Below are 57,671 nucleotides of genomic sequence, written 5' to 3' on the forward strand. Positions count from 1 at the left end.
GCGATGGACCGCTCCACGAGGGCCTTGCTGGCCTGGCGTGCCGGAGACAGCAGTCCGGGGGCCACCCGTTCGACCTTCGAGAGGGCCGGCGCGGGCTCCGCGGAACTCACATTCCGGCGCCCTCTATAGGGAAGGGGCGCGGGAGCCGGAGCCGGCTCGGGTTCGGGTTCGACGTCGACGCCGTAGTCGGTCGCGAGGCCGGCCAGACCGGAGGCGTAGCCCTGTCCCACCGCGCGGAGCTTCCATCCGCCGTCCCGTCGGTAGAGCTCGGCGAGAACCACGACCGTCTCTCCGGACGTGAAGTCCGGCGGCGTGAACGACCTGGCCGGCAATCCCGCCTGGGTGACCGTCAGAAGCGGTGCACGGCTGAAGACCGTGCCCGGCCGTAGCGGATCGGCACTCGCCACCACGATCAGCCGGTCCACGCCGGCCGGTACGCGCGCGAGATCGGCCGTGACCACCGGTCCCGCGACGGACACCCCGTCGTGGGCAGGGTGGTTGTAGAAGACCAGGTCCTCATCCCCGCGAACCCTGCCGCCCGGGCCGAGCAGCAGAGCCGAGACGTCCGCTGCCACGCCGTGAACCGACACCGCCAGTATCACGGGCGCCGTGGACAGCCCGGTGTTCTCCCCTTTTCGCAACGACGCCGTCTGCATCTTCGCTCCCCCTTGATCGCCGCGAGGGAAACGCTAGACCCCGGATGACCGACCGTCCCGGCTTTGGGCAGAATGAGCCGCCGACGCACATCACGGAGGCCGGCGAGGGTGGCACCGGGCGGTCGGGACCGGTCGACGGGTGTTCAGCGGCGGACGCGGGGCATGCCCAGGCCTATCCAGGAGATGATCTCGCGCTGGATCTCGTTGTTGCCGCCGCCGAAGGTGAAGATGACCGCGCTGCGGTAGCCGCGTTCGAGTTCGCCGTGCAGGACGGCGCCCGTCGAGCCGTCCTTCAGGATGCCCGCCGCGCCGACGACCTCCATCAGCCAGGCGTAGGCGTCGCGGCGGGCCTCGGAGCCGTAGACCTTGACGGCGGAGGCGTCCTGCGGGGTGAGCGTGCCGCTCTGGACGGCGTTGACCATCTGCCAGTTGAGCAGTTTCATCGCGTCCAGGCGGGCGTGCGTGCGGGCGAGGCGGCCGCGCACCCAGCCCAGGTCGATGACCCGGCGGCCGTCGGCGAGCTTCGTGTCGGCGGCCCAGCGCTGTACGTCGTGCAGGGCGCGGATCGCCATCGTGCCGTGCGCGGCGAGGGTGACGCGCTCGTGGTTGAGCTGGTTGGTGATCAGGCGCCAGCCCTTGTTCTCCTGGCCGACCCGGCGGCTGGCGGGGACGCGGATGTTCTCGTAGTAGCTCGCGGTCGTGTCGTGCGAGGCGAGGGTGTTGATGAGGGTGCAGGAGTAGCCCGGGTCGTCCGTGGGGACGAGGAGCATGGTGATGCCCTTGTGGGCCGGGGCCTCGGGGTCGGTGCGCACGGCGAGCCAGACCCAGTCGGCGGTGTCGCCGTTGGTGGTCCAGATCTTCTGCCCGTTGACGACGTAGGTGCCGCTCTCCTCGTCCCCCTCGCGGACGGCCTTGCAGGTCAGGGCGGCGAGGTCGGTGCCGGCGTCGGGTTCGCTGTAGCCGATGGCGAAGTCGATCTCGCCCGCCAGGATCCTGGGGAGGAAGTACGCCTTCTGCTCGTCCGTGCCGAACTGCATGATGGTCGGGCCGACGGTGTTGAGGGCCATCAGCGGCAGCGGGACGACGGCCTGGGCCGCCTCGTCGAAGAAGATGAACTGGTCCATGGGCGACATCCCGCGCCCGCCGTACTCCTCGGGCCAGCCCACGCCGAGCCAGCCGTCGGCGCCGAGCCGCCGGATCGTCTCGCGGTAGAAGCGCTTCTGCGCGGCCGCGTCCTGGTAGCGCCCGTAGACGTCCTCCGGGACCAGCTCGGCGAAGTAGGCGCGCAGCTCGGTGCGCAACTGCTGCTGCTCAGGCGTGTATTCGAGGTGCACGGCCCCTCCGGGAGTCTCGTGTCCGTCCGTCACTGGCGGCCGTAGAGTAGAACGTGTTCCAAGAATCCGGAAGGGTGGCGGAGGGGCCGGGGACGGACGGGATCGCCGCGCGCCGTCAGTGGCGGAGCGCGCCCGCTCCCACCGGACGGGACGGGTTCAGGGCCGTGATCATGGACACCGTGGTCGCCGTCATCGCCGTGCGGGCCGCCGTCAGGTACGGGCGAGGGTCGGCCCCGGTCAGGTGGGTGCGGATGGCCTCGGTCATCGCCACGTTCAGGGCGGTGCCGATGTTGACCTTGCGGATGCCGCCCGCGACCGCCGCCGCCAGCTCCTCGTCCGGCAGACCGGACGAGCCGTGCAGGACGAGCGGTACGTCCACGGTCTTGGCCAGCCGGGCGAGCAGCGCGTGGTCCAGGGCGGCGGTCCGCGAGGTCATCGCGTGGCTGCTGCCGATCGCGACGGCCAGCGCGTCCACGCCGGAGTCCGCGACGAAGCGGCGCGCCTCGTCCGGGTCCGTACGGGCGCCGGGAGCGTGCGGGTCCAGCGGGGCGGCGCCGTTCTTGCCGCCGACCTCGCCCAACTCGGCTTCGATCCACAGGCCGTTGGCGTGCGCCCAGTCGGCGGCCGAACGGGTGGCCTCCAGGTTCTCTCCGTACGGCAGGTGCGCGGCGTCGTACATGACGGAGCCGAATCCGGCGTCGGCGGCCCGGCGCAGCAGGTCGGCACTCTTGACGTGGTCCAGGTGCAGGCCGACGGGCACCCCGGCGGCTTCGGCGCAGGCCGCCGCGGCGCGCGCGATGGGCAGCAGTCGGCCGTCCCGGAAGCGGACCGCGTTCTCGCTGAGCTGGATGATGACCGGCGCGCCGCTCTGCTCGGCGCCGGCGACGACGGCCTCGGCGTGTTCGAGGGTGATGATGTTGAAGGCGGCGACGGCCCGGCCTGCGGCGGCCGCCTCCTGGACCAGGGTGCCCGCGGGGACGAGGCTCATCGGACGGCCCCCTCTTCGCTGGTGAGGATCACCGAGCGGGTGAGGTTGCGCGGCCGGTCGGGGTCCAGGTCCCGGTGGGCGGCGACGGCGATCGCGAGCCGGTGTACCCGTACCAGCTCGGCCAGCGGGTCGTGCCGGGGCTCCACCCACTGGGCGCCCGTGTCGCGCACCTGGTCGGCCAGACCGTCGGGAGCCTCGTCCAGCGCCCATGTGACGGTGCCGGGACCGCTGATGCTGATGGGGCCGTGCCGGTACTCCATCGCCGGGTAGGACTCCGACCAGGAGAGGGCCGCCTCGCGCATCTTGAGCGCGGCCTCGTGCGCGAGGCCCACGCTCCAGCCGCGACCGAGGAAGGTGAACTCGCTGCGCTCCGCGACCTGTTCGGGCAGCGGCTCGCTGAGCGCGGCGCGCGCGTCGGCGACGACCGCCGGGCTGTGCAGGCCGACGTGGGCGCGCAGCAGGGTGAGCGCCGTGGTGGCGAAGCGGGTCTGCACGACCGAGCGCTCATCGGCGAAGTCCAGGACGACGAGGTCGTCGGCCAGGGTCATGACCGGGGTGTCCGGGTCACCGATGACGGCCGTGGTGCGGATCCCAGCGTCGCGCAGCTGTGCGAGCAGGTCCAGCACCTCGGTGGTGGTGCCGGACCGGGTGAGGGCCACCACGCGGTCGTAGCGCCTGTGGCGCGGGAATTCGGAGGCGGGGAACGCGTCGGTCTCCCCCGCGCCCGACTCCTCGCGCAGCGCGGCGGCGGCCTGCGCCATGTAGTACGAGGTCCCGCACCCCACGATCGCGGCGCGCTCCCCCGGCTGCGGGAGCACGGCCCGCTGGGCGGGGGCCATGTCGGCGGCCCGCTCCCAGCAGTCGGGTTGCGTGGTCAGCTCGTACGCGACATGGCTCATGTCGGCTCCCTGTGCGGTGGGTGCGGGCGGTGCAGGGGCCCGGAGAGGTGCACCTGCTCTTTTCTGCAAGATAGCCGGTGGTTTCGCGCAACTTCAAGCATCGACGGGGTGGCGACCTGAGTTAATGTCGACGCAGGGCCCGAACACGGCCCGAACGCTCGTCGCGCTCGTCGACGGGCGCGACGGTCAGACGCCCACACAGACGCAACACGAAGACGCAATACGAAGACGCAACGCACACAAGGGGGTACGCCGCCGTGGGGTCCATGTCCCGGGAGGTGCGCTGGCAAACGCTGCTGGATCTGCTGGTGGAACGCGGCCGCCTGGAGGTCGAGCCGGCCGCCGAGACGCTCGGCGTCTCCGCCGCCACCATCCGGCGCGACTTCGACGAACTGGCGCAGCAGCAGATGCTGGTGCGCACGCGCGGCGGGGCGGTGCTGCACGGGGTGTCGTACGAGCTTCCGCTGCGCTACCGCAGTACGCGCCGCGCGCCGGAGAAGCGCCGGATCAGCGAGGCGGTGGCCGCGCTGATCGCGCCGGGCGAGGTGGTGGGCCTGACGGGCGGGACGACGACCACCGAAGTCGCCCGCGCGCTCGCGGGGCGGGCGGACCTGAGCACGGGCGCGAGCGGGTTGCCCGCGCTGACCGTGGTGACGAACGCCCTCAACATCGCGGGTGAACTGGTGATCCGGCCGCAGTTCAAGACCGTGCTCACCGGAGGCGTGGCGCGCCCGCAGTCCTACGAACTGACCGGGCCCCTGGCCCAGGGCGTCCTCGGGCAGCTCACCGTGGACACGGCGATCCTCGGCGTGGACGGCTTCGATCCCGTGGACGGCGCCGCCACCCGCCACGAGGACGAGGCGGCGGTGAACCGCCTCCTGTGCGACCGCTCCCGCCGGGTGGTCATCGCCGCGGACTCCAGCAAACTGGGCGTCCGCGCCTTCGCCCGCATCTGCCCCGCCTCGTCGGTGGACATCCTGGTCACGGACACGGGCCTGTCGGACGCGGGAGCCAAAGCCTTCGAGGAGGCGGGGGTGGAGGTGGTGCGGGTGTGAGGGGGTGGTGGTGTACTGGTGTGCTGGTGACCCCGGCTGCGCCGGGGCGCGGCTGCGCCGCTCGTGGGGTGCGCTTCGTGCGTCCGGGGTCGGGGTGGTTCCGGGGGCTGCCCGTCAGTTCCACTGTCTTCCCGTGCCGGGGCGTCCTGTCAAGAGCGCTCCTTCGTCGCGTCGCTTCGCGATGGCCTGCGGCCACTCTTGACATGCCACCCCGTCCCGGAAAGCCAAGAACTGTCGGGCCGCCCCCGGGGGAGGCATGGGGGAGGCTGCCCATCGCCTGAGGCCCGGCGCCCGGCCACAGGCCAAATGGGGCTCATGTGACGCCCTTCGGGCGACAGGAACGCACTCAATCGCTACGCGCTTCTCCGAGAGAGGCGTCTGCGGCCTATTTTGGGCTGGTGAGGGGCGCGGCAGGACTCATAGCTCGGCCAGGCGAGCGTCCACTCGGGTCAAGCAGCCGTCGACTCCGCACAACCGCACAAAATGCCCCTTTTGTGAGCTTTTGATCTCGACTTTTGGGGCGGACGGCTGCCAGACCCGGACCAACACCCATCTGACCGAAGTCTCAGCCCTATGCGGCCCGCTGACGCTTCTCTTGGAGGAGCGCGTAGCGATTTGATGCGTTCTTGTCGCCCGAAGGGCGGGGCATCGGCCTCACTCGGCCTGCGGCCGGGCGCCGGGCCCCAGGCAATGGGCAGCCTCCCCCATGCCTTCCCCCGGGGGCGGCCCGACAGTTCTTGGCTTTCCGGGACGGGGTGGCATGTCAAGGGTGGCCGCAGGCCATCGCGAAGCGACGCGACGAAGGAGCGCTCTTGACAGGACGCCCCGGCACGGGAAGACAGTTGAACTGACGGGCAGCCCCCGGAACCACCCCGACCCCGGACGCACGAAGCGCACCCCACGAGCGGCGAAGCCGCGCCCCGGCGCAGCCGGGCCCCCATACGGGGGATAACGTCACCTTTGCCCCGGGGGTTGAGCCCATGGTGGTGGGCTTCCGCCCCACAGACCATTGGATCATGAAACGACACAAGCCGCCCACCCGCTCCGTCGCCTCCGCCCCCGCCCTGGCCGCAGTACTGCTCTCCGTAACCGCCGTACTCGCAGCCGCACCCACAGCCTTCGCCACCTCCACACCCGCACCCTCCCAGTCCCCATCCCCAACCCAGCTCGCCTCCCCCTCCCCCATCCCCGCCCTCGAGAGCCGCGCCCACGCGTTCCGTACCACCGAGCCCCGGGGCAGCCTCGACGATCTGCGGCCGGTCGGGCGGATGGTGGGGGACGCGCGGGTGGTGGGGCTCGGGGAGGCCACGCACGGTTCGCACGAGTTCTTCACCATGAAGCAGCGGGTGTTCCAGTACCTCGTGAAGGAAAAGGGCTTCCGCAGCTTCGCCCTGGAGGCGAGCTGGAGCACCGGACAGCGGCTGAACGACTACGTGGTGCGCGGGCAGGGTGATCCCGAGCGGATCATGCGCGAGGAGTTCCAGGCCAGTTACGTCTTCTGGAACAACACCGAGTATCTGGACCTGCTGCGCTGGATGCGCAGCTACAACGTTCAACACCCTGGCGACCCGGTGCAGTTCATGGGCGACGACTTCGGCTACGCCGGTCCGCAGCTCTACGACAACGTGACCGCCTACGTCGCCAAGGCGCACCCGGAGCTGCTGCCGCGCTTCGTCGAGCTGTACGACGGGCTGCGGCCCACGACCGCGCCCGAGGCCCACATGAAGGCTTATCCGGAGCGCCCCCTCGCCGAACGGCAGCAGAACGCCGCCCGGACCGGGCGCGCCCTGGACCTCCTCAAGCAGCAGGGGCCCGGCCCGGGCGCCACCGACGCCGGCGCTCGGGCGGCGTACGCCTGGGCGGTGCAGCACGCCACCGCCATCGACCAGACGGCCAGGGGGTATTCCTTCGACTTCGACGACCCGCGGCAGGGCGCCGAGGCCATGCGCTACCGGGACCAGATCATGGCGGACAACGTCGACTGGTGGCGCAAGCAGACGGGTGACAAGGTGCTGCTGGCGGCGCACAACGGCCATGTCGCCCTGCGCAGCCACGACCCGGCGCACTACCCCAAGGTCCAAGGAGCGTTCCTGCGCGACGCCTTGGGCAAGGACTACGTGAGCATCGGCTCCACCTTCGAGCAGGGCTCGTTCAACTCCCACGGGGACGACGGACGGTTGGGCTCCCATACGGTGGGACCCGCCGCGCCCGGCTCCAACGAGTACACCCTGGACAAGGTGCGCCAGCGCGACTACGTCCTGGACCTGCGCAACGCCCCGCCCGCGGCGCGCGACTGGCTGGCGACACCGCGCGCCACCCGCCACATCGGCGGCGCCTACCCCGGCCCCGCCGGCCCCGAGGCACGGATCGCGCTCTCGCAGTCGCACGACGTCCTCATCCACCTGCACCGCGTCACCGCCGCGCGCTGGCTGACTCCCCCGGCCTCCTGACGGCGGACGAAGCGGCCGTCGGCAGCCAGGGCAGGAGAAACGGCCGGTGTACGCCGCGCAGCCGTCAGTGCGCCGGCAGGCGGCCCGCCTCGCGGGCGAGCCCGGCCAGGACCGGGGCGATCAGGGGATGGGTCTCCGCGCCCCTGCGAGTGGCCGCGAAGACGCGGCGGGTGGCCGCGGGGCCTTCGACCGGGCGGACCTGGACCTCTTTGAGGTCGGTGCCGCGCAGCGCCGAGCGCGGCACCAGGGCGACGCCCGCACCCGCGCCGACGAGGGCGATCACCGCCCGGAAGTCGTCGGAGGAGTGCCGGAACCGGGGCTGGAAGCCCGCCAGTTCGCAGGCCAGCAGGGTCACGTCGTGGCACGGGTTGCCGGGGTACTGGCCCACCCATTCGGCGTCGGAGAGCCCGGCCAGGGACACCTCGGGCAGTACGGCGAGGGGATGCCCGGCGGGGAGCACCGCGTCGAAGGGTTCGGCGTACAGCGGGAGGACCGAGAGGCGGGTGTCGTCGGCGCCGGGGCCGCCGCGGTACTCCACGGCGAGCGCGACGTCGGCCTCCCCGTCCAGCAGCATCGGCAGGCTCTGGTCGCCCTCCGCGTCCCGGACCCGCAGCCGGATGCCGGGGTGGTCCCGGGCGAGCCGGGCGATGGCGGGGGCGAGCACTTCGGTGATGCCGGTGGCGAAGGCGGCGACGGTGACCTCGCCCGCCACGCCACCCGCGTAGGCGGCGAGCTCGGCCTCGGCGCGCTCCAGCTGGGCCTGTACCTCGTGGGCGTGCCCGACGAGGATCTCACCGGCCGCGGTGAGCCGTACGCCGCGCCCGCTGCGGGTGAGCAGGACGTGCCCGCTCTCCTGTTCCAGCGCCGCGAGCTGCTGGGACACCGCGGAGGGGGTCAGGTACAGGGCTGCGGCCGCGGCGGTCACCGTACGGTGGTCCGCCACGGCCCGAAGGATGCGCAGCCGGCGGGGGTCGATCACCCCTCCATGATGTCAGCCCGCCGAGGAGCCGAGCGCCGCGCGCGCGTCGATGAAGGCGGCCACGGCGCGCTCCACGTCCGCGGTCGAGTGGGCGGCCGAGAGCTGGACGCGGATCCGGGCGGCGCCCATGGGGACCACGGGGTAGGAGAAGCCGATCACGTACACGCCCCGCTCCAGCAGCAGCTCCGCCATGCGGGCCGCTTCCGCCGCGTCGCCGATCATGACGGGGGCGATGGCGTGGTCGCCGGGCAGGATCTCGAAGCCGGCCTCGGTCATCTTCGTACGGAAGAGCGAGGTGTTGGCGGCGAGCCGGTCGCGCAGGTCCCCGGCCGATTCGAGGAGGTCGAGGACCTTGAGCGAGGCCGCGGCGATGACGGGGGCGAGGGAGTTGGAGAAGAGGTACGGGCGCGAGCGCTGGCGCAGCAGGGCGACGATCTCGGCGCGGGCGGCGACGTAACCGCCGGAGGCGCCGCCGAGGGCCTTGCCGAGGGTGCCGGTGATGATGTCGACGCGGTCCATGACGCCGTGCAGTTCGGGCGTACCGCGGCCGCCGGGGCCGACGAAGCCGACGGCGTGCGAGTCGTCGACCATGACCATGGCGTCGTAGCGGTCGGCCAGGTCGCAGATCTCGGCGAGCGGGGCGACGTAGCCGTCCATGGAGAACACGCCGTCGGTGACGATCAGCTTGCGGCGGGCGCCGCCCTCGGTGGCTTCCTTGAGCCGGGTCTCCAGCTCGGCGAGGTCGCGGTTGGCGTAGCGGAAGCGGCGGGCCTTGGAGAGGCGGATGCCGTCGATGATCGAGGCGTGGTTGAGGGCGTCGGAGATCACCGCGTCCTCGGCGCCGAGCAGGGTCTCGAAGACGCCGCCGTTGGCGTCGAAGCAGGAGGAGTAGAGGATCGTGTCCTCCTGGCCGAGGAACGCGGAGAGCCGGGCCTCCAGTTCCTTGTGCACCTCCTGGGTGCCGCAGATGAAGCGGACGGAGGCCATGCCGTAGCCCCAGCGGTCCAGCGCGTCCTTGGCGGCGGCGACGACCTCGGGGTGGTCGGCGAGGCCGAGGTAGTTGTTCGCGCAGAAGTTCAGCACCTCGCCCGATGAGCCCGGGACCCCGCCGGAGGTGACGCCGACGGACGCGTTCTGCGGGGTGCCGATGACGCGCTCGGGCTTGTGCAGCCCGGCGGAACGGATCTCGTCGAGGGTGGCGCGCAGGTCTTCGCGTACGGACTCGAACATGGTGCTCTCTTTCCACTGGAGCGGCGGCGGACGGAGGGGGCCGGGCCCCGCGGAGGGGGGAGGGTGGTGCGGGGCCCGGCCGGAGGGAGGTGGTTCGGGGGTGCGAGGGGGCCTGCCGGTGGAGCGCCGGTGGGAGGCGTCCCGGGGCCGGCCCGGGCCCCTCGCGGGGTCCGGAGCGGCGGGTTACGCCGTCCAGTCCAGGATGATCTTGCCACTGCGCGCGGTGGCGGCCTCGTCGAAGGCGGCGTCGAAGTCCCGGTGCGAGTAGCGGCCGGTGATGACGGGGCTGAGGTCGAGCCCGCCCTCCAGCAGCACCGTCATCGCGTACCAGGTCTCGAACATCTCGCGGCCGTAGATGCCCTTGATGGTGATCATCGAGGTGACGACCTTCGCCCAGTCGACCGGGAACTCCTGCGCGGGCAGGCCGAGCATCGCGATCCGGCCGCCGTGCGTCATGTTGTCGATCATGTCGCGCATGGCCTCGGGGCGCCCCGACATTTCGAGGCCGATGTCGAAGCCCTCGCGCAGGCCGAGCTGCGCCTGCGCGTCCGCGATCGTGGCGCTGCGCACGTCGAGCGCGAGCGTGGCGCCCGCCTTGCGGGCGATCTCCAGCCGCTCGGGGCTGACATCGGTGATCGTCACGCTGCGCGCGCCGGCGTGCCGGGCGACGGCCGCCGCCATGATGCCGATCGGGCCCGCGCCGGTGATCAAGACGTCCTCCCCGACGAGGGGGAAGGACAGGGCCGTGTGCACGGCGTTCCCGAACGGGTCGAAGATCGCCGCCACGTCCAGGTCGACCTCGGTGCGGTGCACCCACACGTTCTGCGCGGGCAGGACCACGTACTCGGCGAACGCGCCGTCGCGGCCCACGCCGAGCCCGACCGTGCTGCGGCACAGGTGGCGCCGCCCGGCCAGGCAGTTGCGGCACTTGCCGCACACCAGGTGGCCCTCGCCGCTGACCAGCGCGCCGACCTCGATGTCCCGGACGTCGGAGCCGACCGCCGCGACCTCGCCGACGAACTCGTGGCCGAGGATCAGCGGGGTCTTGACGGCGCCCTGCGCCCAGCCGTCCCACGAACGGATGTGCAGGTCCGTGCCGCAGATGCCGGTGCGCAGCACCTTGATCAGGACCTCGCCGGGGCCGTGCTCGGGCTCGGGCACGTCCATGAGCCGCAGTCCGGGCTCGGCCTTGTGCTTGACGAGTGCCTTCATGGGGTGGCTCCAGGCATGCGGAGGGGGCGCCGCGACCCCTGGGGCAGGTGCGGTGCATCGACAGGCACCAATCTGCCCACCCCGTGGTGATCAGTCCATCGAGGATTTCTTAAGCGGGTCGACAGCGCAGCTTCACGCCTATGCTCCTCCCTGACGGGGCCGGGGCAGGGGCGGGAAAAGGGGAGGTGGCGGGGGTGCCGAGTCTGCGCAGTCGGGCGCTGTCGGCCGCGCTGATCGCGGTGGGCCGGCGAAGACGGTTCGCGAGTGCCGAGGCGGTACGGGCCCGGGTCGCGGAGGCGGCCCGCAGGCCGGCGTCGCACCTGCCGCCGCGCTCGCTGGGCAAGGTCGCCGAGGTGACGCGCACCTTCGTCGGGGCGTGGCCGGTGTACGACGCCTCGCCGCGCGGGGCGGAGCCGGCGGCCCGGGTGCTGTACGTCCACGGCGGCGGGTACGTCCACGAACTGGTCCGGCAGCACTGGTCGCTGATCCGGACCCTGGTGACCGGGGCGGGGGCGCGCTGCGTGGTACCCGCCTACATCCTGGCCCCGCGCGGGACCGCCGACCGGACGGTGCCGGTGGCCGCGGACCTGCTGAGCGGGCTGATCGAGAGCGGCGGCGCCGGTGGAACCGTCCTGATCGGGGACTCGGCGGGCGCGGGGCTGGCGCTCGCGGCGGCGCAGCGGCTGCGCGAGCGGACCGGTGTCCAGCCCTCGCGGATCGTGCTCATCTCGCCCTGGCTGGACGTGACGATGACCCATCCGGACCAGGCGGCGCTGGAGGCCGCCGATCCGATGCTGGCGCGGGCCGGGCTGGTGGAGGCGGGACGGCTGTACGCCGGGACGCTGGCCCCGGACGATCCGCGGGTGAGCCCGCTGCACGGCTCCTTCGCCGGGCTGGCGCCGCTGACGGTGTTCGCGGGCTCGCGGGACGTGCTGGTCACGGACAGCAGGGAGCTGGTGCGCCGGGCGCGGGCGGACGGGGCCGAGGTGGACTACCACGAGGCGGCCGGGCTGCCCCACGCGTACCCGCTGCTGCCGGTTCCGGAGGGCCGGGCGGCGCGCGATGCCATCGTCCGGCTGGTCCGGTCGGCGGCCGCCGCCGACTGACGGAGCGGGCGGTGCGGGCAGCGCTCAGGCCGCGCAGGTCATGAGGGAACTGATGGGCCGGGTCCGGTAGGCCGCCCAGAACTCCTCGTCGCGGTGCGCGTCCGGCGGCGGGGTGCGGGCGGGCTGCCAGCCGACGGTGGCGAAGCCGGCCTCTACGGCCGCCTCGGCGAAGTCCGCGTGGGCCCATTCGCGGAACTCGAAGGGCACGGGCGGGTCGGTGAGGAACTGGGCGCGCAGCAGCGGCGCGTCCCCGGTCGGGTCGCGGTCGATGATCCGGACGCCGTACGGCGACCAGTCCTGGTGCGGGAACGCGCCCGGGTTGGGCACGATGGCCAGCAGCCGGCCGCCGGGGCGCAGGTTGGCCCGGATCGAGCGGAACATGGCGTGCAGGGCGGTCCGGTCGGGCGCGTAGTTGAAGAGGTGGACGGCGGTGGCCAGATCAAAAGGGCCGAGCGGGGGCATCGCGGCGACATCGCCGACGACGTACTCGACACCGGCCCCGGTGGCCGGGTCCACCGGGTCGTGGGTCTCCTCCCTGGCGAGCGCGATCATGCGTTCGGAGACGTCGATGCCGACGGTGCGGCGTGCTCCGCCGCGGGCCAGGAGCCGCGTGGTGTAGCCGTATCCGCAGGCGAGGTCCAGGACGTCGAGGCCGCGCACCCCGCCGAGCGCGGCGAGCGCGCCGAGCAGGGTGAAGGTGTCGGCCGCCGAGGACGCCGCGGTGGTCTTGGTCTCGGCGTAGCGCGCGCCGATGGTGTCGTACTGCTTCCGCATGATCCGTATCGTGCCCCGCGCGCGGGGCCCGCGCGGCCCGGGCCGTGCGCCGTCCCCCGGACGAGGGAAGCGGTCGGCCTATCGGGGACGGGCCGGCCTCGTGGGGCGGGTGGGGGTGGAGGGGCGTACGGGCGTACGGGGCCTGGGCAGCGCCGGACCCTGCGCGCGCCCTCAGCCGCGGGCCCGCCCCGCGCCGTCACCCCAGTTCCGCGAGCGTCTTCAGCAGCGGGGCGGCGCCGTCCTCCCGCGCCAGGGCGGCGGAGAGGGCCCGGGCGCGGGCGAGCATGCCCGGGTCGGTGGTGGCCTCGCGGACCGCCGCGGCCAGGCCGTCCACCGTGAGCCGCTGGTAGCGGACCGGGCGGGGGGCGACGCCGAGCGCGTGCAGACGCGCGGCCCAGAAGGGCTGGTCGAGGTGGACGGGGACGGGGACGGCCGGCACCCCCGCGCGCAGCCCGGCCGCGGTGGTGCCCGCGCCGGCGTGGTGGATCACCGCGGCGGTGCGCGGGAAGAGCCAGTCGTGCGGGACCTCGCCGACCCCGATCAGGTCGTCGCCCTCGGCGCTCAGACCGCTCCATCCCGCCTGGACGATCCCGCGCACCTTCGCCTTGCGCAGCGCGGCGGCCAGGAGGGCTCCGAGCCGTTCCGCGTCCGCGGCGACGAGGCTGCCGAAGCCCGCGAAGACGGGCGGGGGGCCCGCGGCGAGGAAGTCCAGGAGCCGCTGCTCGGGCTGCCAGCCGGGGGGCCGTTCGGGCCACCAGTACCCGCCGACCTGGTGTCCGGCGGGCCAGTCCGCGGGGCGGGGCAGGACGAGGGGGCTGAAGCCGTGGTGGACCGGCCGGTCCGGGTCCAGGCCGAGGGGGCCGCTGAACCGGCGTGCGGGCAAGCCGAGTTCGCGGCGCAGGGCGCGCACGCCGGGGGCGAAGGCCCGGTCTCCCCACGCCCAGATGGCCCGTCCGGTCAGCTCGTTGCCGTACGGGCCGAAGGAACGGCCGCCCGCGACCAGTGGCGGGAAGGCCCGGTTGGGGGTGACGGGCAGCAGGTGGACGCCGACACAGGGCAGCCGGTAGCCCTCGGCGAGGGTGGCGCACAGCGGTTCGGTGAGGGTGGAGGCGAGGACGACGTCGGCCCCCGCGCGCACCGCGGTGGCGACACCGTCGGTCAGCGGCGGGATGAACGCGCGGGCGAGGCGCACCACCCGGGCCATGGAGACGGGGGTGCTGACCGCGCGGGTCAGCCGCTGGCCCGTGGGGGAGGCGAGTTCGACCCGGGGGTCGACGGGCAGCGGGCGGAACCCGAGGCCGAGGGCGGTGACGGCGCCTTCGTAGCGGCCGTGGGTGGCGAGGACCACCTCGTGTCCGGCGGCGCGCAGCCGCGTGCCGAGTCCGGTGTAGGGGGCGACGTCGCCCCAGGATCCAGCTGTCACCATCAGTACGCGCATGGTTTCACTGTGTCAGTTCGGCGTCGGCTCGCGCGAGTTCGCAGCTCAGGACGGGACGGGTGCGGACCGGCCGGGGACGGGGGCGAGTTCGCGGGCGCAGGAGCGCAGCCAGGCGTGGGCCGGGTCGGCGTCGTGCCGCGGGTGCCAGGCCATCCCGAAGGGCATGGCAGGCAGGTCGAGCGGGATGGGGAAGACCTTCAGGCCCAGGGCGTCGGCGAGCGGTACGGCCTGGGTGGTGATCAGCCCGACGAGGTCGCCCTGGCGCAGCACGAACAGCGAGGCGGGAAAGGTGCCGACGCTGCCCACCACCCGGCGGCTCAGGCCGAGTTCGGCGAGGGCGGCGTCGACGGGACCTTCGAGGCGGCCGCGCCGGGAGGCGATCAGGTGGTCGGCGGCGGCGAAGCGGCGGGCGGTGACCTTGCCGCGCAGCAGCGGGTGCCCGGGGCGTACGACGGCCAGCACGTGGTCGTCCGCGAGGTGTTCCACGTGCACCTCGGGCGACCGGGTGTCGACGACGCCGAGTTCCAGGTCCGCGACCCCTTCGCGCAGGGCGGCCACGTCGGCGTGGCTCTCGGGCAGGAAGCGCAGCCGCACGCCGGGGGCTTCGCGGGCCACCCGCTCGAAGAGGGTGGCTCCGCAGGCGGCCACGTAGGCGTCGTTGGCGATGACGCTGAAGGTGCGCTGGAGGGTGGCGAGGTCGATCCGGCCGCCGGAGAGGAAGAGGGAGCGGGCGCGTTCGACGACGGCGCGCACCTCGCCGTGCAGCGCGAGGGCGTGCGGCGTGGCCACCATGGACCGGCCGGCGCGGACCAGGACGGGGTCGCCGAGGGCCTTGCGGATCCGTCCGAGGGTGCGGCTCATGGCGGGTTCTGAGAGGTGCAGCCGGGCGGCCGCGCGGGAGACGCTGGACTCCTCCAGCAGGACGTCGAGGGCCACGAGCAGGTTCAGGTCCAGCCCGGATTGCATCACACGCATACATCCCTTGCAGAAGTTGCACTGGAAAGCAGGTCACGCCAACTCTACGGTGGGGGCATCCCGTTACCGAGCTCCGAGGAGGAGCCGTGCTCCGCCGTGCCCAGAACCGTCCCGTTCCCTCCGGTGCCGCCGCGCCCGCTGGCACCGCGGCGTCCGCCGTCACCGCGGCGCCCGCGGTCACCGCGCCGTCCGATCCCGGCGCACCGCCCGGGCCCACCGCACCACCGGGTCCCGCCCGCGCCGTCGTGCTCGTGCTGTGCGCCTGCGTGCTGGTCGCCCAGGCGATGGTGGCGGCCGTCAACCTGCTGATCCCGCAGCTCGCCGCGTCCTCCCTGCGCCCCGCGCCCGGTGAGCTGCTGTGGGCGGTCGACGCCTACGTCATCGTCTTCGCCGCGCTGCTGATCCCCGCCGGGGCCCTCGGCGACCGCTACGGGCGCAAGGGCGCCCTGCTGGCGGGGCTCGGCCTGTTCGCGGCGGGCGGGGCGCTCAGCGCCCTGGCCGTCTCCCCCGCCGTCCTCATTGCGGGGCGCGGCCTGTGCGGCGCGGGGGCCGCGCTGATCATGCCGGCCACCATGTCCGTCCTGGTCCACCTGAGCCCGCCCGAACGGCGCGGTCAGGCCCTGGCCACCTGGACCCTGTCGGCGGGCCTGGGCGGGCTGGCGGGCAACGTGGGCGGTGGGCTGGTGGGCGAGTTCCTGACCTGGCGCGCCCTGTTCTGGGCGGTGGTGCCGCTCGGCGTCCTGCTCGCGCTCGTGGTGGCGCGTACGGTCCCGCGCACCCCGGCCCGGCCGGACGCGGCGGTGGACCCGCTGGGGGCGCTGCTGCTGGCGGGGGCGCTGTTCGCCGTGGTGTACGGGATCATCGAGGGCCCTTCGCTCGGCTGGGCGTCGGCGCGGGTGCTGGGCGCCTTCGGCGCGGGTGCGGCGCTGCTGGCGGTCTTCACCGGCTACGCCCTGCGCGCCGCGCGGCCGCTGCTGGACCCGCGGATCTTCGCCTCGCGGCGGCTGCGGGCCGGGGCGCTCGGGATCGGGGCGGCCTTCTTCGGCCTCTTCGGCCTGTTCTTCGTCAACGCGCAGTACCTCCAGTACGCGAAGGGGTTCTCACCGGCGCTGACGGGTCTGGCGATCGTGCCGCTCACCGTCGGCATGGTGCTGGTGCCCCGGCTGGGCGCCCGGCTCCAGCAGCGGACCGGGCCGCGGCCGCTCGCCGGGGCGGGGCTGGCCCTGATCGGGGCGGGCCTGCTGATGGTGTCCACGGTGGACGCGGGGACCCCGTACCCGGTGTACGCCTGCTACCTGCTCGTGCTGTCGGCCGGTACCGGGCTGTGCGCGCCCGCCCTGACCCTGACGGTGGTCGCCGAGCTGCCGGTCCACCAGGCCGGGCTGGGGTCCGGGCTCAACACGGCGGCCCGCGAGATCGGCGCGGCGCTCGGGGTCGCGGTGGTGGGGACGGTGCTGGCCTCGCGGTTCCACGGAAACCCGCAGGATCCGGCGCAGGTGGCGGCCTTCACCGACGCCATGGGCGTGGCGCTGCGTACGGTGGCCGTGGCACTGCTGGCCGCGACGGTGGCCGTGGTGGTCGGCTACCGGGGCGGTACGCGTCCCGGCGCGCATGGAGGCGCGCGCCGCGACGCGCGCCCCCGGGATGCAGCAGCCGCCGGTTCGGGCGCATCCTGACTGTGTGACGGCGAGACCGGACATCCACGGGCCTGCCCTGGACGAGACGGGCCGGGCGCTCGTGCGGGCCGCGGTGGAGGTGGTCGAGGCCGTCGGCGGCTACGGGGGCGGGGTCTACCTGCGCTCCACGACGGACGGCCAGCTGCGCCTGGCGGTGCTGGTGGGCCTGCCGGCGCCGCTGTTCCGCCCGTGGTGGCGGATGCAGGTGAACCGCCCCTACCCGGTGGCCGAGGCGTACCGCTCCGGGCACGCCGTGCACCTGCCCGACGCGGAGTCGACGATGCGGCTGTTCCCGCAGCTCATGGCGGGACTGCCGTTCGCCTTCGGTTCGCTGTACGAGCCGGTGGCCGCCGGGGACGAGCGGTACGGGGTCCTGATGGTGCTGCGTACCGCGACCCCCGGCGCGCCGGTCGGCCGGGAGGACCGGCAGCGGATGCGCGGGGCGGCCGCGGCGCTGTCGCGCGACCTGGCCGGGCTGACCGCGGCGGGCGCCCCGGTGGTGTGGGACGCGGATCCGCTGGTGGTCGAGCCGCCGGGCCCCCCGGCGGACGCCTCGGCGGCGCTCGGCCGACTGCCGCAGGCCCTGCTCTCCCTGGACCGGCTCGGGCGGGTGGGGTTCGTGAGCGCCGGGGCGAACGCCCTGCTGGGGACGGACCCGGCGGCGCTGCGGGGGCGCGTCCTGTGGGAGGCCTTGCCCTGGCTGGGCCAGCCCGTGTACGAGGACCACTTCCGGGCCGCCTACATGTCCGGGGAACCCATCGGGTTCCTGGCCGTCCGTCCGTCCGGGGACTGGATCTCGGTGGACCTCCATCCGGGGGACGGCGGGATCAGCGTGCTGCTGACGGCGGCCCGGGCGCCCGCCTCCGTACAGGGGTCCGCGGCCCCGGCCGGAGCCGGGCCCGGTTCGCCCGCCGAGCGGGCCGCCGTCGTCTACCGCCCGGTGGCCATGGCGATCGCGCTGACCGAGGCGGTCACCGCGCGCCAGGTCTCGGCCGTGGTGACCGAGGAACTACTGCCGGCCTTCGGCGGCCGTCAGCTGGCGATCTACCTGCTGAACGAGCGCCACCTCCACCTGGCCTGGGAGACCGGTTTCCCCAAGGGCTTCCTGAACCGGTTCGACGGGGTGGGCCTGGACGTCCGGCTGCCCGGCGTGGAGACCCTGACCTCGGGCCGGCCGATCTTCTTCGAGTCGATGCAGCACCTGGCCACGGCCTACCCGGGGATCCCGATGGACACCGACGTCGGGGCGCGCGCCTTCCTGCCGCTGATCGCCTCCGGCCGTCCGGTGGGCTCCTGCATCCTGGGCTTCGACGCACCCCGCAGTTTCAGTGCGGAGGAGCGCACCGTGCTGACCGCGCTGGCTGGGCTGATCGCGCAGGCCCTGGAACGGGCGCAGCGCTACGACACCGAGGCCGCCCTCGCGCGCGGCCTGCAGGCGGCGCTGCTGCCGACCCGGCTGCCGGTGCTGGAGCACGTGGACACGGTGGCCCGCTATCTGGCCGGCACGCAGGGCATGGACGTGGGCGGGGACTGGTACGACGTCATCGAGACCGAGCCCGGCCTGCTGGCCCTGGTCATCGGGGACGTGCAGGGGCACGGGGTGGCGGCGGCCGCGACCATGGGCCAACTGCGCAGCGCGGTAAGGGCCTTCGCGTTCAACGGGAGCAGCCCGCAGGAGGTGATGAGCGGTACTAACCGGCTGCTGATCGGCCTGGATCCGGGTCAGTTCGCCAGCTGCTGCTACGTCCTGCTCGACCCGGCGACGGGCCGGGCGCTGGCCGTGCGGGCGGGGCACCCGCAGCCGCTGCTGCGGCACGCCGACGGCCGGACGGAGGTGCTGGACCTGCCGGGCGGGGTGGTGCTCGGCATCGATCCGCGGGCGGCGTACCCGGTCACCGCGCTCACCCTGGAGCCCGGGGCGGTGCTCGCCCTCTACACGGACGGGCTGGTGGAGCAGCCGGGTACGGACATCGACGTCGGGGTGGAGCGGCTGCGGGCCTCGCTGGCGGCGGCCGGCCCGGGGCCGCTGACCGAGACGGCGGACCGGCTGATCAGCGAGGCGGGGCAGGCGGCCGACCGTCCGGACGACATCGCGCTGCTGCTGGCGGCGCGCACTGCGGGCGGCCCGGCGCGGCGCTGACCCGCCGCCCCGGCGGGCGGGACGCGGGCTCCGGATGCGGGCTCGGATGCGGGCATCTTGGGCAGCACCCCCAAGCGCCTTGTGTTTCAAGCCCCTTGGAACGGTCAGACGCGCAGGTAATCCGAAGAACGCCCAGCGAGAGGGGAATGCCATGCCCGACGTGTCCCTGCTGCCCGGACCGACGCTCCACCACTGGGAGTGGCAGGCCGACGCCGCCTGCCGCGATCTCGGCCCGAACCGGTTCTTCCATCCCGCCGGTGAACGCGGCGAGGAGCGGGAGGGCCGGGACGAGGCGGCCAAGCGGGTCTGCGCCGTGTGCCCGGTCCGCAGCGCCTGCCTGGAGCACGCGCTGCGCACCCATGAGCCCTTCGGCGTGTGGGGCGGCCTGACCGAGGACGAGCGCCGGGAGCTGCGGCAGGCGTCCCGCTGAGGGCGCGGGGCGGGGCCCAGGCGTCCGATCGGCAAAACCGGTGGAAATAATCTGCGGGGCGAGCTGCGGTTACCGCACCCCGCAGAGGGCAGTGTTTACGCGGCCTTAACGCCGAAACGGACACTTTCGGCGTGTCGGAACGATGGATTCCGCAGGTAAACAGCTATTGACCAGCGGATCCCGCGGAGATTGCATAACGGCTCGGGAGCCACACAGAACCACCTGATCACCAGCCGCCCCGGAGGCGATACCGCTCCCGACTCACCACTTCGCACCTGCCGATCGGAACCCCGCACTGATGTCCGACACGATCAGCGCTCCCCAGGCGCTCGCCCCCGCGACCGGCCCCGTCCCCCAGAAGCTCAAGCGCTCCATCGGCGTGGTGGGCGGGACCTTGCTCACCCTCTCGTGCGTGACGCCCGCCTCCACGCTGTTCGTGGTGGTGCCCGACCTGTTCTCGAGCCTCGGCACCTATGCCGCCCTCACCATCGCCATCGGCTCGCTGCTGTGCATCGGCGTCGCGTTCTGCTACTCCGAGCTGGGCACCTTGATCCCGAGCGCGGGCGGCGAGTACGCCATCGTGTCCACGCTCGCCGGACGGCTCGCGGGCTGGCTGGTCTTCGTCCTGTCCCTGCTGGTCGTGATGATCGTGCCGCCCGTGATCGCCATGGGCACGGCCGACTACCTCGCGCCGATCGTCCACGTACCGGCCCCCGTCGCCGGCGGCGCGGTCATGCTGCTCGCCACCCTCGCCGGCCTGCTCGACCTGCGCGCCAACGCCTGGATCACCGGCATCTTCCTGGTGCTGGAGGTCGTGGCCGCGGCCCTCGTCGCCGTCCTCGGCTTCGCTCACGGCGAGCGCGGCGCCTCGGCCCTCATCCACGGCTCGGTGGCCGGTGAGACCGGCGCCTCGACCTCCACGGTCACCGCGATGATGGTCGTCTCCGGTCTGGCCATCGCCCTGTTCATCACCCAGGGGTTCTCGACCGCCGTCTACCTGTCGGAGGAGCTGGAGAACCCGCGGCGCAACGTCGCCCGGACCGTCCTGGCGACCCTGGCCATCTCCACCGCCGTGATCCTCGTCCCGGTCATCGCCATCACCGTCGGCGCCCCCGACCTCGCGGCCCTGACCAGCGGAGACATCGGCGCCATGGTCACCGCCTGGTCCAACTCGGCCGTCGGGACCTTCATCAGCCTCTGCGTCGCCCTCGCCATCGTCAACGCGGGCATCGTCATGGTCATCCAGAACTCGCGGGTGCTCTTCGCCTCCGCCCGGGACAAGGCCTGGCCCGAGCCGGTCAACAACGCGCTGTCCCGGCTGGGCCGCACCGGTTCCCCCTGGGTCGCCACCCTGCTCGTCGGCGTCCCCGGCGCGGGCCTCTGTTTCGTCAACCTGGACACGCTCTACGGGGTGACCGGCGTCTCGGTCACCGGCATGTACCTCCTGGTGGCGGTGGCCGCGCTGTTCAGCCGCCGCGGCGCGCACGGATCCGTCGCCGCCTGGCGGATGCCGCTGTGGCCGGCGGTGCCGGTCGCGCTGATCCTCGTACTCGCCTACATCCTGACGCAGCAGGAGACGCAGTACCTGCTCTGGACCGGCGGGATCACCGGCGCCGCCACCCTGTACTGGGCGCTGTACCTGCGCCCGCGCCAGGACTCGCGCTGGCTGGTCACCATTCCGGAGACCGAGGAGGCCCCCGCCTCCTGACCCGCTCCCGCTCCGCCCTCCCCCGCGCCACCCGTCCGAGCCGTCGGACGGGTGGCGCACCCGTGCGGCCCGCGCCGACACCTTTCGCCGCCGGGGAGGGTTGTACAGCGCGCTTTGTCCTTCCGGCGCCTCTTGGAGCGATCAATGTCAGTCATGCCGAGTTCCGTCACGGTCCAGGGCCGGGGATCGCTCACGCACCGGGACCCGGCCGTCCCCCTGCCCGTCCCCGCGCAGGGCAGCGGCTCGGACGCCTCCACCGGGTCCGTGCCCGGGACGGTGGAGGAGCGCGAGCTGGTCTTCGACGGTCTCGGCTACGTCTGCCGGACCGCACGCGCGGGCGGCGCGGGTACGCCGCTCCTCATCCTCGGTGGCTCCGAGCAGAACCGGACCTCCTGGACCCGGCACGAGAAGCGGCTCGTCCAGGACGGCCCCGTGGTGACCGTCGACCTGCCCGGCTACGGAACCGCCGACTTCCTGCCGGCCCGCTACGGCATCGACTACCTCGCCGCGGCCACCCGCCACCTCGTGGACGAACTGGGGCTGGGCCGGATCAGCCTCTTCGGCACCTGCTTCGGGGGCGCCATCGCGCTGCGCTTCGCCCAGCACTACCCGGCGCTGGTCGAGCGGCTGATGCTGAGCGGGATGGCGACGGCCGTCACCGAGGAGTACACGGCGGCGATGGAACGCTGGGACGCCATGATCGCGCGCGGGGAGACCGAGGACATCGCCCGCGAGCTGACCGACCGCTTCATGTCGCCCCCCGGCACCGGCACCGTGCGCAAGCACGCGGCGGTGGGCCGGCTCGTCTACCAGCAGATCGCCGGGCAGAGCCCCGATTCGCTGCGCAAGTCGGCCGAGCACAACCGGCGGCTGATCCGGCACGAGTGGTACCGGCCCGAGCCGTGTCCGCCGGTGCCGGCGCTGGTCGTCACCGGCGAGCACGACACGCTCACCACCCCCGACATGGGCCGCGGGGTGGCGTCCGTGCTGCCCACGGCGCAGTTCCTGACCGTGCTGGAGACCGACCACCTGGCGCCGCTGGAGCGCAGCGCGGAGTTCGCCGACCTGATGGCCCGCTTCCTGACCGGGCAGTCGCTGGCCGGGCTGCCGTACGCCACCGCGCCGGAGGCCTTCGTCGGCGGACGGGCCGTGCCCGGCCGGGGCTGACTCCGGGAAGGCGGGTGGTCGCGCGCACCACGAGGAGGAGCAGGAGTGTGGCGGCGCACACCATGTCAGCCGCCGTCCCCGGTGCCTACTGTTGCCCGCCATGACGAGCTTTTCTCCACCGCCGACTCCCCCGGCCTCCCCCGCCGCCGTGACGTCCGCGCCCGGCGCGGCGCACCCCGGCCCGTGCGGGGCCGCCCTGGCCGGGCGGGTCGCCCTGGTGACGGGCGGGGGCAGCGGGATCGGCCGCGCCTGCGCGCTCGCCCTGGCGGCCGCCGGGGCCGCCGTGCACGTGGTGGACATCGACGGGGACTCGGCCCGGGCCACGGCCGTGGCGGTCGGCGGACGGGCGCACACCGCCGACCTGGCCGACCCGGCGGCGATCGAGGCGCTGCCCGCCGCGGTGGACATCCTGGTCAACAGCGCCGGGCTGCAGCACGTGGCGCCGCTGACGGAGTTCCCGCCGGAGCGGTTCGCCCTGATCCAGCAGGTGATGGTGACCGCGCCGTTCCTGCTGCTGCGCCGGACCCTGCCCCACATGTACGCGGGCGGCTGGGGCCGGGTGGTCAACATCTCCAGCGTCCACGGCGTGCGGGCCAGCGCCTACAAGTCCGCCTACGTCGCCGCCAAGCACGGGCTGGAGGGGCTGAGCAAGGTCACCGCGATCGAGGGCGCTCCGTACGGCGTGACCAGCAACTGCGTCGGTCCCGGGTACGTCCGCACCCCCCTGGTCGAGGACCAGATCGAGGCGCAGGCCGCCGCGCACGGCATCGGCCCCGCCGACGTGGTGTCCGAGGTGCTGCTGACCCGCTCCGCGATCAAACGCCTCATCGAACCGGAGGAGGTCGCGGCGGCCGTGGTGTGGCTGTGCGGCCCGCACACCGGCTACCTCACCGGCGCCTCCCTCCCCCTGGACGGCGGCTGGGGCGCGAGCTGAGCGGGCGCGGTTCTGACACCCTGGAGCCATGGACGCACCCACCCGCGGCGCCTGGCTGCGCGCCGGAATCAGCCGTGACGGCGGCCCGCTGCGGGAGACCGAGCGGGTCGTGTGGCTCCAGACCGGCGCCCTGTACGCCGACAGCCGCGGCTTCGCCGGCACCACCTCCTACGACGGGGAACGGGTCACCTTCCACCACGAGGTCGGCTCCCCCGGCCTCGACGTCGGCGCCCTGCGGCCCGACGGCGCCGACATGGTGGAGACCGGCACCAACGCCGACGGCTCGACCTTCCTGGAGGTCTGGACCCCGCTGCCCGACGCCGAGGGGCCCGAGGGCTGCTGGACGGCCGGCGGGACCATGACGGTCCGGGTGGGCGGCCACGTGGTCCACGTCGACGCGACGGGGGACGGCGTGTACGCCATCCTCACCGACGGCGAGGAGCGCCGCTGACGCCGTCGGGCCGGTACCCGCCCCGGAGAGGGGGCGGGTGACCCGGGCCACCCGGGCGTTCAGTCGGGTTCAGTCACTGGAGAGGGCGCCCAGCAGCGCGCCGACCTCCGGGTGGGGCAGGGCGCGGGCGACGTCGGCCTGGGCGACCATGCCCACGAGGCGGTGGCCGTCGAGGACGGGGAGGCGGCGGACCTTGTGCGCGGCCATGGTCCGCAGGATCTTCTCCGCGTGGTCGTCGGCGCCGATGGTGACCGCTTCGCCCCGGGCCAGTTCCCCCGCGGGGGTCGTGGCGGGGTCCTTGCCCGCGACGAGCACCCTGATGACGATGTCGCGGTCGGTGATCATGCCGATGAGGGCGCCCTCCGCGTCACGGATGGGCAGGGCGCCCACGCCCAGCTCGGCCATCTGCTGCGCGGCCCGCAGCACCGGCTCGTCGTGGGCGACGCAGTGGGCGCCCGGTGTCATCAGGTCGCGGGCCGTCTTGGGGCCGGGCTTGGGCAGGTGGGTGGGGTTGGGGCTCATCCCTGTCCCTCCGGGCCGCTCACGTGGGCCGGGTCTGGCGCGTGTGCCATGGGGGCGCACCTCTCTCCGTACGGGAAGACGCTGTGGCGCCGGTCGTCCGGGCGGACGGCCGGCACCCACTCGGTTCCCCGTACGGAGCGCGGCTACTGCACGGTTGCGCCGTTCGGGCCCGGTCCGCCCCGAACGGGTGCGGGGGTGCCGGCGGTCAGGCGGGAGCCCTCGATCTCCGCCCAGACGACCTTGCCGCCGTCGTGCGGGACGGCGCCCCAGCGGTCGGAGAGCCGCTGGACTATCGAGAGCCCGTGGCCGCCCGGGGTACCGCGCGGGGTGGCCCGCGGAGCGGGCATCTGCGTCGCGCCGTCGACGACCTCGATGCGCAGGCCGGTACCGACGGTCAGGACGAGTTCGTCGCAGCCGCCCGCGTGCAGGCTCGCGTTGGTGAGCAGCTCCGACACGATCAGGAGGGCGTCCTCCGTGGTCTGGTTGGAGTCCCAGCCCCAGTCCCGCAGGGCCTCCCGGGTGAAGGCGCGACCCTTCGCCACGTGCCCGCGGACACCGCGCAGCGCGAGCCGGCGGCGCTGGCCGGCGACCGGGTGCCGCGCGCGCAGTGGATCGCCGGTGTCCGATCCGATGGCCGTCACTGTGGCCTCACCTACCCCCGTTGACACTGATCCTCGATGTTCGGTCCTCAATGATTGCAAACCCGTGTCCTCTTGGACCGGTCGAGCCACGACTTGGTTGTACGTCACCGTCGCCTCATTCGGCCGTCATGTGGAGGCGCAGGGTGAGCCCCGTGTCCAGTGCCCGTACCTCGACGAGGTCGCAGAGCTGGTGGATCATCCACAGGCCGCGGCCGCCGTCGCCCGAGGCCAGGGGTGGCCGGCGGCGTCCGGCGAGCGGGTCCTTGAGGCGCCCGCCGTCGTGTACCTCGGCCACCACCTCGCCCGTGTCGGTGGTCCACAGCCGCAGGATGCCGCTGCCACCGCCGTGGGCGAGTGAGTTGGCGGCCGCTTCGCTGACGGCCAGCACCAGGTCGCCCCGGCGGGCCGGGCCGAGGGCGGTGCCGCGGGCCCAGGCCTGGGCGTGTTCCCGTACCCGGGCGAGGTCCCCCGAGCTGTACTCCAGCACGACGTCCGCGGCGCGGGGTTCGGGCAGCGGTTCGTCGCAGTCGGCGCAGACGACCGGGGCGTCGGTGTACGCGGGGCTCAGGGCCCCGCGCCCGTCCTCGATCAGGGTGGGGTGGGTGCGCCGGGCGTCCGCGACGATCCGGGGGTGGAGCCCCTCCGTGTCGTACGGGCACAGGATGGTCGCGGGGCGGCCCGCGAAGGCGGTGTTGATCAGCGCCTCGTGGCGGGTCGCCTCGCGCACCTCGGCCGCGGACCGGGCCGGCCAGATCGGCTCGCCGACGATCCGGGGCGCGCGACCGGGGTGCCGGTCGGCGAACTCCTGGAGCCCGGCGAGGATGCGGCCGGGGTTGCGGCCGAATTCCGTCATGTCCACGAAGTCGATGCCGTCCGCTCCCGGGGTCGCGCCGAGGCTGCCCCGCAGCGCGTCCAGGTGGGGTCCGGGGACGGCCACGAGGACCGGCTCCCCGGCGTGCAGGGCGGCGCGGACGAATCCGCCCACTCCCACCACGTACTCCTCCGTGTCCCGGTAGAACAGCGCCGGGTGGACGAAAGCTCCGGGGTCGGCCATCGGAGGGGTGGGGCCGTACGTCATGTTGCACCCTCCACTGCGGCGCGTTCCGGGAGCAGCCGCGCCGCTCATCGGATCGGCTGCTCGTTCACTCGTCGCAGTGAGTATGACGGGTGACACAACGAGAGACCCCGGGCCCTGCCTTAAGCGGCGAGCATGCCGCTGCGGAGCCGTGCCAGGGTACGGGACAGCAGACGGGACACCTGCATCTGGGAGATGCCGAGCTCCGCCCCGATCTCGGCCTGTGTCAGCTCCTGGCCGAAGCGCATCTGCAGAATGAGGCGGTCGCGCTCGTCGAGCTGCTCCAGCAGCGGCGCGAGGGTGTGGAACTCCTCGAAGAGCTCCATGGCCGCGTCGCACTCGCCGACGGACTCGGCCAGCGGACGGGTTCTGCGGCCCGCGGGGGTCTGCTCGTCGGAATCGGCGGAGCCGTCGAGCGAGCCGCTGGTGTAGCCGTTCGCCGCCACGAGGCCCTCGATGATCTCCTCCTCGGAGAGTTCGAGGTGCTCGGCGAGTTCCTTGACCGTGGGCGCCCGGCCGAGGACGCCGTTCAGCGCCTCCTGGGCCTGGGCCAGTTCGGTCCGCAGCTCCTGGAGCCGCCGCGGGACGTGCACCGCCCAGGTGGTGTCCCGGAAGTAGCGCTTGATCTCACCGCTGATGTACGGGAGGGCGAGGGTGGAGAACTCCACCTCGCGCGCAGGGTCGTAGCGGTCGATCGCCTTGATGAGACCGATGGTGCCCACCTGGAGGATGTCCTCCATGTCCACACCGCCCGCGCTCACCGCGCGGGACCGGAAGCGCCGCGCGGCGAAGTGCACCAGTGAGACGTTCATCTCAATGAGCGTGTTGCGCACGTACTGGTATTCGGGCGTGCCCTCTTCCAGGGAGCGCAGCCGGACGAGGAACACCCGGGACATCTCCCGTGCGTCGGCCGGCGCCACCTCGCGGGCGTTGTCGATCTGCGGCAGGTCCACGACGGGTTCCTCCGCCACGGGCATGGCTCCGTGCGGGGTCGTCGCTTCTACCCCAAGATCGCGGCGGACAAGTGTTTCCCGAGACATGTGGCCGTTCCTCCCTTTGGCGAATGGCTGCGCAACCGCTCGTGCCCAGTCATACGACCCTTACACACATGGGCACCAAAAAAGTTTTGGAGGGGGGTTCCGAGCGGCCCGGCCTTCGCCCGGGGCGGGTGGAGCAGGCATACTCGCACTCTTGGACACCACACAGGGCAACAACGCACACGACCACGGGAAGGCGGACACGGTGCGGGACACGGAAGCACACGACGCGGGAGTGGTCGGCAACAGCTACCAGGCCGGCACCGGCTGGGTGATCGAGGCGCGCGGAGAACTCGACCAGGACACCCTCGCGCCGCTGGAGGAAGCCGTGGCCTCGGCCGCCGGCCGCCACCAGGTGGTGGTCCTGGATGTGGGGGGCATCACCTTCGGGGACTCCTCCTTCCTCAACATGCTCCTGCGTCTGCACCGGACCACCGCGCTGCGCATCGTCGCTCCCGGCGACCAGCTGACCCGGCTGTTCCAGCTGACCGGGGCGGACACGGTCCTGGCCATCCACCCCGACGTCCAGGACGCGCTCGCCGCCGCCTCGTAGCCCCGCGCCGCCCGCGGCGTCGTCCACGCGCGACTTCGCCTTGAGTCGTCCGCGCGCGGCTTCGCCTTGACATGCGTGCCTTGCCTCGGCTGGACTCGCCCGGGGCCGGCCCCTGCCTTCCTTCCGTGCGCGGCCCGCGGCGGCGGCACATCGGATACCTCGTGACACATCGGGTACCCCGCGGCCCTGCGGGCATGCGTGCCGGGGCGGTCGGCCGCCGGGCGGTCGCGGCGTACCGGGCTCATGTCCGCCGTCCCCCACCGGGCGCTAGCCTTTCCGCATTGGATCCGGCGACCGGGAGCGCGCGTGCCGCGCCGCGACGGTCGTCACTAGAGTGAGGTTGACGGATGGCTGAGCGGTCTGGCCCGGGGTCACGCGGTGCGGCCCAGGAGGCACCGGGTGGGGGCGGGATCGACGAGGCCGAACTGCGCCGGCTGCTCGCCGGACTGACGGCCGTGCGCGACGGCGATTTCCGTACCCGGCTGCCCCAGCAGGCCGACGGGCTCCTCGGCGAGATCGCGACGGTCTTCAACGGGATGGTCGACCAGCTGTCGCTGTTCACCTCCGAGGTGACCCGGGTCGCGCGGGAGGTCGGCACCGAGGGCACGCTGGGCGGCCAGGCCGACGTGCCGGGCGTCGGCGGCGCGTGGCGCGATCTGACCTATTCGGTCAACTTCATGGCGGGGAACCTCACCGACCAGGTCCGCAACATCGCCCAGGTGACGACGGCGGTGGCCCAGGGCGACCTGTCGCAGAAGATCACGGTGGACGCCCGGGGCGAGATCCTGGAGCTGAAGAACACCATCAACACGATGGTCGACCAACTGTCCTCCTTCTCCGGCGAAGTCACCCGCATGGCGCGGGAAGTGGGCACCGAGGGCATTCTGGGCGGTCAGGCGGACGTCAAGGGCGTCTCCGGCACCTGGCGCGACCTCACGGATTCGGTCAACTTCATGGCCGGAAACCTGACGGCGCAGGTGCGCTCCATCGCCCAGGTGGCGACCGCGGTGGCCGAGGGCGACCTCTCCCAGAAGATCACCGTGACGGCGCGCGGGGAGATCCTGGAGCTGAAGGAGACCATCAACACCATGGTCGACCAGCTCTCGGCCTTCGCCGGTGAGGTGACCCGGGTGGCCCGCGAGGTCGGCACCGAGGGCCGGCTCGGCGGCCAGGCCGACGTGAAGGGCGTCTCCGGCACCTGGAAGGACCTCACCGAATCGGTCAACGTGATGGCCGACAACCTGACGGCGCAGGTGCGTTCGATCGCCGAGGTCACCACGGCGGTGGCGCAGGGCGACCTGTCGCAGAAGATCCGGGTGGACGCCCGCGGCGAGATCCTGGAGCTGAAGGAGACCATCAACACGATGGTCGACCAGCTCTCGGCCTTCGCGGACGAGGTGACGCGCGTCGCCCGCGAGGTCGGCACCGAGGGCAACCTCGGCGGTCAGGCGACCGTGCGGGGCGTCTCCGGCACGTGGGAGGACCTGACCGACAACGTCAACGTCATGGCGTCGAACCTGACCGGGCAGGTGCGGTCCATCGCCCAGGTGGCGACGGCCGTGGCAAGGGGCGACCTGTCACAGAAGATCACGGTGGAGGCGAAGGGCGAGGTGGCCGCGCTCGCCGGGGTCATCAACACGATGGTGGACACGCTGTCCGCGTTCGCCGACGAGGTCACCCGCGTCGCCCGCGAGGTCGGCACCGAGGGCATCCTCGGCGGTCAGGCGCGCGTGCCGCACGTGGCGGGGACGTGGAAGGACCTGACCGACAACGTCAACTCGATGGCGAACAACCTGACGGGCCAGGTCCGCAACATCGCGCTGGTCACCACGGCGGTCGCCAACGGCGACCTGTCGAAGAAGATCGACGTCGACGCGCGGGGCGAGATCCTGGAGCTGAAGACCACGATCAACACGATGGTCGACCAGCTGTCCTCTTTCGCGGCCGAGGTGACGCGCGTGGCGCGCGAGGTCGGCAGCGAGGGACGGCTCGGCGGCCAGGCCGAGGTCGAGGGCGTCGAGGGCACCTGGAAGCGGCTGACGGAGAACGTCAACGAGCTGGCCGGAAACCTGACGCGCCAGGTCCGGGCGATCGCCGAGGTCGCAAGCGCGGTGGCGGAGGGCGACCTGACGAGGTCGATCACCGTGGACGCCTCCGGCGAGGTCGCCGAACTCAAGGACAACATCAACTCGATGGTCGGCTCGCTGCGCGAGACCACCCGCGCCAACCAGGAACAGGACTGGCTCAAGTCCAACCTGGCGCGGATCTCCGGCCTGATGCAGGGCCACCGCGACCTCGCGGTCGTCGCCGAACTCGTGATGGACGAACTCACCCCGCTCGTCGACGCGCAGTACGGCGCCTTCTACCTCGCCGAGGACACGGCGGACACCACCGTGCTCACCCTCGTCGGCTCCTACGGGCGCCCGGCCGCCGCGGTGGAGGGCATCCGGTTCGCGCTGGGCGAGTCCCTCGTGGGGCAGGCGGCCCGCAGCCGCCGGACGATCGCGGCCGACCAGGTGCCGGGGAACTACATCATCTCCTCGGGGCTCGGGCAGACCACGCCCGGGAGCCTGGTGGTGCTGCCGATCGTCGTGGACGACCAGGTCCTCGGAGTGATCGAGCTGGCGTCCTTCGGCGCCTTCACCCCCGTCCACCGGGACTTCCTCGGCCAGTTGATGGAGACCATCGGCGTCAACGTCAACACCATCGTCGCCAACGCGCGCACCGACGAACTGCTGGGCGAATCGCAGCGGCTGACCGGCGAGTTGCAGGCCCGCTCGGAGGAACTCCAGTTCCAGCAGGACGAGTTGCAGCGCTCGAACGCGGAACTGGAGGAGAAGGCGGCCCTGCTCGCCAGCCAGAACCGGGACATCGAGGCCAAGAACCTGGAGATCGAGCAGGCCCGCCAGGAACTGGAGGACCGCGCGCAGCAGTTGTCGCTGGCCTCGAAGTACAAGTCCGAGTTCCTGGCCAACATGAGCCACGAGCTGCGCACCCCGCTCAACAGCCTGCTCATCCTCGCCCAGCTCCTCGCCCAGAACCCGACGCGCAACCTCACGCCGAAGCAGGTCGAGTACGCGGGCATCATCCACTCCGCCGGCTCCGACCTGCTCCAGCTGATCAACGACATCCTCGACCTGTCCAAGGTCGAGGCGGGGAAGATGGACATCAACCCCGAGCGCGTCCAGCTGCCGCAGCTGCTGGAGTACGTCGAGGCGACCTTCCGTCCCATGACCACGCAGAAGAGCCTCGACTTCACGATCACCACCGCCCCCGACGCGCCCGCCGACCTGCTGACGGACGACTCCCGGCTGCGCCAGATCCTGCGCAACCTGCTCTCCAACGCGGTCAAGTTCACCGAACGCGGCAGCGTCACCCTGCACATCGAGCGCGCCCCGGCCGCCTCGCTCCCCTCCGGTCTGCCCCGCCAGGTCGCGATGGTCGCCTTCCAGGTCCGGGACACCGGCATCGGCATCCCGCAGCAGCAGCTGGGGTCGGTCTTCGGGGCCTTCCAGCAGGCCGACGGGACCACGAGCCGCAAGTACGGCGGTACCGGCCTCGGGCTGTCGATCAGCCTCGAGATCGCCCACCTGCTCGGCGGCGCCGTCACCGCGCAGAGCACGCCCGGGCAGGGCAGCACCTTCACCCTCTACCTGCCCGTCAGCCGGCCGGACTTCGAGGAGCAGCCGGACGCGGACGGCACGCCCCGGTCCTTGGACGGCCCCCCGGCCGCGCTGCCCGAACCACGTCGTGCGGAGCCGTCCCTCCCCGCGGCGCCGCGCCAGGCCCGCCGCCTCCTGGTCATCGAGGAGCGGCCCAACGGCCTGCTCTCCCTCGTCGCGGAGAGCGCCGCCCGTGAGCTGGCCCCGTCCCGCGAGCTGGCCGGGGACCGGGGAGGCATCCAGGTGGTCCACGCCGCGAACTCGCGGGAGGCGGCCGCGGCCCTGGCGTCGGAGCCCTTCCACTGCGTCGTCCTGGAAGTGGACCTGCCCGCGGGCGAAGCCCTGCGCTTCCTCGACGCGCTCGACGGGGACGCGGCGCTGACCTCGCTGCCGGTCCTCGCCCACGACAACCGCCGGCTCGATCCCGCCCGGGAGCGGGAACTGCGCGGCCGGGCCGACTCCCTGCACATGGAGCTGCTGTCCAGCCTGGACGAGCTGCGCGAGCGCATCGCGCTGCACCTGTCGGCCGAGCAGCCGGGAGACGTCCTGCCCCTGGTCCGGGCGGACGACCCGCGGCCGCAGTCCGCACCCTGGGCCGGGGAGGGGCTGGAGGGGCGCACGGTGCTCGTGGTGGACGACGACGCGCGCAACCTGTACGCGCTGAGCGGGATCCTCGAACTGCACGGCATCCGCGTGCTGCACGCCGAGGACGGCCGCAAGGGCATCGAGATGCTGACCGCCCATCCCGAGGTCGACCTCATCCTGATGGACGTGATGATGCCGGAGCTGGACGGTTACGCCGCCACCGCGGAGATCCGGCGCATGTCCGGGTACGCCGACCTGCCCATCATCGCGGTGACCGCCAAGGCGATGCCCGGCGACCGGGAGAAGAGCCTCGCCTCCGGGGCGAGCGACTACGTGACCAAGCCGGTCGACGCCAACGACCTGATCGGCCGGGTCCGCCACTGGATCGCACCGTGACCGTGCCCGAAACCCCGCGACAGGCCCCGGGCGGGGCTTCCGGCGCCGCGGAGCCGCCTGCCCTCCCCCAGCAGGGTCCCTCCGCCCTGGGGCGGCTCGTCGCGACCGTCGGGCGGCTGCGCGAGGAGGTGCGGGCGGCGCAGGCGGCGGCCGACGGCCGGGCGCTGATCGAGCTGGCCAAGGGCATCCTCATCGGCCGCCTGCACTGCACGCCCGCGGCGGCGGCCCGCCAGCTCGACGAGCTGTGCCGTCAGTCCGGTCTCTCGGCGCTCGAACTGGCCGCCGACATCGTGAACCAGGCGGCCCGCGACCACGTCGGCGACGTCGCGGCCGCGTTCGTCGAACGGATCGGCGCGCCGGGCTCGGCCCCGGAGGATCCCGGCGCGGAGGTGCGGCTGCGGATGGCCGAGAGCGGCGCGCTGGCCGCCGGGGACACGCAGGCGGTCGCCGAATCGCTGCTGACCAACGCGCTCGCCCCGCTCGGAGCCGTGGCCGTCGCGGTGTGGACGGCGGTGCCCGACGGTTCGCTCACCCTCGCGGGACACGCCGGGTTCCCGGTCGAGGAGGCGGTGCGCTGGCGACACGTACCGCCGGGCGTCTCCACGGTCGCGCGGCTCGCGCTGCGGGAGCGCGGGCCGGTGTCCCTGCCCGGTCCGGGCCGGGACGGGCCGCCGTCGGTCGGCCGCCTGCAGTGGCCGGACGGCGGGCGGATGGCAGTACCCGCCGGGACGGGCGGGCGCATCCACGGCGTCCTGGAAGTGTGCTGGCCGCAGCCGCTGCCCCCGCAGCCGCCGCAGGTGGAGCGGCAGTTGGAGAGCCTCGCCGAACTGTGCGCGCACACCATGGAGATGTGGCCCCCGCACGGCGACGCGGGCCCGGACGTGGTCCTGCCGGACGTCGCGGAGCTGATCGACCTCGCCGAGGGTCTGCACGACCCGGCGATGGTCCTCACCCCGGTGCTCGACCACTCGGGGCGGCTCGGCGACTTCCGCATCCGCCACGTCAGCAGCAAGTTCGTCGACCCCGCGGGCCGCCCGCGCGGCGACGTCAACGGCGCGCTGCTCCTGGAGGCCTACCCGATGGCCGCGGGCGACAGCGGGCTGTTCGACACCGTGGAGCGGGTCCACGCCACCGGGGAGCCCTTCCGCGCGCAGCGGATGAACCTCACCGCCCTGGTCGACCAGGTGCCGCTCACCACGGTCGCCGACATCAGCATCAGCCGCCACGGCGTGGCGGTCCTGCTGATCTGGCGGATCGAGGACGAGACGGCCCGGCTGGCGAGCCTCCTGCAGCACGCGCAGCGCCTCGGCCGGATCGGCGGTTTCGAGGAGAACCTCACCTCCGGCGCGATCACCTGGAACGCCCAGCTGTACGCCCTGCACGGGCTGCCGCCGACGGCGGATCCCGTCCCGCTGCGGGAGCTGCCGGTCTACGCCCACCCGGACGACTCGGAGACCCTCGGCCGTTTCCTGCGGGCGGTGCTGCGCTACCGGCGGCCCTCGTCCGTGGACTTCCGGCTCCAGCGGCCGGACGGCATCACCCGGCACATCCGGGTCATCGCCGAACCCGTGCTGGACGCCGACCAGCGGCTGCACGCGGTCCGCGGCGCCTACCAGGACATCTCCTCCCAGCACTGGACCGAGGTCGCGCTGGCCGCGACGCGCGACCAGCTCGCGCACACCGAGGCCGAGTCGGCCGAGCACAGCCGGCTCGCCCTCCAGCTCCAGCACGCGATCATGCCGGCGACCCCGCCGGCCATCGAGGCTCCCGGCCTGCGGGTGGCCGTGCGCTACCGGCCGGCCGAGACCGAGTCCCTGGTCGGCGGCGACTGGTACGACTCGGTGGTCCTGCCGTCGGGGCTGGTGCTGCTGTCCGTCGGCGACATCGCGGGCCACGGCATCGAGGCGGCCACCGGCATGGTGGTCCTGCGCAACGCGCTGCGCGGCCTCGCCGTCACCGGCGCGGGACCCGCGCAGCTGCTGTCCTGGCTCAACATCGTCACCCACCACCTGACGAACCAGGTCACGGCCACGGCCGTGTGCGGCCTCTTCGACCCGCGGACCCGAGTCCTGCGCTGGGCGCGGGCCGGGCACCTGCCTCCGGTCCTGCTGCGCGGCGGCGAGGCCCACGCGTTCCCGCTGATCGAGGGCCTGCTGCTCGGGGCGCTCCCGGACGCCGTCTACGCGGAGCGGGAGGTCCGGCTCGAAGCGCGGGACACCCTGCTGATGTTCACCGACGGTCTGGTGGAGCGGCGGGACTCCTCGGTGAGCGACTCGCTCGGACGCCTGATGCGCACCGCGTCCGGCCGGTCACCGGACCTCGACGCGCTGCTCGACCGGCTGCTCAAGGACAGCCGCTCCGACACGGACGACGACACCTGCCTCATCGGCATCCACGTCACCTGAAACGCCGGGGCCCGGGCGGCGACGGCCGCCCGGGCCCCGGCGCGGGCCGCCCCGCGGGGGCGGCGGCTCACACTTCGCGCCAGCGGGCCATCGCCCAGGAGAAGACTCCGAACAGCACGAGGCCCACGGCCACCGCCACGAGCAGCCAGGGTCCGGCGGGGGTCTCGGTGAAGGAGCGCAGGGTGTCGTCGACGCCCTTGGCCTGGCCGGGGTCGTAGCGCCAGGCGGCGTAGCAGACGAAGCCGCCCGCCACCGCGAAGACCGCGCCGCGCGCGACGCCGCCGGTGACCCCGAGGAAGTCGACCGCCTTGCGCCACCGGGCGGAGGCTCCGCCCATGCGCAGGTGCTTCCGGAAGCGCCGCTGGGCCGCCCGGACGGCGATGGTCACGCCCGCGATGGCGATACCGGCGCCGACGGCGCCCACCAGCCATTGCCCGGCGGGCAGTTGCAGTGCGCGTGCCGTCACGTCGCGGGACTGGTCGTCGCCGGATCCGCCACCACCGGAGCCGGCCGCGAAGGACAGGACGGAGGACGCGGCGGCCGTGTAGAAGACCGCGCGGCCCGCGGAGGCCAGCCGCTTCCCCGCCTTGCCGCCCTTGGGCCCGGCCGCGCCGAAGGCCACCTCCGCCAGGCGCCACAGCACCATGCACACGAGCCCGATCCCGACGGCCCACACCATGGCACCGCCGAACGGCTGCCCGGCCAGCGTCTGCAGGGCGCCCTTCCGGTCCGCCTCGCCGACGGGCTCACCGAAGGCGACCTGGGCGGCCAGCACTCCGGTCAGTACGTACAGCACTCCGCGCGCCGCCAGTCCGCAGCGCGCGACCACCGCCCGCCCCGTCCCGCCCTGGGACGCGGTGCGTATGCCTTCTCTCGCCACTCCCGCGCTCACCGGGCTCAGACCTCGCCGCGCCAGGCGCCGGTTTCGACCCCGCGGGATTCGATGAACGTCTTGAAACGCTTGAGGTCACCGCTGACCTGGCGTTTGACGAAGCCCAGCTTGTCCGCGGCGCTCTCGGCGATGCCGTCGGGGGCCCAGTTGAGGTGCAGCTCGATGCGGGTGGTGGTGGCGTCGACCGGCTGGAAGGTGACCAGCCCGGCCTGGCGGGCCTCGCCGCTCACGCTCATCCACGCGACGCGGCGGTCCGGGAGCTGCTCGGTGATCCGCGCGTCGAACTCGCGCTCCACGCCGTTGACGTTCGTCACCCAGTGCGTGAGGGTGTCGCCGCGCTGTTCCACCCGTTCGACGCCCTCCATGAAGGCGGGGAACTCCTCGAACTGGGTCCATTGGTTGTACGCCGTCCGCAGCGGGACGTTCACCTCGACGTGCTCTTCGACGTGCGACATCATGCGGCCCTTCCCTCGCGGCTGAACCTTGCGAAGCCCGTGTGCCCCCGACCCGTCGCTCCATGTGCCGCTTCCCCCGCCGAAGCCCGCCTCGCGGCGGCCGCGCACGCATTCCACAATGGAATGGTGAACCGGTACGAGCTGGTGTTCAAGAGCGCCGCGGGGACGGGAACGGCCTGGAGCACGGACGCCGTCGTGGTCACGCGCACCGCGCAGACGGGGCCCGGAGGGCACCCGGTGTACGCGGACGAGACCGGGATCCTGCGTGCGGAGATCAGCGACCAGGGCGAGGTGCGGATCCTCGCGACGGGCGCGCACCAGGACACCACGTCGCCGGTGCGGGCCCGGCCCCTGGACTGATCCGGGCTCCCGGCGGGACGCGGACGGCTACGCCCGTCCGTGCAGCCGCAGCCGTACCCGGATGCGCTTGCCCCCGGCGGGCAGCGGGGCCACCGACACCCGGTCGGCCAGGAGCCGGATCAGGGGCCAGCCGAAGCCGCCCTCGACCGGGCCGGCCGGCGGGCCGCCCCCCAGGAGGGCGCGACCGGGCACGGTGTGCGGGAGTTCGCTGCTGCGGTCGGTGACGGTGAGTTCCAGGGCGTCGGCGTCCGGGTCGATCTCGGCCTCGAAACCGGCGAGGCCGCCGCCGTGCCGGAAAGCGTTGGTGACCAGCTCGGAGGTGACCAGCAGCGCGTCCGCCAGGGTGGCCCCGCTCACGGCCGGTACGGACGCGCCCGGCCCGGCGTCGAGGAGCGCTGCCACGAGGGCGCGGGCATCGGCCGCGTCGGCCGGGGCCTGTGGCCCGGTCTTGCGCACCGCCCGCTCTTTCACAGCCATCGCACCCGACTCTCGTCTCTCTCGCTCTCCCCTGCCGTCTGCCCGCCCCTCCCCGGATGCACACGCCCGTGCGGCCGCCGGTCCGGGCCCGCCCCGGGGGAGGTGTCACCCCGGGCAAAGGAACCTGAGGATTGTTCACTTTCCATTGACACGGCGGGCCCCGGGACCCGAGAGTTCCGTCAGCGATCTCCGCACCCCGTGCGCCCCCCGCGCGCGCCCTCCGCACCCCGACCGAAGCGAGTCCGCATGACTGCGTCCGTACCCGGGTTCCCGGCCGGTTTCCTCTGGGGCGTCTCCGCCTCCGCCTTCCAGATCGAGGGCTCGCCGGCGGCCGACGGCCGGGGCCCCTCCACCTGGGACGCCTTCACCCGGGAGGAGGGCCGCATCAAGGACGGATCGCACGCCGAAGTGGCCACCGACCACTACCGCCGCTACCGCGAGGACGTGGCCCTGATGGCCGGCCTCGGCGTCGGGGCCTACCGGTTCTCCGTCTCCTGGTCGCGCGTCCTGCCGGAGGGCGGTGGCCGGGTCAACGCCGAGGGGCTGGACTTCTACGACCGGCTCGTCGACGAGCTGTGCGCCGCGGGGATCGCCCCGGTGGCGACCCTCTTCCACTGGGACACCCCGCTCGCCCTGGAGCGTGGGGGCGGCTGGCTCAACCGCGACACCGCCGAGCACTTCGCGCGGTACGCCTCGGTGGTCGCCGAGCGGCTCGCCGACCGCGTGCCCCAGTGGATCACCCTCAACGAACCCGCCGAGGTCACGCTGCTCGGGTACGGGCTCGGCGAGCACGCCCCCGGCAGGCGACTCGTCTTCGACGCGCTGCCCGCGGCCCACCACCAGCTCCTGGCCCACGGCCTCGGCGTACGGGCCCTGCGCGCCGCGGGCGCCCGCGGGGTCGGCATAGCGGCCTCCCACAGCCCCGTCTGGGCCGCCGGGGACGGCGAGGCCGACCGCGCCGCCGCCGAGCTGTACGACACGCTCACGAACCGGCTCTTCGCCGACCCCCTGCTGACCGGCCGCTACCCGGACGGCATCGCCGAGCTGCTCCCCGGGCCGGTCGCGCAGGACCTGGAGACGATCGCGGCCCCGCTGGACTGGTACGGCATCAACTACTACAACCCCATGCTCGTCGGAGCCCCCCGACCGGCTTCCGGAACGGGCGAGTTCGGGGGCATCGAGATCCCCGCGGACCTGCCCTTCTCCATCCGGCCGATCGAGGGCCACGAGCGGACCGACTTCGGCTGGCCGGTGGTCCCGGACGGCCTGCGCGAACTGCTCGGGCTCATGCGGGAGCGCTACGGCGACCGGTTGCCGCCGCTGTACATCACCGAGAACGGCTGCTCCTACGGCGACGGACCCGACCCCGTCACGGGCCGGATCGACGACGCGCGCCGGATCGCCTACCACGAGGGCCACCTGCGGGCGCTGCACCGGGCGATGGAGGAAGGGGCCGACGTGCGGGGCTACTTCATCTGGTCGATCCTCGACAACTTCGAATGGGCGGAGGGGTACCGGCAGCGGTTCGGCCTCGTCCACGTCGACTACGAGACGCTGCGGCGCACGCCCAAGGAGTCGTACGCCTGGTACCGCGACCTGATCAAGGACGGCCGGTGACCTTCGGGCCGCCCGCAGCGGCGACCGGCGCGGCGGCGGGCGGCACCGCGGCGGACGGGCGCTGGGTGGGGGCCCTCTCGCTCGCCAACCTCGGCGTCTGGGTCGGCTGGTTCGGGCCGCTCCAGCTGCTGCTGGCCCGCCAGGCGGAGCAGCTCGCCCCCGGCCACAAGGCCGCCACCCTCGCCCTGGTGACCGGCCTGGGCGCGGCGGTCTCCATGGTCGCCAATCCGGTCTTCGGGGCGCTGTCCGACCGTACGACGGCGCGCGTGGGGCGGCGCGTCCCCTGGGTGGCCGCGGGGACGGCGGGCGGCGCCGCCGGGCTCGTCGTCCTGTCGCTGGCCCGCAGCGTTCCGGCCGTCATCGCGGGCTGGTGCCTGGTGCAGCTCGCCCTCAACGCGTCGTTCGCGGCCCTGACCGCGGCCGTGCCCGACCAGGTGCCGGTCCGCCGGCGCGGCCTCGTCGGGGGCTGGCTCGGCGTCTCGCAGGTCGTCGGCATCCTGGTCGGCACGGCGCTGGCCACGGTCGCGGGCGGTACCGGCGCGGGATACCTGGCCTGCGCGCTCTTCTCGGTGGTCGCGGTCGTGCCGTACGTCCTGATGCGCCGGGACACCTCCCTGTCCCCCGCGGCGCGGCCCGCCTTCCGCTGGCGGGCCTTCCTCGGCGGATTCTGGATCGACCCGCGGCGCCATCCGGACTTCGGGTGGGCCTGGCTGACCCGGTTCCTGATGAACCTGTCGTACTCCATCAGCACGATGTACCTGCTCTACTACCTGACCGACGCCGTGCACTACGCCGACGACGCGGACACGGGCGTGCTGATCCTCACCGCGCTGAACGCGCTCACCCTGCTCTGCACCGTGGTGATCAGCGGCGTGCGGTCGGACCGCAGCGGCCGCCGCAAGCCGTACGTGATCCGCTCGGGGCTGCTCATCGCCGCGGCCACCCTGCTGCTCGCGGTGTGGCAGACCTGGACGGGCGCGATCGTCGCCTCGCTCGTCCTGGGCATCGGTTACGGCGTGTACACGTCGGTGGATTTCGCGCTGCTCACGGACGTGCTGCCGACGGCCGAGGACCGGGGCCGCGACCTGGGCGTCATCAACATCGCCAATGCGCTGCCGCAGGTCCTGGCGCCGGTGATCGCGGCTCCGGTGGTGACCCACCTCGGCGGGTACACCGCTCTGTACGCGCTGGCGGGCGCACTGGCCGTCGTCGGCTCGGTGCTCGTCCGCCGGATCCGGTCGGTGTCCTGAGCCGGCTCCGGTCGATGTCCTGAGCCGGATCCGCCCCGCGTCGTCCCGATGCCGTTACGCCGGCGCCGGGACGGCCGCCGGGGCGGGCTCCGGGGCGGGCTCCGGATCGAGCGGCCGGAGGGCGAACACGCGCAGGAAGAACTGCGAGAGCGGGCCGATGGCCAGCGCGTACGCCACGGTGCCGACGCCGACGGAGCCGCCGAGCAGGAAGCCCGCGGCCAGGACGGTGACCTCGATGGAGGTCCGCACCAGCCGCAGCGACCTGCCGGTGCGCCGGTGCAGGCCGGTCATCAGGCCGTCCCGGGGGCCCGGGCCGAAGGCGGCGGCGATGTAGAGGCCGGTGGCGGCGCCGTTCAGGATGATGCCCGCCGCCAGCAGGGCCCCCTGGGCGACGGCTCCGCGCACGTCCGGGACCAGGGCCAGCGTGGCGTCCATGGTCAGACCGACGGCGAACACGTTGGACACCGTGCCCAGCCCCGGGCGCTGCCGCAGCGGCACCCACAGCAGCAGGACCAGGGCGCCCACGGCCACGGACACGGCGCCGATGCTCCACCCCGTGCGCTCCGCGATGCCCTGGTGGAAGACGTCCCACGGATCCAGCCCGAGGCCCGCCCGGACCAGGAAGGCGGAGCTGGCGCCGTAGAGGGCCAGCCCGGCGTAGAGCTGGACGAGCCGACGGGTGAGGCGGCGCGGGGGGCGGGGCGAGGGGGAGGGCACGCGGGAACCTTTCGGGGGGCCACAGGGCGGATCACGCCATCATGTGGCCCCCGCTCAGCCAGCGGACAGGGCCAAAACGGACCCACTGGCCTGGCTTTCCGTGGTGAAAATCGCCACATTTTGCCCTATTTACTGGAAATCAAAGCACTCTAGGACGGTACCGACATCGTCAGAACCACCGGGAGAGAGATGCGACGCGCACACGGCCGGACGGACACCAGGCGGATCACCCTCACCACGGCAGGCGCGGCGGCCGCGCTCGCCCTCACCGCCCTGCTCCCCGGCCCGGCCACGGCGGCCGAGCGCCCGCCGGTCCCCGCAGCGGAGCGCCCCGCCGTGACCGCGGCCGAGCACCCGTCGGGCCGGGTCGACGCGCAGGGCATGCGCCGGCTGTCGTCCTTCACCGTCTCCTTCCCCGCCGCGCCCTACCGCACGCACAACATCGCGCGCGCGGTGGAGCTGATCGACGGCGCCGTCGTGCGGCCCGGCGAGACGTGGAGCTTCAACCGGGCGGTCGGCGAGCGGACCGAGCAGAACGGCTTCGTCGACGGCGTCATGATCAACGACGGACGGTACGTGAAGGCGCCCGGCGGCGGCGTCTCGGCCGTCGCGACCACGATGTACAACGCCATGTTCTTCGCCGGCCTGGCGCCGGTCGAGCACGGCGCCCACTCCTTCTACATCGAGCGCTACCCCGCGGGCCGCGAGGCCACCGTCGCCTGGGGCACCCTCGACCTGCGCTGGCGCAACGACTCGGGCCACCCGGTGCGGATCCGGGCCGCCTCCACCGGCACCTCGGTCACCATCTCCCTGCACGGCACGCCGACGTACGACGAGATACGCGCGACCGAGGGCCCGCGCACCCACGTCACCCCGCCCGGCAAGCGCACCGCCACCGGCCCGGACTGCGAGGCGCAGAGCCCTCTGGAGGGGTTCGACGTGGCGGTCGACCGCGTCTTCGTCCAGGGCGGCCACGAGGTCAAGCGCGAGACGTACCGCACCCGTTACACCCCGCGCGACGAGGTCACCTGCGTTCCGGACCCCTCGGCGAGCCCCACGGCCACACCGGCACCGACGCCCACCGGCGCTCCCGGTAACTCCCCCGCGCCCACGCCCGCGGCGCCGTCGGCGACTGCGGCGCCCGCGTCCTGACGCGGGGTCGGTCTTCGGCCACGCGCGGGCCCTCCCCGGCCCGCCGGGGCCGCCGCCGGCCGAGCGCACGACCGATCGGGGCATGCCGCACGCATATTCAGGGATGAATATGCTTTCGACAACGGCGAAATGAATTCGACATTACCCCCCTCGTCCTACATTGACAGTGCGCTCCGCCCTGAGAGTTAATTACTTCTCAGGTGGCCTGATGTGGTCGCACATGGCGGGATCGGGTCAGTCCGTGACCGGTCCCACCCCCGCTGTTTGCAGCGAGCCGCCGTCATGGTGGTGCAGGAGTAGGGGGGTGTGCCGCGTGGGGACCGCCCTGGTGATCGTACATTGAGCGGGTATTGGCGAATCCGACTTTCCGTGGGGGGATCAATGACCCAGCTCGACTCTTTCTCCGTGCCCGATTTCCACCTTCCGTTCGGTAACTCCAAGCATCCGCAGGCCGCCCTGGCGAATAGCGAGGCCACCGCCTGGGCCGTGCACCACGAGCTGGTCAGCGAGGCCGTGGAGCAGTTCGCGGGCATCGGCTTCGGCCACCTCGCAGGCCGGGTCAGCGGCGAGGTGCCCTACGAGCGGGTCGTCCTGCTCGCCGAGTGGATGGCGTGGTCGTTCGTCCTCGACGACCAGCACGACCACCTCATCAGGACGGGTGAACTCGGGGCGTGGCAACCCGTCATCGACGCGATCACCGAACATCTGGAGACCGGTCGCAGCGATCTGGCCTCGGCCCTGGGCAATCCTCTGGTGAACGGCTTCATCGATCTGTGCGACCGGATCCTCGCCGGGATGACCGAGGGCACCGCCGCCCGCTACCGCGCCCATGTCCCGCTCATGCTGCACTCGTTGGACCAGGAGGCCGGAAACCGCCGTACCAGTGGCGACCCGACCGTGCAGGACTACATCCTCATGCGGCGGCACAGTTCCCAGATCCTGCCGATGATGGACATGGTCGAGGCGGGACTCGGCCTCGATCTGCCCCAACACGTCCACGACAGGCCCGAGTTCCTGGACCTCACCGCGAGCGTCCTGGACGTCATCTCCTGGGGCAACGACGTCTTCTCGCTGCCGAAGGAGCACGCCTGCGGGGACAACAACAACCTGGTCTCCCTCGTCGCCGCCCGGGAGGGCTGCTCGCTCATGGACGCCGTCGAGGTGGTGGAGGGCCACATCCAGGTCCGCATCGAGGAGTACCTGGTCGCGCGCCGGCGGCTCACCGAGGCCATGCAGGCGGACCACGCCGGTGACCCGGCCCTGCTCGACGCGGTCGACCGGTGCGTGCGCAGCTACGAGGACTGGATGATCGGCGCGGATCTGTGGCAGCGTTACGAGTGCACGCGGTACAGCGACGAACGGTTCGCGGCCGGGATGGAGTCTGCGTACACCCGCCCGGACCTGGTCTCCGCGGCATGACAGGGAGTGGGCCCATGCCAGACGTCGAGCAGCGCGGCTCCGGGGCCCGGGCACCGGTGGTTCCGGGGCGGTTACCGCTCCTGGGCCACGCGCTGCAGCTGTGGCGGGAGCCGATCGCGTTCCTGGAGTCCTTGCGCGCGCACGGCGCCATCGTGCGGATAGACATCGGCACCTGGCCCGTCCACGTGCTCACCGAACCCGACCACGTGCACGCCGTACTGGTCCAGCGCGCCCAGCAGTTCGGGCGCGGGCGGATCTTCGACCGGCTGCGGCCGATGTTCGGCAACGGCATCGTCACCACCGACGGAGAATTCCACCGCAAGCAGCGGCGGATGATGCAGCCGGCCTTCCACCGCAACCACATCGCCGACTACTCCGAGGTGATGTGCCGTCAGGCCGAGGAGATGGTCACCTCCTGGACGGCGGGCCGGGAAGTCTCCATGGTGACGGAGGCCCGGCGCTACGCCCTCTCCTCGGTCGCCGAGATGATCTTCTCGGGGGAGATGAGCCGGCCCGCCGTCGCGGAGGTGCACCGCTCGCTGCCGATCGTCCTGGAGGGCATGCTCGTCCGCGCGGTCATGCCCAAGTTCCTTGACGGAGTGCCCATTGCGTACAACCGGCGCTTCGACGCGGCCGCCGCGCGCCTGCGCCGGATCATCGACCAGGTGATCGCGCAGTACGACGGCGGACAGGGGGACCACAAGGACCTGCTGGGCCTCCTGCTGTCCAGCGTGGACACCGAGACGGGCGAAGGGATGAGCCCCGAGCAGGTGCGGGACGAGGTGATCGCGATCATGTTCGCCGGTACCGAGACCTCGGCGACCACCCTCTCCTGGATGTTCCACGAACTCGGCCGCCACCCCGAGGTGGAGAAGCGCCTGCACGCCGAGGTCGACGCGGTGGTGGGCAACCGCCCGGTGCGCCCCGACGACCTGCCGCGCCTCACCTACACGCACAGCGTCTTCCAGGAGACACTGCGCCTGCATTCGCCCCTGCTCTTCACCCGGCGCGCCCTGGAGCCTCTGACGCTCGGCGGCGTCGCCATCCCGAAGGGGGCCGAACTCGCCTACAGTCCGCACGCGTTGCACCGCGATCCGGCTCTGTTCCGCGAGCCGGCGCGCTTCGATCCGGACCGCTGGCACGAGGACGCCGGTGAACGGCCGCGCGCCCACCGCTACCTGCCGTTCGGCGCGGGCCAGCACAAGTGCATCGGCGATTCGTTCGCCGTGGCGGAGATCCTGACGGCGGTGGCGAGCGTGGCGTCCCGGTGGCGGCTGGTCCCCGCTCCGGGGATCACCGTCCGCGAGGTCCCGGCGGGGATCCCGCAGCCCAGTGAACTCCCCATGATCCCGGCGGCGCGGCGCTGACGGCCGGTGCCGTGCCGCACCGGGCGCGAGGGCGGCCGAGAATACCCGGTTCTTCTCGTACGGGTGGCGAGATACCGCAAGAATGTGCTTAAGCAGGATGAACTCACCCCGTGCGCCGTACACTCGGGCGCACGCGCTGGAGGGGGCACGAGTGTCACATGTCACGGAACCACGAGGAGGGGCGGCCCAGCCCCTGCTCGAACGTGAATCCGAAATCCTGGCGATCCACCGCGCGGTGGACGACCTGTGCGGTGCCCCGGGCCACGGCCCGGGCCCGGCCGCCCGTCGCGGAGGCGTGCTGACCTTCGCCGGATCGGCCGGCATAGGCAAGACCACCCTGCTGGCGGAGGCCCGTCACCTGGCCGCCGAGCGCAACTGCACCGTGCTGTTCGCGCGCGGCGGCGAGCAGGAGCGGCAGGTGCCGTTCCACGTGATGCGCCAGCTCATCCAGCCCACGTTCGCCGCCATGAGCGAGGACGAACGGCGCGAGGCGCTGGGCAGTTGGTACGGCATCGTCGCCCCGGCCCTCGGGCTCACCGCGGCGCCGAAGGGCCCGGCCGCGCCGGACCCGCAGGGCGTGCGGGACGGCCTGGACTGGGTGGTCACGCACCTGGCGGTCCGCAGCGCTCCCGTCGTGCTGGTCGTCGACGACGCACACTGGGCGGACGCGGAGTCACTGGCGTGGCTGACCGCCTTCACCGCCCGGGCGGAGGAGCTGGCCATGCTGATCATGGTGGCCTGCCGACCGGACGAGATCCCCGCCGACGCCCCGGCCTTACGCGCCCTCATGGGCCGCCAGGGCTCCCGTCCGCACGAGCTGGCGCCGCTGACCACGAGCGCGGTGGCACGCATCGTGCGCAACTCCCTCGGCGAGGACGCCGACGACGTCTTCTGCCGCGAGTGCTGGGCGATCACCGGCGGAAACCCCTTCGAGGTCGTCGAGTTGGCGATGAAGGGCCGCGACCGCGGGCTCAAGCCGCACCAGGACAGCATCCCGCAACTGCGCGACCTGGCCTCCGCCGTCAAGGGCAGCGGCCTTATCGACCGCCTCGAACAGCTCGGTCCCTCCACCGTCCGGCTCGCGTGGGCCGCCGCCGTCCTCGGCACCGCGGTCCCCACCGACATCGTCGCCGGTGTCGCCGCGCTCGGCGAGGCCCAGGCCGCGGAGGCGATCGCCCAGCTGCGCGACGCACGCATCCTGACCGTGCTCACCAGCGTGCGGCGCAAACAGGTGGTGGAGTTCTTCCACCCGCTCATCGCGACCGCCGTCTACCGGTCGATCCCGCCCGGTGTGCGCGTCGCCATGCACGGCATGGCCGCGACGGCGCTGGTCAACGACGGGCACGGAGCCGCGGCCGCCGCCCGGCACCTGCTGGAGATGCACCCGGACGGCGATCCCTGGGTGGTGCAGCAGCTGCGCCAGGCCGCGCGCGACAGCTTCTCCGCGGGCGCCCCCGACGCCGCTCGCCGCTACCTGGCCCGCGCCCTGCGCGAACCTCCGGAGGTCGAGGACCGGGCCGAGGTGCTCTTCGAACTCGGCTCCGCGAACCTGCTGCACGACCCCGGGACCACGATCAACCAGCTGCGCGCCGCGCTGGAGGAGCCCAGGACCGAACAGGCCCTGCGCGAGGCGATCACCTACCGGCTCGCGCAGGCGCTCGGCCACACCGGTCAGCTGGCCGAGGCCTCCGCGCTCCTCGCGGATGAGGCCCGGCAGGCCACCAGCTCGCGCACCCGGCTGCGGATGCAGGCCGAGCAGTTCAAGTGGAACTCGGTCCGGGTCGACGAGGAGAACTCGCCCGCCCGCTCCCGGCTCCTCGCCCAGTTCGCCAAGCGGCTCACCGGCCGCGGCCTGCCCGAACGGCACATCCTGGGCCTGCGCGCCTGGGACGCGGTGCTGCGCGGCGAACCCGCCGCGACGGCGCTGTCCTACGCCGAACAGGCCCTCGACGGCGGCCTGAGCTGGACCGACCAGGACTTCGGTTTCGAGGTGCCCGCCGTCGTGGCGCTCACCCTGATGTACTGCGACCAGCCCGGCCGCGCCGAGGAACTCTTCAACACCGGCATCGTGGAGTTCGAGGCGAAGGGCTGGCGCGGCGCGCACCTGTCGTTCGTCTACACCCTGCTCGGCTACGTCCGCTACCGGCGCGGGCGGCTCGCCGAGGCCGAGGACTTCGTACGCAACGGCCTGCAGATCGCCGACCGGGTCGGCCAGGGCATCCCGGCGCAGTGGTACGCGATCGGCACCCTCATCGAAACCCTGCTGGCCCGCGGGAACACCGAGGAAGCCCAGCGGGTCGCCGACTCCTACAAGCTCGGGGACGGTTTCCCGCAGGCGGTGGTCTACCCCGACCCGCAGGCCGTGTGGGGCAAGCTCCTGCTGGCCCGGGGCCGGATCGACGAAGGCGAGCAGCACCTCCTCTCGGCGGGCAGGCGGCTCGACCTGCGCGGCGCGCGCAACCCGTCGTGGAGTCCCTGGCAGCTCGACCTGGCCCTGGGACAGATGGGCCGCAAGCCGGAGCAGGCGCGGGCCACCGCCTCCGAAGCGCTGGCGCGCGCCCGGGCGTTCGGCACGTCCAGCGCCCTCGGCCACGCGCTGCGGGTCGCCGCGGCGGTCACGGTGGATCCCGCCCGCGCGGCCACCCTGCTCCAGGAAGCGGTGGACCACCTCGAACAGTCCCCCGCCGCCTACGAACTCGCGTACGCGCTGATCGAGCACGGCACGGCCCTGCACACGATCGGCAGCCGCCACCACGCGGCCCAGCAGCTCTACCGCGGCATGGAGACCGCCGCCGCGTGCGGGGCCGAGGGGCTCGCGGGCCGCGCCCGCGCCCAGCTCGCTTCGGCCGGACTGCGGCCGCGCCGCCTGCACACCTTCGAGCGGGACAGCCTGACGTTGGCGGAGCACGAGGCCGCGCGGCACGCCGCGCTGGGCCTCGACAACACCGCGATCGCCGCGGAGCTGAAGACGGACGCGCAGTCGGTCTCGGAGCTGCTCTCCGCGGCGTTCACGAAACTGGGCACCGACCGGCTCGGCCTGAACCGGGCGCTGGGCGACTGACCGCGGCCGGTCCGGGCGGGCCGCGTAGTGCGCGACGGGTCACCAGGTGCGGTCGTCCAGGGGCTGGAGCAGGGGCCGGTCGCGGGGGCCGATCGGGGCGTGCAGGGTGGTGCGGCCGGTGAGGTAGCGGTCGGCGGCGGCCGCCGCGGAGCGGCCCTCGGCGATCGCCCACACGACCAGGGACTGGCCGCGTCCGGCGTCGCCGGCCACGAACACCCCGTCCGGGGAGCGGCCCGGGGCGCCGAGCGCCGCGAAGTCCGCGGTCCGGGCGAAGCCGCCCCGCTCGTCGCGGACCAGGCCCAGTTGCGCGCCCAGCGGGCAGGCGCGGTCGGGACCCGAGAACCCGAGGGCCAGCAGCACCAGGTCCGCGTCGATCACCCGCTCGGTGCCGGGGACCGGACGGCGCCCGGCGGGTTCCACCGCGGTCAGGCGCAGGGCCCGTACCCTTCCCGCCGGGTCGCCCTCGAAGTGCAGGGTCGCGCTGGAGAACGCCCGCGGGTCGGCGCCGTCGCGGCCGCGCGCCTCCTCGTGGGCGTGGGAGATCCGGTAGACCTTCGGGTACAGGGGCCAGGGGTGGGCGTCGGGCCGGGTGGGGCCCGGCTCCGGGTTGATGTCGAGCTGGACCACCGAGCGGGCCCCCTGGCGCAGCGCGGTGCCCAGGCAGTCGGAGCCGGTGTCCCCGCCGCCGACGATCACCACGTGGCGCCCCTCGGCGCTCACCTCGGGCGCCGCGAGGTCGCCCTCGGCGACGCGGTTGGCACCGGTGAGGTAGTCCATGGCCTGGTGGACGCCCCGTAGTCCGCGGCCCGGCACGGGCAGTTCCCGGCGCTCCGTCGCGCCGACCGCGACGATCACCGCGTCGTGGGTCTCCCGGATGCGGGCCGCGTCGGTCCCGCCGCCGATGTCCGCGCCCGTACGGAAGACGGTCCCCTCGTCGCGCATCTGCCGAACGCGGCGGTCCAGGTGCGCCTTTTCCATCTTGAACGCCGGTATGCCGTAGCGCAGCAGTCCGCCGATCCGGTCGGCCCGCTCGAAGACGACGACGGTGTGCCCGGCGCGGGTCAGCTGCTGGGCGGCGGCGAGCCCGGCGGGGCCCGAGCCGATGACGGCGACGGCCTTGCCGCTGAGCCTGTCCGGCGGGGCGGGCGCGGTGTATCCGTGCGCCCAGGCCTGGTCGGCGATGGTCTCCTCGACGTTCTTGATGGTCACCGGGTCGGCGTTGATCGCGAGGACGCAGGCCTCCTCGCAGGGCGCCGGACAGAGGCGGCCGGTGAACTCGGGGAAGTTGTTCGTCGCGTGCAGCCGGTCGGAGGCGGCCCGCCAGTCGCCGTGGGCGGCGTACGCGTTCCAGTCCGGGATGAGGTTCCCCAGCGGGCAGCCCGCGTGGCAGAAGGGGATGCCGCAGTCCATGCAGCGGTTCGCCTGCTCGGAGACCAGGGGGAGGCAGGCCTGACCGGCGTGGACCTCGCGCCAGTCGCCGAGCCGCTCGTCGGCGGGGCGCGCGGGCACGGAGCGCCGGGGCGTCCTGAGGAAGCCGAACGGGTCGGTCATGCGCCGCCTCCATGGTTCCGCCTCCCTGACGGGCACGGGTACGGCGGTCCGACCAGGTTACGCCCGGTTCGTCCTGCGGTCCCGGCGGGGAAGGCCGTCCGCCGGACCCTCACACCCGACGTGACACCAGTCACTTCCTGTGACGTGTGGGACATGGCTTCCGGGACCGGGGGCAGGCGGGCCCCACCGCAATCACCGCGGGCAGGCCGCGGTGCGAACTCCGGAGGTACAGCGCGTCGTGTCCGAGCAGCAGAGCATCCATACCGCCGGAAGGTGGCGCCCGTCCTCGACGGGCGCCACGCGCGAGATCCTCGACCCGGCCGACGCCACCGTCCTGGCGGTGGTCGCGGAGGGCACGGCCGCCGACGCGGACGCGGCCGTCGGCGCCGCGCGCGCCGCCTTCGACGGCGGGGAGTGGCCGGGCACCCCGGTGGCCGAGCGCGCCGCGCTGCTCCGGCGCGCGGCCGACCTGCTCCAGCGCGACCGCGAGCGGATCGCGCTCCTGGAGAGCCGGGACGCGGGCAAGACCCTCGAAGAGGGCCGGGTGGACGTGGACTGCGTCAGCGACGCCTTCCGGTACTTCGCGGACCTCGTCATCGGCGAGGGCGGCGGCCGGGTCGTGGACGCCGGGTCCCCCGAGATCCACAGCGTGGTCGTCCACGAGCCGGTGGGCGTGTGCGCCCTGATCACCCCGTGGAACTATCCGCTGCTCCAGGCGAGCTGGAAGGTGGCCCCGGCGCTGGCCGCGGGCAACACCTTCGTCATCAAGCCGAGCGAACTGACCCCGCTGAGCACCGTGGCCCTGATCGAGCTGCTGGTGGAAGCCGGGCTGCCGGCCGGCGTCGCCAATCTGGTGACCGGCGCCGGTGATCCTGTCGGTGCGCGGCTCGCCGCCCACCCGGATGTCGACCTCGTCTCCTTCACGGGCGGTCTCGGCAGCGGTACGAAGGTCGCGCACGCGGCGGCCGACACGGTGAAGAAGGTCGCCCTCGAACTCGGCGGGAAGAACCCCAACGTCGTCTTCGCCGACGCCTGCGCCACCGCGGCGGGCTTCGACACCGCCGTGGACCAGGCGCTCAACGCCGCCTTCATGCACAGCGGCCAGGTCTGTTCGGCCGGCTCGCGGCTGATCATCGAGGCTTCCGTGCGCGACCGGTTCGTCAGCGAACTGGCCCACCGCGCCGAGAAGATCCGGCTCGGCCGCGGCACCGACCCGGGCGTCGAGTGCGGCCCGCTGGTCTCCGCCGCGCAGCGCGAGCGCACGGAGTCGTACGTCGCCTCCGCCCTCGCCGCGGGCGCCGTGCTGCGCGCGGGCGGCGAACGCCCCGAGGGACCCGGTTACTTCTACCGCCCGACCGTACTGGACCGCTGCGACCGCACGATGCGCGTGGTGCGCGAGGAGGTCTTCGGGCCGGTGCTGACGGTGGAGACGTTCCTCACCGAGGACGAGGCGGTGGCCCTGGCCAACGACACCGAGTACGGGCTCGCGGGCGCCGTGTGGACGGCCGACCAGGGGCGCGCCCGTCGCGTGGCGGGCCGGCTGCGCCACGGCACGGTCTGGATCAACGACTTCCACCCCTACCTGCCGCAGGCCGAGTGGGGCGGCTTCGGGAAGTCCGGGATCGGCCGTGAACTCGGCCCGTCGGGGCTGGCCGAATACCGCGAGACCAAGCACGTCTACCAGAACCTCGCACCCCGTCCCGTCCGCTGGTTCGCGGGCTGAGAGGAACCCACTCCATGACGACCACCCCCCACGACCCGAGCAAGCAGCCCCTGGACCCCGAACTCCCCCGGGACGTACGGGAGTACGACTACGTCATCGTCGGCGGCGGCACCGCGGGCTCCGTGATCGCCTCCCGCCTGACCGAGGACCCGGACGTCACCGTCGCCGTCATCGAGGGCGGCCCGAGCGACGTCGACCGCCCCGAAGTGCTGACGCTGCGCCGCTGGATGGGCCTCCTCGGCGGCGAACTCGACTACGACTACCCCACCACCGAGCAGCCGCGCGGCAATTCGCACATCCGGCACAGCCGCGCCCGCGTGCTCGGCGGCTGCTCCTCGCACAACACGCTGATCGCCTTCAAGCCGCTGCCGTCGGACTGGGACGAATGGTCGGACGCCGGGGCCGACGGCTGGCACGCCGCCGCCATGGACCCGTACTTCGACCGGCTCCTGAACCACATCGTCCCGGTCGCCGAGGCCGACCGCAACGCCATCGCGCGCGACTTCGTGAGCGCCGCGGAGCAGGCGCTGGGCGTCCCCCGCGTCGAGGGCTTCAACGCCAAGCCGTTCCACGAGGGCGCCGGGTTCTTCGACCTGGCCTACCACCCGGAGACCAACCAGCGCTCCTCCGCCTCGGTCGCCTACCTCCACCCGGTCATGGACGACCGGCCCAACCTGACGCTGCTGCTGGAGACCTGGGCGCACCGGCTGGAGCTGGACGGCAAGCGTGCGCGCGGGGTGCACGTGCGCACGGCGGACGGCGCGGACGCGCTGGTCCGCGCCCGCCGCGAGGTGGTCGTGTGCGCGGGCGCGGTCGACACCCCGCGGCTGCTGCTGCATTCGGGGATCGGCCCGCGCGAGGACCTCGCGGCGCTCGGCATACCCGCCGTGCACGATCTGCCCGGTGTCGGCGAGAACCTGCTCGACCACCCGGAGTCGGTGATCGTGTGGGAGACGGACGGCCCGATCCCGGAGAACTCGGCGATGGACAGCGACGCCGGACTGTTCGTGCGCCGCGACCCCCGGTCCGCGGGACCGGACCTGATGTTCCACTTCTACCAGATCCCCTTCACCGACAATCCGGAGCGGATCGGCTACGAACGGCCCGCCCACGGCGTGTCGTTGACCCCGAACATCCCCAAGCCGCGCAGCCGCGGCCGCCTCTACCTCACCAGCGCCGACCCCGGGGTGAAGCCCGCCCTCGACTTCCGGTACTTCACCGACGCCGAGGACTACGACGCGCGCACCCTGGTCGACGGGATCCGGCTCGCCCGCGAGATCGCCGCGGCGCAGCCACTGGCCGGCTGGCTGAAGCGCGAGGTGTGTCCCGGTCCCGAGGTCACCGGCGACGAGGAGCTGAGCGCGTACGCCCGCTCCGTCGCGCACACGGTCTACCACCCGGCGGGCACCTGCCGGATGGGCTCGGCGGACGACGCCGGGGCCGTGGTGGGACCGGACCTGAAGGTGCGGGGCCTGGACGGCATCCGGATCGCGGACGCCTCGGTGTTCCCGACGATGCCCGCGGTCAACCCAATGATCGGAGTGCTCATGGTCGGGGAGAAAGCCGCCGATCTGCTGGGAGGCGACGCACGATGAACACCACCACCGCTACTGCGGCCACCACCGCGCCGCCCGTCTTCGCCGTCCGGGACCTCTGGAAGGTCTTCGGCCCCCGGGCCCGGGCCGCCAAGGTGCCCGGCTCGGCGGACGCCGCGCTGTCCGCGGCCGATCTGCGCGAGCGCACCGGCTGCACCGCCGCCGTCCGGGGCGTGAGCTTCGACGTCCGCAAGGGCGAGTCCTTCGTGGTGATGGGCCTGTCGGGTTCGGGCAAGTCCACGCTCGTGCGCTGCCTCACCCGGCTGATCGAGCCCACCGCCGGTTCCCTCGCCATCGACGGCGAGGACGTCCTCGCGATGGACCGCGCCCGGCTGCGCGAACTGCGCCGCCACCGCGCCGCCATGGTCTTCCAGCACTTCGGCCTGCTGCCCCACCGGTCGGTGCTCGACAACATCGCCTACGGCCTGGAGATCCAGGGGATGGGCCGGACCGAACGGCGCGCCAGGGCGGCCGAGATGACCGCCAAGGTCGGTCTCGACGGCCTGGAGGAACGCCGGCCCGGCCAGCTCTCCGGCGGTCAGCAGCAGCGCGTCGGTCTCGCCCGCGCCCTCGCCGCCGATCCCGAAGTCCTGCTGTTCGACGAGCCGTTCAGCGCCCTCGATCCGCTGATCCGGCGGGAGATGCAGGAGGAGGTGGCCCGGCTGCACCACGAGGAGGGCCGCACCATGGTCTTCATCACGCACGACCTGAACGAGGCGCTGCGCCTCGGCGACCGGATCGCCCTGATGCGCGACGGCCGCATCGTGCAGCTCGGCACCCCGGAGGAGATCGTCGGCTCCCCCGCCGACGACTACGTACGGGACTTCGTCCGCGACGTGCCGCGCGAGCAGGTGCTCACCGTGCGCAGCGCCATGCGCCCGGCGACGTCGGCCGAGGCGGAACACGGCGTGTCCCTGGCCCCGGCGACCACCGTCGCCCGCGCCATCGAGGCGGTCGCGCGCAGCGGCGCCCCGGCCCGGGTCGTCGACGCGGGCCGCTGCCTGGGCGTGGTCGACGACGCCGCGCTGCTCGCGGTCGTCGCCGGGATACCCGGTGCGGCGACCGGGGAGGCGGCCGCGTGAGGGACCGCACCGCGCGCCCGCGCAGCAGTACCGTTCCGTCCACGGCCTCTCCGACCCCTTCGCCGGCCGTGTCCTGCACGGCCGGGGCGCGGGGGTGGCGGCGATGACCTCCGCGACCACGCCCGTACGCGATCCCGCGCCGCCGGGGTCCGGCTCCGCCCGCGATCCGCGCCCGCCCGCCGCGCCCTCCTCGGCCGCCGCCGCTTCCGGTGCTCGCGCCGGAGCGCACGGCCGCCGTTCCGCCTCGCCCGGACTCCTCCGCGTCGGCCGCAGGGTCCTGCCCCTCGCCGTGGCCGCGGCCGTGCTCGGCACGCTGGGCGTGCTGTACCCGGGAGCGGGAGGCTGGCCCGGCGCTCTGGGCGTCGACCTGTCGGGACCGCTCGACCGGGCCGGTGACTGGATCATCGACCACCGGGACAGCCACCCGCTGTTCCTCTACTTCTTCGGGCACGTCAGCAATGCCGTCGTGGTGTCCGTGCGCGCCGTGTACACGGTGCTGCTCGCCGCCGGATGGACGGGCGTCACCGCGCTCGCCGGGCTCGTCGCCTGGCGCCTGGCCGGGGTGCGGCTCGCGCTGACGTCGATGGCCGCCTTCGTCGTGTGCGGCCTGCTGGGCATGTGGGTGCCGACGATGCAGACCCTGGCCCTGATGGCCGTGGCCGTCGCCGCCTCCGTCGTCGTGGGCGGCCTGCTCGGCCTCGCCGCCGGGCTGTCACCGCGCACCGAGCGCGTCCTGCGGCCCGTGCTCGACACCATGCAGATCCTGCCCGCCTTCGCGTACCTGCTGCCGATGGTGCTGGTCTTCGGCATCGGGGTGCCCGCCGCCGTGCTGGCCACCGTGGTCTACGCCGCCCCGCCCATGGCCCGCCTCACCGCCCTCGGACTGCGCGAGGCCGACGCCGGGGTCCTGGAGGCGGCGGCCTCGCTCGGCGCGACGGGGCGTCAGCGGCTGCTGACCGCCCGGCTGCCGCTCGCCCGCACGCGGATCCTGCTCGGCGTCAACCAGGCCATCATGACGGGCCTGTCCATGGCCGTCATCGCCTCGGTGATCGGCGCGGGCGGCCTCGGCGACCGGGTCTACCAGGCCCTGGCCTCCGTCGACGTCGGCGCGGCCCTCGCCGCGGGCATCCCGATCGTGCTGCTCGCCGTCGTCCTGGACCGCACGGCCGACGCGGCGGGCACCCGGCTCGGCGCGGCGCCGCCGCCGACCGCCGAACGGCACTTCCTGCGCCGCGTGTTCGCGGGCTGGTACGGGCGGCTGCTCTGCCTCCTGGCCGCGGTCGCCGTGGCGGTCCTGGGCCGGATGCTGGGCACCGCGCAGTGGCCGGCCTCCTGGACGGTGTCCCTGGCGGATCCCGTCAACCGGGCCGTCGCCTGGATGACCGGCCACTTCTACTCGGGGGTCCCCTTCGTCGGCGGCACCGCCGACTGGGCCGCCGGCTTCACCGGGCTGCTCCTGGACCCGCTGCGCAGCGGCCTCCAGGCGGCTCCGTGGTGGCTGCTCCTGCTGGTCGTCGCCGCCGTCGGCGTGGTGGTCGGCACCTGGCGCAGCGCCCTGACCGCCGTCCTCGCCCTGGCCGCCATCGGCGTGCTCGGCGTGTGGGATCCCGCGCTGGACACCCTCTCGCAGGTGCTCGCCGCGGTCGCGGTGACGCTCGTCCTGGGCTTCGCGGTCTCCGTCGGCGCGGCCCGCAGCGCGCGCGCCGAGCGGCTGCTGCGCCCCGTGCTCGACATCTGCCAGACCATGCCGCAGTTCGTGTACCTCATCCCGGTCGTCGCCCTGTTCGGGGTGGGCCGCGCCCCGGCGGCCGCCGCCGCGGTCGTCTACGCGCTGCCCGCCGTCGTCCGCATCACCACGCAGGGGCTGCGCGGCGTCGAGCCCGCGGCCCTGGAGTCCGCGCGCTCGCTGGGGGCCACCGGGTCCCAGCAGCTGCGCCAGGTCCAACTGCCGCTCGCGCGGCCCGCTCTGCTGCTGGCCGTGAACCAGGCCGTCGTCCTGGTCCTCGCCGTCGTCATCATCGGCGGCCTGGTCGGCGGGGGCGCCCTCGGGTACGACGTGGTCCTCGGCCTCGCCCAGGGCGACCTGGCCACCGGCCTCGTGGCGGGCGCGGCGATCGTCTGCCTCGGCATCGTGCTCGACCGCCTCACCCAGCCCGCGAAGGAGGCCCGGGATGCCTGAGCCGCGCCCGTCCCGCCGTACGACCGTCGCCGCGCTCGCCGCCGCGACCGCCCTCGCCCTGGTCACCGGATGCGGCGCCGCGGACATGACCCGGCAGTCGTCCCCGTACGCCGCCGCCCGCGGCGCGAAGACCGTCACGCTCTCGGTCCAGTCCTGGGTCGGCGCACAGGCCGACACGGCCGTGGCCGGCTACCTGCTCGAACACGAACTGGGCTACCGGGTGGACACCGTCCAGGTGGACGAGGTGCCCGCCTGGGACGCCCTCAGCCAGGGCCGGGTCGACGCGATCCTGGAGGACTGGGGCCATCCCGAGCAGCAGAAGCGCTACGTCGAGGAGAAGAAGACCATCGTCGACGGCGGCGAACTCGGGGTCACCGGCCACATCGGCTGGTTCGTCCCGACGTACTTCGCCGAGGAGCACCCGGACGTCACCGACTGGAAGAACCTCGGCAGGTACACCGACCGGCTCCGCACCGCGGAGAGCCGCGGCAAGGGGCAGCTGCTGGACGGCTCCCCCTCGTACGTCACGAACGACAAGGCGCTGGTGAAGAACCTGAAGCTGGACCTGGAGGTGGTCTTCGCCGGCTCCGAGGCGGCGCAGATCACCCAGATCAAGCAGTTCGCGAAGGAGAAGAAGCCCTTCCTGACGTACTGGTACCAGCCGCAGTGGCTCTTCGAACGGGTGCCGATGACCGAGGTCAGGCTGCCCGAGTACACCGAGGGCTGCGACGCCGACCCGGACGAGGTGGCCTGCGCCTACCCGCACACGCCGCTGCGCAAGTACCTGAACGCGCGCTTCGCCGACGAGGGCGGGCGGGCCGCCGCCTTCCTGAAGAAGTTCCACTGGACCGTCGAGGCGCAGAACGAGGTCGCCCTGATGATCGCCGAGGACAAGCTGACGCCGCGGCAGGCGGCGCAGAAGTGGGTGGAGCGCCACGAGGACCTCTGGCGGCCCTGGATCGGCTGATCCGGGGCGCCCGATCCCGCCCGTCTCCGGTCTCCCCCCACGGTCGGGAGGCGGGCGGTCCGGGGCGCCAAGTGACCCGTGCGTACTGCACACCGCATCGGTGACAGCCGTGACTGTCGCGGCACCCGGCTCGGATGACACGGTGTTCCAGCCGGGTCACCGACCGGGCACCGACCGAGGGAGTACGGGTGAACAAGGGGTACGCCGCCTTCTGCGACGCAGACCGCTGGTTCTACGACGCGCCGTACCGGCGCGCCGAGGAGAACTACGCGGCCGCGCTCGCTCCCGTACCCGAAGGATGGCGCTCCCACCGCAGCGGCGACTGGTACGCCCTGCGTCCCGTCGGCTGCGAACTGCCCGCCCAGGGCTGGAAGATCCACGTGTCGGCCTGCCTGGACAACGCGGAATCGGTCCTGGAGCGCGTGTACGCCTACTGCCTGGCCCGGCGCATCGCCTTCAAGTTCGTGCCGAGCCGCTACCTGCTGCACCTGCGCAACGCCAAGTACGCCGACCGCGCGGCCAGCGGCAAGTTCCTCACGGTGTACCCCGCCGACGAGGAGCAGTGCCGCCGGATCGCCGAGGACCTCGACGGCCTGCTGTCGGGCGAGCCCGGACCGTACATCCTGAGCGATCTGCGCTGGGGCGCGGGCCCCGTCCACCTGCGCTACGGCAGCTTCACCCTGCGGCACTGCTACGACGAGCACGGCGAGCTGGTCCCGGCCGTCGAGGACCCGTCCGGGCGCCTGGTGCCCGACGCCCGCGGGCCGGTGTTCCAGCCCCCGGAGTGGGTGGACCTGCCGCCGTTCCTGAAGCCGCACCTGGACGCACGCTCCTCCGTCACGCTGGCCGACATCCCCTACGCCGTCGAGCGGGCCCTGCACTTCTCCAACGGCGGCGGGGTCTACGCGGCCCGGGACGCCCGGACCGGCCGGCCCCTCGTGCTCAAGGAGGCCCGGCCGTACGCGGGACTCGCCGCCGACGGCGCGGACGCGGTGGCCCGGCTGCACCGGGAGCGGACGGCCCTGGAACGGCTCGCGGGGCTGGACTGCGTCCCCTCCGTCCTCGGCTCCTTCACCGTGGGCGACCACCACTTCCTGGCGCTGGAGTACCTGGAGGGCAAGCCCCTCAACACCTACTTCGCCCGCAGGCACCCGCTGATCGAGGCCGATCCCGAGCCGGCGGAACTCGCCGCCTACACGGAGTGGGCGCTGAAGATCCACGAGCGCGTGAGCGCGGCGGTGGCCGCCGTGCACGCCCGCGGGGTGGTCTTCAACGACCTGCACCTCTTCAACATCATGGTCAGCGAGGACGCCTCGGGCGAACCGGCCG

The 57,671-nt window shown here is 73.4% G+C and carries 45 protein-coding genes (2 of these 45 cut by a window edge); 26 read left to right on the forward strand and 19 right to left on the reverse strand.

Annotated elements, in window-relative coordinates; translation table 11 throughout:
- From AC0693_RS16300 to AC0693_RS16315, 4 genes are all read right to left on the reverse strand, one after another.
- Positions 1–656: the 5' portion of a VWA domain-containing protein gene (locus tag AC0693_RS16300; RefSeq protein ID WP_478802163.1), read on the reverse strand. It extends 577 nt beyond the left edge of the window; only the first 656 of its 1,233 coding nucleotides appear in the window; its start codon is at positions 654–656; its stop codon lies beyond the left edge, outside the window.
- Between the two features lie 143 nt (positions 657–799).
- Complete coding sequence (locus AC0693_RS16305) at positions 800–1,990, reverse strand: acyl-CoA dehydrogenase family protein (protein ID WP_356416250.1); 1,191 nt, start codon at positions 1,988–1,990, stop codon at positions 800–802.
- Positions 1,991–2,105: 115 nt separating this feature from the next.
- On the reverse strand, positions 2,106–2,978 hold the full coding sequence (locus tag AC0693_RS16310; protein ID WP_356416247.1) for a class II fructose-bisphosphate aldolase: 873 nt from the start codon (positions 2,976–2,978) through the stop codon (positions 2,106–2,108).
- Positions 2,975–3,877, reverse strand: a complete 903-nt coding sequence (locus tag AC0693_RS16315) for an SIS domain-containing protein (protein WP_469320397.1) — start codon at positions 3,875–3,877, stop codon at positions 2,975–2,977. Before AC0693_RS16315 ends, AC0693_RS16310 begins: the two co-directional genes overlap by 4 nt.
- Before the next feature lie 266 nt (positions 3,878–4,143).
- Between AC0693_RS16315 and AC0693_RS16320 the strand changes: the two genes are divergently transcribed.
- Together AC0693_RS16320 and AC0693_RS16325 are read left to right on the forward strand one after the other, a co-directional pair.
- Positions 4,144–4,932 (forward strand): DeoR/GlpR family DNA-binding transcription regulator, encoded by a 789-nt coding sequence (locus AC0693_RS16320; RefSeq protein ID WP_478802248.1) that lies wholly within the window; start codon positions 4,144–4,146, stop codon positions 4,930–4,932.
- 1,016 nt (positions 4,933–5,948) lie between these two features.
- Positions 5,949–7,382, forward strand: coding sequence for an erythromycin esterase family protein (locus tag AC0693_RS16325; RefSeq protein ID WP_478802164.1), 1,434 nt, complete (start codon positions 5,949–5,951; stop codon positions 7,380–7,382).
- Between the two features lie 64 nt (positions 7,383–7,446).
- Here the strand turns inward: AC0693_RS16325 and AC0693_RS16330 are convergent, their stop codons facing one another.
- The 3 genes from AC0693_RS16330 to tdh form a co-directional block, all read right to left on the reverse strand.
- Entirely contained in the window at positions 7,447–8,361 is a 915-nt protein-coding gene (locus AC0693_RS16330) for a LysR family transcriptional regulator (RefSeq protein ID WP_356416348.1), read from the reverse strand.
- A 12-nt stretch (positions 8,362–8,373) separates the two neighbouring features.
- Positions 8,374–9,591, reverse strand: coding sequence for a glycine C-acetyltransferase (locus AC0693_RS16335; RefSeq protein WP_469320395.1), 1,218 nt, complete (start codon positions 9,589–9,591; stop codon positions 8,374–8,376).
- Between the two features lie 183 nt (positions 9,592–9,774).
- Positions 9,775–10,803, reverse strand: a complete 1,029-nt coding sequence (gene tdh / locus AC0693_RS16340) for an L-threonine 3-dehydrogenase (RefSeq protein WP_478802165.1) — start codon at positions 10,801–10,803, stop codon at positions 9,775–9,777.
- A gap of 194 nt (positions 10,804–10,997) precedes the next feature.
- On the opposite strand from tdh, the gene AC0693_RS16345 reads away from it, so the two are divergent.
- Positions 10,998–11,909: an alpha/beta hydrolase fold domain-containing protein gene (locus tag AC0693_RS16345; RefSeq protein WP_469339762.1), complete on the forward strand. Its 912-nt coding sequence runs from the start codon at positions 10,998–11,000 to the stop codon at positions 11,907–11,909.
- Between the two features lie 24 nt (positions 11,910–11,933).
- Here AC0693_RS16345 and AC0693_RS16350 read toward each other — a convergent pair whose 3' ends face one another.
- The 3 genes from AC0693_RS16350 to AC0693_RS16360 all read right to left on the reverse strand — a co-directional run bounded on the left by AC0693_RS16350 (position 11,934) and on the right by AC0693_RS16360 (position 15,096).
- Positions 11,934–12,683 carry a class I SAM-dependent methyltransferase gene (locus AC0693_RS16350; RefSeq protein WP_478743133.1) on the reverse strand — a complete coding sequence of 250 codons (750 nt, stop codon included), beginning with the start codon at positions 12,681–12,683 and terminating at the stop codon, positions 11,934–11,936.
- Between the two features lie 196 nt (positions 12,684–12,879).
- Positions 12,880–14,121 carry a glycosyltransferase gene (locus AC0693_RS16355; RefSeq protein WP_478802166.1) on the reverse strand — a complete coding sequence of 414 codons (1,242 nt, stop codon included), beginning with the start codon at positions 14,119–14,121 and terminating at the stop codon, positions 12,880–12,882.
- 45 nt (positions 14,122–14,166) lie between these two features.
- Complete coding sequence (locus tag AC0693_RS16360) at positions 14,167–15,096, reverse strand: LysR family transcriptional regulator (protein WP_478802167.1); 930 nt, start codon at positions 15,094–15,096, stop codon at positions 14,167–14,169.
- A 245-nt stretch (positions 15,097–15,341) separates the two neighbouring features.
- On the opposite strand from AC0693_RS16360, the gene AC0693_RS16365 reads away from it, so the two are divergent.
- The 7 genes from AC0693_RS16365 (at position 15,342) to AC0693_RS16395 (ending at position 23,602) form a co-directional block, all read left to right on the forward strand.
- Positions 15,342–16,772, forward strand: coding sequence for an MFS transporter (locus tag AC0693_RS16365; RefSeq protein ID WP_478802249.1), 1,431 nt, complete (start codon positions 15,342–15,344; stop codon positions 16,770–16,772).
- A gap of 118 nt (positions 16,773–16,890) precedes the next feature.
- Positions 16,891–18,912 (forward strand): SpoIIE family protein phosphatase, encoded by a 2,022-nt coding sequence (locus tag AC0693_RS16370; RefSeq protein WP_478802250.1) that lies wholly within the window; start codon positions 16,891–16,893, stop codon positions 18,910–18,912.
- Between the two features lie 151 nt (positions 18,913–19,063).
- The gene (locus AC0693_RS16375; RefSeq protein ID WP_469320391.1) at positions 19,064–19,342 is read left to right on the forward strand and encodes a WhiB family transcriptional regulator; all 279 of its coding nucleotides are present in this window, start codon (positions 19,064–19,066) and stop codon (positions 19,340–19,342) included.
- Positions 19,343–19,640: 298 nt separating this feature from the next.
- On the forward strand, positions 19,641–21,050 hold the full coding sequence (locus tag AC0693_RS16380; RefSeq protein WP_478802168.1) for an APC family permease: 1,410 nt from the start codon (positions 19,641–19,643) through the stop codon (positions 21,048–21,050).
- 153 nt (positions 21,051–21,203) lie between these two features.
- Positions 21,204–22,217: an alpha/beta fold hydrolase gene (locus AC0693_RS16385; RefSeq protein ID WP_478802169.1), complete on the forward strand. Its 1,014-nt coding sequence runs from the start codon at positions 21,204–21,206 to the stop codon at positions 22,215–22,217.
- Between the two features lie 100 nt (positions 22,218–22,317).
- Positions 22,318–23,151 carry a 3-hydroxybutyrate dehydrogenase gene (locus AC0693_RS16390; protein ID WP_469320388.1) on the forward strand — a complete coding sequence of 278 codons (834 nt, stop codon included), beginning with the start codon at positions 22,318–22,320 and terminating at the stop codon, positions 23,149–23,151.
- Between the two features lie 28 nt (positions 23,152–23,179).
- Complete coding sequence (locus AC0693_RS16395) at positions 23,180–23,602, forward strand: hypothetical protein (RefSeq protein WP_478802170.1); 423 nt, start codon at positions 23,180–23,182, stop codon at positions 23,600–23,602.
- Positions 23,603–23,671: 69 nt separating this feature from the next.
- Here the strand turns inward: AC0693_RS16395 and AC0693_RS16400 are convergent, their stop codons facing one another.
- The 4 genes from AC0693_RS16400 to AC0693_RS16415 all read right to left on the reverse strand — a co-directional run bounded on the left by AC0693_RS16400 (position 23,672) and on the right by AC0693_RS16415 (position 26,817).
- Entirely contained in the window at positions 23,672–24,124 is a 453-nt protein-coding gene (locus tag AC0693_RS16400) for a CBS domain-containing protein (protein ID WP_469320386.1), read from the reverse strand.
- A 143-nt stretch (positions 24,125–24,267) separates the two neighbouring features.
- Positions 24,268–24,765: an ATP-binding protein gene (locus AC0693_RS16405; protein WP_356416312.1), complete on the reverse strand. Its 498-nt coding sequence runs from the start codon at positions 24,763–24,765 to the stop codon at positions 24,268–24,270.
- 115 nt (positions 24,766–24,880) lie between these two features.
- Positions 24,881–25,843, reverse strand: a complete 963-nt coding sequence (locus AC0693_RS16410; RefSeq protein WP_478802171.1) for an anti-sigma factor RsbA family regulatory protein — start codon at positions 25,841–25,843, stop codon at positions 24,881–24,883.
- A gap of 119 nt (positions 25,844–25,962) precedes the next feature.
- Positions 25,963–26,817: a SigB/SigF/SigG family RNA polymerase sigma factor gene (locus AC0693_RS16415; RefSeq protein WP_469339738.1), complete on the reverse strand. Its 855-nt coding sequence runs from the start codon at positions 26,815–26,817 to the stop codon at positions 25,963–25,965.
- A gap of 214 nt (positions 26,818–27,031) precedes the next feature.
- Here AC0693_RS16415 and AC0693_RS16420 point away from each other — a divergent pair, with 214 nt between their 5' ends.
- The 3 genes from AC0693_RS16420 (at position 27,032) to AC0693_RS16430 (ending at position 34,478) form a co-directional block, all read left to right on the forward strand.
- Positions 27,032–27,430, forward strand: coding sequence for an STAS domain-containing protein (locus tag AC0693_RS16420; protein WP_469320383.1), 399 nt, complete (start codon positions 27,032–27,034; stop codon positions 27,428–27,430).
- A gap of 347 nt (positions 27,431–27,777) precedes the next feature.
- Entirely contained in the window at positions 27,778–32,073 is a 4,296-nt protein-coding gene (locus AC0693_RS16425; RefSeq protein WP_468463599.1) for a HAMP domain-containing protein, read from the forward strand.
- Positions 32,070–34,478, forward strand: coding sequence for a SpoIIE family protein phosphatase (locus AC0693_RS16430; protein ID WP_478802172.1), 2,409 nt, complete (start codon positions 32,070–32,072; stop codon positions 34,476–34,478). The genes AC0693_RS16425 and AC0693_RS16430 overlap by 4 nt, the downstream gene beginning before the upstream one ends.
- Before the next feature lie 67 nt (positions 34,479–34,545).
- Here the strand turns inward: AC0693_RS16430 and AC0693_RS16435 are convergent, their stop codons facing one another.
- Positions 34,546–35,358 (reverse strand): DUF1206 domain-containing protein, encoded by an 813-nt coding sequence (locus AC0693_RS16435; protein WP_478802251.1) that lies wholly within the window; start codon positions 35,356–35,358, stop codon positions 34,546–34,548.
- Positions 35,359–35,375: 17 nt separating this feature from the next.
- The gene (locus AC0693_RS16440; protein WP_356407279.1) at positions 35,376–35,825 is read right to left on the reverse strand and encodes an SRPBCC family protein; all 450 of its coding nucleotides are present in this window, start codon (positions 35,823–35,825) and stop codon (positions 35,376–35,378) included.
- Positions 35,826–35,948: 123 nt separating this feature from the next.
- On the opposite strand from AC0693_RS16440, the gene AC0693_RS16445 reads away from it, so the two are divergent.
- On the forward strand, positions 35,949–36,185 hold the full coding sequence (locus AC0693_RS16445) for a DUF6296 family protein (protein ID WP_468463605.1): 237 nt from the start codon (positions 35,949–35,951) through the stop codon (positions 36,183–36,185).
- Positions 36,186–36,212: 27 nt separating this feature from the next.
- Here the strand turns inward: AC0693_RS16445 and AC0693_RS16450 are convergent, their stop codons facing one another.
- The gene (locus tag AC0693_RS16450; RefSeq protein ID WP_469316402.1) at positions 36,213–36,662 is read right to left on the reverse strand and encodes an ATP-binding protein; all 450 of its coding nucleotides are present in this window, start codon (positions 36,660–36,662) and stop codon (positions 36,213–36,215) included.
- A 246-nt stretch (positions 36,663–36,908) separates the two neighbouring features.
- Here AC0693_RS16450 and AC0693_RS16455 point away from each other — a divergent pair, with 246 nt between their 5' ends.
- Together AC0693_RS16455 and AC0693_RS16460 are read left to right on the forward strand one after the other, a co-directional pair.
- A complete protein-coding gene (locus AC0693_RS16455) occupies positions 36,909–38,279 on the forward strand; it encodes a GH1 family beta-glucosidase (RefSeq protein WP_478802173.1) in 1,371 nt (456 codons plus the stop codon).
- Complete coding sequence (locus tag AC0693_RS16460; protein ID WP_478802174.1) at positions 38,276–39,529, forward strand: MFS transporter; 1,254 nt, start codon at positions 38,276–38,278, stop codon at positions 39,527–39,529. The genes AC0693_RS16455 and AC0693_RS16460 overlap by 4 nt, the downstream gene beginning before the upstream one ends.
- A 54-nt stretch (positions 39,530–39,583) precedes the next feature.
- On the opposite strand, the gene yczE is transcribed toward AC0693_RS16460, so the two are convergent.
- Positions 39,584–40,246 carry a membrane protein YczE gene (yczE, locus tag AC0693_RS16465; RefSeq protein WP_478802175.1) on the reverse strand — a complete coding sequence of 221 codons (663 nt, stop codon included), beginning with the start codon at positions 40,244–40,246 and terminating at the stop codon, positions 39,584–39,586.
- 189 nt (positions 40,247–40,435) lie between these two features.
- On the opposite strand from yczE, the gene AC0693_RS16470 reads away from it, so the two are divergent.
- The 4 genes from AC0693_RS16470 (at position 40,436) to AC0693_RS16485 (ending at position 47,245) form a co-directional block, all read left to right on the forward strand.
- Positions 40,436–41,398, forward strand: a complete 963-nt coding sequence (locus AC0693_RS16470; protein WP_478802176.1) for a VanW family protein — start codon at positions 40,436–40,438, stop codon at positions 41,396–41,398.
- Between the two features lie 405 nt (positions 41,399–41,803).
- Positions 41,804–42,817, forward strand: coding sequence for a terpene synthase family protein (locus tag AC0693_RS16475; protein ID WP_469316397.1), 1,014 nt, complete (start codon positions 41,804–41,806; stop codon positions 42,815–42,817).
- Positions 42,818–42,831: 14 nt separating this feature from the next.
- A complete protein-coding gene (locus AC0693_RS16480; protein ID WP_478802177.1) occupies positions 42,832–44,184 on the forward strand; it encodes a cytochrome P450 in 1,353 nt (450 codons plus the stop codon).
- Between the two features lie 151 nt (positions 44,185–44,335).
- A complete protein-coding gene (locus tag AC0693_RS16485; protein ID WP_478743182.1) occupies positions 44,336–47,245 on the forward strand; it encodes an ATP-binding protein in 2,910 nt (969 codons plus the stop codon).
- 39 nt (positions 47,246–47,284) lie between these two features.
- On the opposite strand, the gene AC0693_RS16490 is transcribed toward AC0693_RS16485, so the two are convergent.
- Positions 47,285–48,796, reverse strand: coding sequence for a glutamate synthase subunit beta (locus AC0693_RS16490; protein WP_469331857.1), 1,512 nt, complete (start codon positions 48,794–48,796; stop codon positions 47,285–47,287).
- 238 nt (positions 48,797–49,034) lie between these two features.
- Between AC0693_RS16490 and AC0693_RS16495 the strand changes: the two genes are divergently transcribed.
- From AC0693_RS16495 to lanKC, 6 genes are all read left to right on the forward strand, one after another.
- Positions 49,035–50,519, forward strand: a complete 1,485-nt coding sequence (locus AC0693_RS16495) for an aldehyde dehydrogenase family protein (RefSeq protein WP_478743184.1) — start codon at positions 49,035–49,037, stop codon at positions 50,517–50,519.
- Between the two features lie 14 nt (positions 50,520–50,533).
- Positions 50,534–52,114 carry a GMC family oxidoreductase gene (locus AC0693_RS16500; protein ID WP_478743185.1) on the forward strand — a complete coding sequence of 527 codons (1,581 nt, stop codon included), beginning with the start codon at positions 50,534–50,536 and terminating at the stop codon, positions 52,112–52,114.
- Positions 52,111–53,196, forward strand: coding sequence for a quaternary amine ABC transporter ATP-binding protein (locus tag AC0693_RS16505; protein WP_469316392.1), 1,086 nt, complete (start codon positions 52,111–52,113; stop codon positions 53,194–53,196). The genes AC0693_RS16500 and AC0693_RS16505 overlap by 4 nt, the downstream gene beginning before the upstream one ends.
- A 103-nt stretch (positions 53,197–53,299) precedes the next feature.
- Entirely contained in the window at positions 53,300–55,375 is a 2,076-nt protein-coding gene (locus AC0693_RS16510) for an ABC transporter permease subunit (protein WP_469331851.1), read from the forward strand.
- On the forward strand, positions 55,368–56,342 hold the full coding sequence (locus AC0693_RS16515; RefSeq protein WP_469331849.1) for an ABC transporter substrate-binding protein: 975 nt from the start codon (positions 55,368–55,370) through the stop codon (positions 56,340–56,342). Before AC0693_RS16510 ends, AC0693_RS16515 begins: the two co-directional genes overlap by 8 nt.
- Before the next feature lie 188 nt (positions 56,343–56,530).
- A protein-coding gene (lanKC, locus tag AC0693_RS16520) for a class III lanthionine synthetase LanKC (protein ID WP_478802178.1) crosses the window boundary here: on the forward strand, positions 56,531–57,671 show its 5' end (the start). Its footprint extends 1,544 nt past the window's final position; the window shows 1,141 of its 2,685 coding nt (coding positions 1–1,141); its start codon is at positions 56,531–56,533; its stop codon lies off the right edge, out of view.

This window comes from Streptomyces sp. NPDC043876 (assembly GCF_056435825.1).

Bases quoted from the DNA above. Each gene is read 5' to 3' on its own strand.
- AC0693_RS16310 (WP_356416247.1), bottom strand. From the start codon at position 2,978: ATGAGCCTCGTCCCCGCGGGCACCCTGGTCCAGGAGGCGGCCGCCGCA.
- AC0693_RS16315 (WP_469320397.1), bottom strand. From the start codon at position 3,877: ATGAGCCATGTCGCGTACGAGCTGACCACGCAACCCGACTGCTGGGAG.
- AC0693_RS16320 (WP_478802248.1), top strand. From the start codon at position 4,144: ATGTCCCGGGAGGTGCGCTGGCAAACGCTGCTGGATCTGCTGGTGGAA.
- AC0693_RS16325 (WP_478802164.1), top strand. From the start codon at position 5,949: ATGAAACGACACAAGCCGCCCACCCGCTCCGTCGCCTCCGCCCCCGCC.
- AC0693_RS16335 (WP_469320395.1), bottom strand. From the start codon at position 9,591: ATGTTCGAGTCCGTACGCGAAGACCTGCGCGCCACCCTCGACGAGATC.
- tdh (WP_478802165.1), bottom strand. From the start codon at position 10,803: ATGAAGGCACTCGTCAAGCACAAGGCCGAGCCCGGACTGCGGCTCATG.
- AC0693_RS16350 (WP_478743133.1), bottom strand. From the start codon at position 12,683: ATGCGGAAGCAGTACGACACCATCGGCGCGCGCTACGCCGAGACCAAG.
- AC0693_RS16355 (WP_478802166.1), bottom strand. From the start codon at position 14,121: ATGCGCGTACTGATGGTGACAGCTGGATCCTGGGGCGACGTCGCCCCC.
- AC0693_RS16360 (WP_478802167.1), bottom strand. From the start codon at position 15,096: ATGCGTGTGATGCAATCCGGGCTGGACCTGAACCTGCTCGTGGCCCTC.
- AC0693_RS16375 (WP_469320391.1), top strand. From the start codon at position 19,064: ATGCCCGACGTGTCCCTGCTGCCCGGACCGACGCTCCACCACTGGGAG.
- AC0693_RS16380 (WP_478802168.1), top strand. From the start codon at position 19,641: ATGTCCGACACGATCAGCGCTCCCCAGGCGCTCGCCCCCGCGACCGGC.
- AC0693_RS16385 (WP_478802169.1), top strand. From the start codon at position 21,204: ATGCCGAGTTCCGTCACGGTCCAGGGCCGGGGATCGCTCACGCACCGG.
- AC0693_RS16390 (WP_469320388.1), top strand. From the start codon at position 22,318: ATGACGAGCTTTTCTCCACCGCCGACTCCCCCGGCCTCCCCCGCCGCC.
- AC0693_RS16395 (WP_478802170.1), top strand. From the start codon at position 23,180: ATGGACGCACCCACCCGCGGCGCCTGGCTGCGCGCCGGAATCAGCCGT.
- AC0693_RS16400 (WP_469320386.1), bottom strand. From the start codon at position 24,124: ATGAGCCCCAACCCCACCCACCTGCCCAAGCCCGGCCCCAAGACGGCC.
- AC0693_RS16410 (WP_478802171.1), bottom strand. From the start codon at position 25,843: ATGACGTACGGCCCCACCCCTCCGATGGCCGACCCCGGAGCTTTCGTC.
- AC0693_RS16415 (WP_469339738.1), bottom strand. From the start codon at position 26,817: ATGCCCGTGGCGGAGGAACCCGTCGTGGACCTGCCGCAGATCGACAAC.
- AC0693_RS16425 (WP_468463599.1), top strand. From the start codon at position 27,778: ATGGCTGAGCGGTCTGGCCCGGGGTCACGCGGTGCGGCCCAGGAGGCA.
- AC0693_RS16440 (WP_356407279.1), bottom strand. From the start codon at position 35,825: ATGTCGCACGTCGAAGAGCACGTCGAGGTGAACGTCCCGCTGCGGACG.
- AC0693_RS16445 (WP_468463605.1), top strand. From the start codon at position 35,949: ATGGTGAACCGGTACGAGCTGGTGTTCAAGAGCGCCGCGGGGACGGGA.
- AC0693_RS16450 (WP_469316402.1), bottom strand. From the start codon at position 36,662: ATGGCTGTGAAAGAGCGGGCGGTGCGCAAGACCGGGCCACAGGCCCCG.
- AC0693_RS16455 (WP_478802173.1), top strand. From the start codon at position 36,909: ATGACTGCGTCCGTACCCGGGTTCCCGGCCGGTTTCCTCTGGGGCGTC.
- AC0693_RS16470 (WP_478802176.1), top strand. From the start codon at position 40,436: ATGCGACGCGCACACGGCCGGACGGACACCAGGCGGATCACCCTCACC.
- AC0693_RS16480 (WP_478802177.1), top strand. From the start codon at position 42,832: ATGCCAGACGTCGAGCAGCGCGGCTCCGGGGCCCGGGCACCGGTGGTT.
- AC0693_RS16490 (WP_469331857.1), bottom strand. From the start codon at position 48,796: ATGACCGACCCGTTCGGCTTCCTCAGGACGCCCCGGCGCTCCGTGCCC.
- AC0693_RS16500 (WP_478743185.1), top strand. From the start codon at position 50,534: ATGACGACCACCCCCCACGACCCGAGCAAGCAGCCCCTGGACCCCGAA.
- AC0693_RS16505 (WP_469316392.1), top strand. From the start codon at position 52,111: ATGAACACCACCACCGCTACTGCGGCCACCACCGCGCCGCCCGTCTTC.
- AC0693_RS16510 (WP_469331851.1), top strand. From the start codon at position 53,300: ATGACCTCCGCGACCACGCCCGTACGCGATCCCGCGCCGCCGGGGTCC.
- AC0693_RS16515 (WP_469331849.1), top strand. From the start codon at position 55,368: ATGCCTGAGCCGCGCCCGTCCCGCCGTACGACCGTCGCCGCGCTCGCC.